Source organism: Ruegeria sp. BH6, assembly GCF_056538105.1.
Genome location: NZ_JBQFSR010000005.1, coordinates 1 through 56,777 on the forward strand (window position 1 = coordinate 1; position 56,777 = coordinate 56,777).

52 protein-coding genes and 1 tRNA gene (1 of these 53 running past the window's edge) are annotated in these 56,777 nt (G+C 57.7%); 31 read left to right on the top strand and 22 right to left on the bottom strand.

Annotated elements, in window-relative coordinates:
- Positions 1-14: 14 nt before the first annotated feature.
- Positions 15-91 (top strand) — tRNA-Met (locus ACR0B8_RS11910).
- Here the strand turns inward: ACR0B8_RS11910 and ACR0B8_RS11915 are convergent.
- From ACR0B8_RS11915 to ACR0B8_RS11940, 6 genes are all read right to left on the bottom strand, one after another.
- Complete coding sequence (locus ACR0B8_RS11915) at positions 48-1,700, bottom strand: recombinase family protein (RefSeq protein ID WP_480658703.1); 1,653 nt, start codon at positions 1,698-1,700, stop codon at positions 48-50. The two genes, ACR0B8_RS11910 and ACR0B8_RS11915, sit on opposite strands and share 44 nt — an antisense overlap.
- Positions 1,697-2,740: a tyrosine-type recombinase/integrase gene (locus ACR0B8_RS11920; protein WP_170782162.1), complete on the bottom strand. Its 1,044-nt coding sequence runs from the start codon at positions 2,738-2,740 to the stop codon at positions 1,697-1,699. Before ACR0B8_RS11920 ends, ACR0B8_RS11915 begins: the two co-directional genes overlap by 4 nt.
- A complete protein-coding gene (locus tag ACR0B8_RS11925) occupies positions 2,737-4,437 on the bottom strand; it encodes a site-specific integrase (protein ID WP_226689267.1) in 1,701 nt (566 codons plus the stop codon). Before ACR0B8_RS11925 ends, ACR0B8_RS11920 begins: the two co-directional genes overlap by 4 nt.
- 166 nt (positions 4,438-4,603) lie before the next feature.
- Positions 4,604-4,810 (bottom strand): helix-turn-helix domain-containing protein, encoded by a 207-nt coding sequence (locus ACR0B8_RS11930; protein WP_170782160.1) that lies wholly within the window; start codon positions 4,808-4,810, stop codon positions 4,604-4,606.
- 180 nt (positions 4,811-4,990) lie between these two features.
- Entirely contained in the window at positions 4,991-5,824 is an 834-nt protein-coding gene (locus ACR0B8_RS11935; RefSeq protein ID WP_226689268.1) for a hypothetical protein, read from the bottom strand.
- Between the two features lie 524 nt (positions 5,825-6,348).
- The gene (locus ACR0B8_RS11940; RefSeq protein ID WP_170507295.1) at positions 6,349-7,419 is read right to left on the bottom strand and encodes an AraC family transcriptional regulator; all 1,071 of its coding nucleotides are present in this window, start codon (positions 7,417-7,419) and stop codon (positions 6,349-6,351) included.
- 94 nt (positions 7,420-7,513) lie between these two features.
- On the opposite strand from ACR0B8_RS11940, the gene ACR0B8_RS11945 reads away from it, so the two are divergent.
- The 4 genes from ACR0B8_RS11945 to ACR0B8_RS11960 all read left to right on the top strand — a co-directional run bounded on the left by ACR0B8_RS11945 (position 7,514) and on the right by ACR0B8_RS11960 (position 12,316).
- Entirely contained in the window at positions 7,514-8,542 is a 1,029-nt protein-coding gene (locus ACR0B8_RS11945; RefSeq protein WP_170507292.1) for a DUF1214 domain-containing protein, read from the top strand.
- Positions 8,543-8,769: 227 nt separating this feature from the next.
- Entirely contained in the window at positions 8,770-9,843 is a 1,074-nt protein-coding gene (locus ACR0B8_RS11950; protein WP_170507290.1) for an alpha/beta hydrolase, read from the top strand.
- A gap of 70 nt (positions 9,844-9,913) precedes the next feature.
- Positions 9,914-11,176 carry an MFS transporter gene (locus ACR0B8_RS11955; protein WP_226689269.1) on the top strand — a complete coding sequence of 421 codons (1,263 nt, stop codon included), beginning with the start codon at positions 9,914-9,916 and terminating at the stop codon, positions 11,174-11,176.
- 15 nt (positions 11,177-11,191) lie between these two features.
- Positions 11,192-12,316 carry a calcium:cation antiporter gene (locus ACR0B8_RS11960; protein ID WP_171724798.1) on the top strand — a complete coding sequence of 375 codons (1,125 nt, stop codon included), beginning with the start codon at positions 11,192-11,194 and terminating at the stop codon, positions 12,314-12,316.
- 177 nt (positions 12,317-12,493) lie between these two features.
- Here the strand turns inward: ACR0B8_RS11960 and ACR0B8_RS11965 are convergent, their stop codons facing one another.
- Complete coding sequence (locus ACR0B8_RS11965; RefSeq protein WP_226689270.1) at positions 12,494-13,294, bottom strand: helix-turn-helix transcriptional regulator; 801 nt, start codon at positions 13,292-13,294, stop codon at positions 12,494-12,496.
- A 173-nt stretch (positions 13,295-13,467) separates the two neighbouring features.
- Here ACR0B8_RS11965 and ACR0B8_RS11970 point away from each other — a divergent pair, with 173 nt between their 5' ends.
- From ACR0B8_RS11970 to ACR0B8_RS11980, 3 genes are all read left to right on the top strand, one after another.
- On the top strand, positions 13,468-14,559 hold the full coding sequence (locus ACR0B8_RS11970) for an extracellular solute-binding protein (RefSeq protein WP_226689271.1): 1,092 nt from the start codon (positions 13,468-13,470) through the stop codon (positions 14,557-14,559).
- A gap of 84 nt (positions 14,560-14,643) precedes the next feature.
- On the top strand, positions 14,644-15,588 hold the full coding sequence (gene speB, locus ACR0B8_RS11975; protein ID WP_170782153.1) for an agmatinase: 945 nt from the start codon (positions 14,644-14,646) through the stop codon (positions 15,586-15,588).
- 644 nt (positions 15,589-16,232) lie between these two features.
- On the top strand, positions 16,233-17,636 hold the full coding sequence (locus ACR0B8_RS11980) for a mechanosensitive ion channel family protein (protein ID WP_226689272.1): 1,404 nt from the start codon (positions 16,233-16,235) through the stop codon (positions 17,634-17,636).
- Positions 17,637-17,734: 98 nt separating this feature from the next.
- Here ACR0B8_RS11980 and ACR0B8_RS11985 read toward each other — a convergent pair whose 3' ends face one another.
- Both ACR0B8_RS11985 and ACR0B8_RS11990 read right to left on the bottom strand, forming a co-directional pair.
- Positions 17,735-18,250, bottom strand: coding sequence for a calcium:cation antiporter (locus ACR0B8_RS11985; RefSeq protein WP_226689273.1), 516 nt, complete (start codon positions 18,248-18,250; stop codon positions 17,735-17,737).
- Between the two features lie 71 nt (positions 18,251-18,321).
- Entirely contained in the window at positions 18,322-20,226 is a 1,905-nt protein-coding gene (locus ACR0B8_RS11990) for a DUF3604 domain-containing protein (RefSeq protein WP_226689274.1), read from the bottom strand.
- A gap of 302 nt (positions 20,227-20,528) precedes the next feature.
- Here ACR0B8_RS11990 and ACR0B8_RS11995 point away from each other — a divergent pair, with 302 nt between their 5' ends.
- On the top strand, positions 20,529-22,109 hold the full coding sequence (locus ACR0B8_RS11995) for a tannase/feruloyl esterase family alpha/beta hydrolase (protein WP_226689275.1): 1,581 nt from the start codon (positions 20,529-20,531) through the stop codon (positions 22,107-22,109).
- A 643-nt stretch (positions 22,110-22,752) separates the two neighbouring features.
- Here ACR0B8_RS11995 and ACR0B8_RS12000 read toward each other — a convergent pair.
- From ACR0B8_RS12000 to ACR0B8_RS12025, 6 genes are all read right to left on the bottom strand, one after another.
- Positions 22,753-23,223 (bottom strand): aminoacyl-tRNA deacylase, encoded by a 471-nt coding sequence (locus ACR0B8_RS12000; RefSeq protein WP_170361221.1) that lies wholly within the window; start codon positions 23,221-23,223, stop codon positions 22,753-22,755.
- 425 nt (positions 23,224-23,648) lie between these two features.
- On the bottom strand, positions 23,649-24,032 hold the full coding sequence (locus tag ACR0B8_RS12005) for a carboxymuconolactone decarboxylase family protein (protein WP_170350759.1): 384 nt from the start codon (positions 24,030-24,032) through the stop codon (positions 23,649-23,651).
- Between the two features lie 17 nt (positions 24,033-24,049).
- Complete coding sequence (locus ACR0B8_RS12010; protein WP_170361223.1) at positions 24,050-24,790, bottom strand: sulfotransferase-like domain-containing protein; 741 nt, start codon at positions 24,788-24,790, stop codon at positions 24,050-24,052.
- A gap of 20 nt (positions 24,791-24,810) precedes the next feature.
- A complete protein-coding gene (locus ACR0B8_RS12015; RefSeq protein ID WP_170361225.1) occupies positions 24,811-25,629 on the bottom strand; it encodes a hypothetical protein in 819 nt (272 codons plus the stop codon).
- A gap of 19 nt (positions 25,630-25,648) precedes the next feature.
- Positions 25,649-26,737, bottom strand: a complete 1,089-nt coding sequence (locus tag ACR0B8_RS12020) for an aromatic ring-hydroxylating oxygenase subunit alpha (protein ID WP_226689276.1) — start codon at positions 26,735-26,737, stop codon at positions 25,649-25,651.
- Positions 26,734-27,621, bottom strand: coding sequence for a MurR/RpiR family transcriptional regulator (locus tag ACR0B8_RS12025; RefSeq protein WP_170350755.1), 888 nt, complete (start codon positions 27,619-27,621; stop codon positions 26,734-26,736). The genes ACR0B8_RS12020 and ACR0B8_RS12025 overlap by 4 nt, the downstream gene beginning before the upstream one ends.
- Positions 27,622-27,689: 68 nt before the next feature.
- Here ACR0B8_RS12025 and ACR0B8_RS12030 point away from each other — a divergent pair, with 68 nt between their 5' ends.
- The 8 genes from ACR0B8_RS12030 to ACR0B8_RS12065 are packed head-to-tail and all read left to right on the top strand — an operon-like array spanning position 27,690 to position 36,666.
- Positions 27,690-30,146: an FAD-dependent oxidoreductase gene (locus tag ACR0B8_RS12030; protein WP_480658604.1), complete on the top strand. Its 2,457-nt coding sequence runs from the start codon at positions 27,690-27,692 to the stop codon at positions 30,144-30,146.
- Positions 30,143-31,225: an alcohol dehydrogenase family protein gene (locus ACR0B8_RS12035; protein ID WP_226689278.1), complete on the top strand. Its 1,083-nt coding sequence runs from the start codon at positions 30,143-30,145 to the stop codon at positions 31,223-31,225. Before ACR0B8_RS12030 ends, ACR0B8_RS12035 begins: the two co-directional genes overlap by 4 nt.
- A 2-nt stretch (positions 31,226-31,227) precedes the next feature.
- Positions 31,228-31,800: a dimethylsulfonioproprionate lyase family protein gene (locus tag ACR0B8_RS12040; protein ID WP_217356060.1), complete on the top strand. Its 573-nt coding sequence runs from the start codon at positions 31,228-31,230 to the stop codon at positions 31,798-31,800.
- Positions 31,797-32,903, top strand: a complete 1,107-nt coding sequence (locus ACR0B8_RS12045) for a mandelate racemase/muconate lactonizing enzyme family protein (RefSeq protein ID WP_226689279.1) — start codon at positions 31,797-31,799, stop codon at positions 32,901-32,903. The genes ACR0B8_RS12040 and ACR0B8_RS12045 overlap by 4 nt, the downstream gene beginning before the upstream one ends.
- On the top strand, positions 32,900-33,184 hold the full coding sequence (locus tag ACR0B8_RS12050; RefSeq protein WP_226689280.1) for a cupin domain-containing protein: 285 nt from the start codon (positions 32,900-32,902) through the stop codon (positions 33,182-33,184). The genes ACR0B8_RS12045 and ACR0B8_RS12050 overlap by 4 nt, the downstream gene beginning before the upstream one ends.
- Positions 33,181-34,287 (top strand): mandelate racemase/muconate lactonizing enzyme family protein, encoded by a 1,107-nt coding sequence (locus ACR0B8_RS12055; protein WP_480658607.1) that lies wholly within the window; start codon positions 33,181-33,183, stop codon positions 34,285-34,287. Before ACR0B8_RS12050 ends, ACR0B8_RS12055 begins: the two co-directional genes overlap by 4 nt.
- Positions 34,284-35,387 carry a mandelate racemase/muconate lactonizing enzyme family protein gene (locus ACR0B8_RS12060; protein WP_226689282.1) on the top strand — a complete coding sequence of 368 codons (1,104 nt, stop codon included), beginning with the start codon at positions 34,284-34,286 and terminating at the stop codon, positions 35,385-35,387. The genes ACR0B8_RS12055 and ACR0B8_RS12060 overlap by 4 nt, the downstream gene beginning before the upstream one ends.
- A 1-nt stretch (position 35,388) precedes the next feature.
- The gene (locus ACR0B8_RS12065; protein WP_226689283.1) at positions 35,389-36,666 is read left to right on the top strand and encodes an aspartate aminotransferase family protein; all 1,278 of its coding nucleotides are present in this window, start codon (positions 35,389-35,391) and stop codon (positions 36,664-36,666) included.
- 222 nt (positions 36,667-36,888) lie between these two features.
- Here the strand turns inward: ACR0B8_RS12065 and hemC are convergent, their stop codons facing one another.
- On the bottom strand, positions 36,889-37,848 hold the full coding sequence (gene hemC, locus ACR0B8_RS12070; protein ID WP_170361241.1) for a hydroxymethylbilane synthase: 960 nt from the start codon (positions 37,846-37,848) through the stop codon (positions 36,889-36,891).
- A 107-nt stretch (positions 37,849-37,955) separates the two neighbouring features.
- On the opposite strand from hemC, the gene hemE reads away from it, so the two are divergent.
- Positions 37,956-38,990: a uroporphyrinogen decarboxylase gene (hemE, locus tag ACR0B8_RS12075; protein WP_170361243.1), complete on the top strand. Its 1,035-nt coding sequence runs from the start codon at positions 37,956-37,958 to the stop codon at positions 38,988-38,990.
- A gap of 58 nt (positions 38,991-39,048) precedes the next feature.
- On the opposite strand, the gene ACR0B8_RS12080 is transcribed toward hemE, so the two are convergent.
- Positions 39,049-40,158: a CaiB/BaiF CoA transferase family protein gene (locus tag ACR0B8_RS12080; RefSeq protein WP_226689284.1), complete on the bottom strand. Its 1,110-nt coding sequence runs from the start codon at positions 40,156-40,158 to the stop codon at positions 39,049-39,051.
- A gap of 171 nt (positions 40,159-40,329) precedes the next feature.
- On the opposite strand from ACR0B8_RS12080, the gene ACR0B8_RS12085 reads away from it, so the two are divergent.
- The 6 genes from ACR0B8_RS12085 to uvrC all read left to right on the top strand — a co-directional run bounded on the left by ACR0B8_RS12085 (position 40,330) and on the right by uvrC (position 47,026).
- The gene (locus tag ACR0B8_RS12085) at positions 40,330-41,259 is read left to right on the top strand and encodes an ABC transporter ATP-binding protein (protein ID WP_226689285.1); all 930 of its coding nucleotides are present in this window, start codon (positions 40,330-40,332) and stop codon (positions 41,257-41,259) included.
- On the top strand, positions 41,256-42,017 hold the full coding sequence (locus ACR0B8_RS12090; RefSeq protein ID WP_170361250.1) for an ABC transporter permease: 762 nt from the start codon (positions 41,256-41,258) through the stop codon (positions 42,015-42,017). Before ACR0B8_RS12085 ends, ACR0B8_RS12090 begins: the two co-directional genes overlap by 4 nt.
- Before the next feature lie 114 nt (positions 42,018-42,131).
- The gene (locus ACR0B8_RS12095) at positions 42,132-42,929 is read left to right on the top strand and encodes a S49 family peptidase (protein WP_226689286.1); all 798 of its coding nucleotides are present in this window, start codon (positions 42,132-42,134) and stop codon (positions 42,927-42,929) included.
- A gap of 168 nt (positions 42,930-43,097) precedes the next feature.
- A complete protein-coding gene (locus tag ACR0B8_RS12100; RefSeq protein WP_170506948.1) occupies positions 43,098-44,060 on the top strand; it encodes a calcium/sodium antiporter in 963 nt (320 codons plus the stop codon).
- 21 nt (positions 44,061-44,081) lie between these two features.
- A complete protein-coding gene (locus ACR0B8_RS12105; RefSeq protein WP_170397050.1) occupies positions 44,082-44,861 on the top strand; it encodes an SDR family oxidoreductase in 780 nt (259 codons plus the stop codon).
- Positions 44,862-45,151: 290 nt separating this feature from the next.
- Positions 45,152-47,026: an excinuclease ABC subunit UvrC gene (uvrC, locus tag ACR0B8_RS12110; RefSeq protein ID WP_170361609.1), complete on the top strand. Its 1,875-nt coding sequence runs from the start codon at positions 45,152-45,154 to the stop codon at positions 47,024-47,026.
- On the opposite strand, the gene ACR0B8_RS12115 is transcribed toward uvrC, so the two are convergent.
- Positions 47,023-47,907, bottom strand: a complete 885-nt coding sequence (locus ACR0B8_RS12115; protein WP_170361254.1) for a DMT family transporter — start codon at positions 47,905-47,907, stop codon at positions 47,023-47,025. The genes uvrC and ACR0B8_RS12115 overlap by 4 nt on opposite strands.
- 181 nt (positions 47,908-48,088) lie before the next feature.
- Between ACR0B8_RS12115 and pgsA the strand changes: the two genes are divergently transcribed.
- The 3 genes from pgsA to ACR0B8_RS12130 are packed head-to-tail and all read left to right on the top strand — an operon-like array spanning position 48,089 to position 49,451.
- Positions 48,089-48,757 carry a CDP-diacylglycerol--glycerol-3-phosphate 3-phosphatidyltransferase gene (pgsA, locus tag ACR0B8_RS12120; protein ID WP_170350739.1) on the top strand — a complete coding sequence of 223 codons (669 nt, stop codon included), beginning with the start codon at positions 48,089-48,091 and terminating at the stop codon, positions 48,755-48,757.
- Between the two features lie 3 nt (positions 48,758-48,760).
- The gene (gene moaD, locus ACR0B8_RS12125) at positions 48,761-49,006 is read left to right on the top strand and encodes a molybdopterin converting factor subunit 1 (protein ID WP_170361256.1); all 246 of its coding nucleotides are present in this window, start codon (positions 48,761-48,763) and stop codon (positions 49,004-49,006) included.
- 1 nt (position 49,007) lies between these two features.
- Positions 49,008-49,451: a molybdenum cofactor biosynthesis protein MoaE gene (locus ACR0B8_RS12130; RefSeq protein ID WP_170361258.1), complete on the top strand. Its 444-nt coding sequence runs from the start codon at positions 49,008-49,010 to the stop codon at positions 49,449-49,451.
- Positions 49,452-49,487: 36 nt separating this feature from the next.
- Here ACR0B8_RS12130 and ACR0B8_RS12135 read toward each other — a convergent pair whose 3' ends face one another.
- The 4 genes from ACR0B8_RS12135 to ubiA all read right to left on the bottom strand — a co-directional run bounded on the left by ACR0B8_RS12135 (position 49,488) and on the right by ubiA (position 53,640).
- Complete coding sequence (locus ACR0B8_RS12135; protein WP_170361260.1) at positions 49,488-50,306, bottom strand: isocitrate lyase/PEP mutase family protein; 819 nt, start codon at positions 50,304-50,306, stop codon at positions 49,488-49,490.
- Between the two features lie 68 nt (positions 50,307-50,374).
- On the bottom strand, positions 50,375-50,695 hold the full coding sequence (locus ACR0B8_RS12140; RefSeq protein WP_170361262.1) for a hypothetical protein: 321 nt from the start codon (positions 50,693-50,695) through the stop codon (positions 50,375-50,377).
- 1 nt (position 50,696) lies between these two features.
- Positions 50,697-52,613 (bottom strand): OmpA family protein, encoded by a 1,917-nt coding sequence (locus ACR0B8_RS12145; RefSeq protein ID WP_170361264.1) that lies wholly within the window; start codon positions 52,611-52,613, stop codon positions 50,697-50,699.
- A gap of 64 nt (positions 52,614-52,677) precedes the next feature.
- Complete coding sequence (gene ubiA / locus ACR0B8_RS12150) at positions 52,678-53,640, bottom strand: 4-hydroxybenzoate octaprenyltransferase (RefSeq protein WP_480658614.1); 963 nt, start codon at positions 53,638-53,640, stop codon at positions 52,678-52,680.
- Between the two features lie 12 nt (positions 53,641-53,652).
- On the opposite strand from ubiA, the gene ACR0B8_RS12155 reads away from it, so the two are divergent.
- From ACR0B8_RS12155 to ACR0B8_RS12170, 4 genes are all read left to right on the top strand, one after another.
- Positions 53,653-54,378, top strand: a complete 726-nt coding sequence (locus ACR0B8_RS12155; protein WP_480658616.1) for a 16S rRNA (uracil(1498)-N(3))-methyltransferase — start codon at positions 53,653-53,655, stop codon at positions 54,376-54,378.
- A gap of 230 nt (positions 54,379-54,608) precedes the next feature.
- Complete coding sequence (locus tag ACR0B8_RS12160; protein ID WP_226689288.1) at positions 54,609-55,184, top strand: hypothetical protein; 576 nt, start codon at positions 54,609-54,611, stop codon at positions 55,182-55,184.
- On the top strand, positions 55,181-55,708 hold the full coding sequence (locus ACR0B8_RS12165; protein WP_170397070.1) for a hypothetical protein: 528 nt from the start codon (positions 55,181-55,183) through the stop codon (positions 55,706-55,708). The genes ACR0B8_RS12160 and ACR0B8_RS12165 overlap by 4 nt, the downstream gene beginning before the upstream one ends.
- Positions 55,709-55,772: 64 nt before the next feature.
- A protein-coding gene (locus ACR0B8_RS12170; RefSeq protein ID WP_226689289.1) for a glutamate--cysteine ligase crosses the window boundary here: on the top strand, positions 55,773-56,777 show its 5' portion. 366 nt of this gene lie beyond the right edge of the window; the window shows 1,005 of its 1,371 coding nt (coding positions 1-1,005); its start codon is at positions 55,773-55,775; its stop codon lies off the right edge, out of view.

Sequence of the window (56,777 nt, forward strand, 5' to 3'; positions counted from 1 at the left end):
AAATCTGACACTGACGCGGGATGGAGCAGCCCGGTAGCTCGTCAGGCTCATAACCTGAAGGTCGTAGGTTCAAATCCTACTCCCGCAACCACTTTTACCGAACAATGTGTCACACAAGCCGCCTCAGGGCGGCTTTGTTCATTTTGGGCCAACCCAATCATTGCTGCCAGGGCACCCTCCAGTTCGATCTGCACGCCATCCCGTTCATGTTGGACCGTAACACGTTCGATCAAGCCCCGGATAATCTCCAAGGCCCCTGTACGGATCGACGGATCCGATAGAGCCTGCGCCAGATCTGCGACCTTGGAGCGATAGAGTTCCGACAGGTTAGGGTGAAGGCGCACCGGGGGCGGTGCGGGTTCGGAGAGTTTTGCGTCCAGATCGGCGATCTGCGCTTCGAGATCTTCAAGCCTGGCCTGAAGACCTGGGGTGCGAATGCCTTCTGCAATCGCGTCATAAAACCCATTCAGTTTGCGCGCAGCTTTGACCCGCTCGGATTGCAGACGGGTCCGGGCTACCTCCGCTGTGCCTGCTTCTGCGTTGGCGGCTTCGCTGAAGGACTTGATAAAAGCGGCCACGGCATCGGGCTGCATCAGACGCTGACGAAGCAAATCCAGAACGGCGTCTTCCAGGACATTGCGGCGAATGGATTGCTTATGGGAACAAGTACCGAGTTTGCGGGCGGCAGAGCAGGCGAGGTAGTCGCGCCCGACAGTGGCGAGTGGCCCTCCGCAGGTGCCGCAGAATGCAAGACCTGTCAGAAGGTGCTTCTTGCGACGCTTCTCCCAAAACTTGGTTTCCTTGATGGCTTTGACGCGGGGATCAGCCTCGATCTCGCCTTGCCGCTGCTTGACTGCCTCCCAAAGTTCATCCCCGACGATCCGCAGCTCAGGGACCTCCGCGATGAACCATTTGGACGGATCGTTGAGACGGGAAACACGTCTGCCGGTCTCCGGGTCCTTGATGTAGCGCAGCCGGTTCCAAACCAGGCGGCCGATATAGAGCTCATTGTTGAGAAGGCCCGTCCCACGCACTCGGTGCCCTCGAATGGCGGTGTCACGCCATAACTGGCCACGGGGACCGGGGACACCCTCGGTGTTCAGGCGGCGCGCAATGGCTTTCGGGGAATGCCCTTCGGTGAAGTCATGTAATACCCGCCGGATAATCGCAGCTTCCGCTGCGTTGATCATTCGTTCTCCCGTGACGGGTTGGCCGTCGGGCCCAAGACGCCGGACGACGTCGTAACCATAGCTGTTGCCGCCGCCGGAACGGCCAAGCTCGACCCTTCCGCGCAGGCCACGCCGGGTTTTTTCGGCCAGGTCTTTGAGGAACAGTTGGTTCATGGTGCCCTTGAGACCTACGTGCAGTTCGCTGATCTCACCTTCGGCCAGTGTCACGATGCCAACACCTGCAAAGTTCAGACGTTTGAAGATCGCGGCGATGTCTGCCTGGTCTCGGCTCAAGCGGTCCAGCGCTTCCGCCAAAATCAGATCAAACTGTCCTTCCTGTGTAGCATGGAACAGGGCTTGTAGACCGGGGCGCAACATGGAGGCGCCGGAGACCGCACGATCAGAATAGGCGTCAATAACAGTCCAACCTTCCCGCTCAGCACGTTCCCGGCACAGTCGCATTTGGTCATCGATGGATGCGTCTCTCTGCATTTGGCTGGAGAAACGGGCATAGATTGCAACTCGGGTCATCGCCGGGCCTTTCTCTTTAGGTCGATCAAAGCCGCGTAGTCGCGGCCCGCTTCAATTGTCTGGGCGTGGATGTAATGGCGCTCGGCGGTTCCGAAGCTCGTATGCGCTAGAATTGGTCGAATTAGCTTGGCGTGTTCTGGAGAAGAGCGGGCCAGGGTTGTCGCGGCAGCATCCCGAAAGAAATGCGGTGGAATACGGCGACCCGTCAGCTTCAGTGTCTGCTCCGCGATCCGGGGGCTCAGCGCGTCTTTCTTCAAAGGAGTGCCAGACCGGCCAACCCACAGAACATTGTGATGCTGTTGGCCACGCTCCATAAAAAAGGGACGGGCTTCGTTGACATAACGGCGCAAGAGCGGCTCAACGCTCTGGGGAACATCAGCTTCCCAGGGATGCCCTGATTTGGTGAGATCCCCGGGGAGCGCGACGGTCATCGTGTCTGCTGCGACATACAGGGATGTGCCAATCCGAAGGCCCGCGAAGGCGCGTCGCCGCATCGGCATCAGGGCCAACATCGCTATCATGGTGCCATCCCGCAGGCACATCATACTGCGTAGCGGTGTTGGCGCCGCTTCTGCATGGCCCGTCGCCAGAATCAGCCCTGCACGGAATAGAACCTCGCTGGACAACACACGCCCAAGTTTGCGATCCCGATCACCCCGACCCGCAGCGCGCTTCAATCCCGCTTTCAACTTCCGCTGAGCGGACCAGTCCTGCGTCGGGTCAGCTGCAGAGAGGATACGCAACACGCCATCAATGAACATCAACCGTGTCATCGGCCGGGTGCGTGAGAGGTCCCTAAGCCAAGCGGAAAGGCGCGGCAGGGTCCCGCGTCGAGCCGGAGGCAATGTGATCGCCTCCGCATCACTAGTGATCAGCCATTGCAGCCATCGGGCATAGCGAAGTTCCAGCGTCTTCAATGAGGTTGCGCGCAGATGAGCGAGGGCGCCGCAATCGTCGAGCGGTCCGGCCGCCTTCTGAAGCCTGTCCCACATATCCCGGTCGGACGCGGGCCAATTGGCGATAGGCAGAACCAGGCTCATTTGCGGCACCCTTTCTTCGTGTCTATCAGGTCCGCGAAGGCACGCGTTGCCGAACGTGCCTCAAGACCGGAGTACATGTTGATGGTGTGGCTGACCTCCGAATGTCCGAGCAACCGGCGCGCGACCTCATAGCCGCCGGGATTGGCGTCGAGCCAGTTCATCACCGCAAAATGTCGAAACAGGTGGGCATTCATCTCCAGCCCCGTTTCTTTCCGGATCCGTTTGGAAATGCGCGCAGACAGAACGCCGGGATCAACCGAATGCTGACCATCCCTCCGGGGAAACAGCCAAGGCGTTCCCGCGGGGCAGAGTTCCGGACAGCGAGATTTGAGATGTACGTCGATCATGCGCAATAAATCACGCGGGATCTCGAACTCGACAGGTCGCTCATTTTTTGTCTCGCCGTCTTCCAGAACCAGGTAGGCTCGGCCATCACCGGGACGGTGCAGGTGGCTTTCCAGGTGGATGTCAGCCAGGTTCTTCACGCGAACTGGGCAGACCAGCAAGATGGCGATGGCGAGCGCATCTTCGCGTGCCAGAGTCCAGCCATACGGTTTGGACGTGCCGCGTGGTCGCGCGAAAATTCGTTCAGGCAGAAGCAGCAGGCGCTGCTGATGCCGGTCCTCCTGCAACACCCGCAGCCGGCTTCGGTTTTTTTGGGTCATGCCATTCTGAGGTTTGACGGCCAGGCGCGCGGCAAGCCCCGACAGCCCGTCCCGGGTGTCATCGGGTGCATTGAGTATCCGGGCTAGGTTGCGGAGCAGCGCGGCGATCTCGCTGATCATCTTTGTGGTCTGGTTGTTGGTGCGCGATAACATCTGGCGCAAACCCCGTTCAGCCATCGTCGGATTGATCAGGACGTCCAATCCGCCAATGTGGCAAATTGGGATGCCAGAATGAACCAGTTCGGAGGCAAACCGAACCAACTGTCTTTTGTATTGAGACAGGGTCGCGGATCGGAGTGCTCTGTTCTGACCGTCATCTGCCAGCGGGTCCGGATTGGACAGACGATGCATCAGCTTTGCAAGAGCAGTTTGGAATGGCGCTGGAAACGCGGTCACCGGAAATGCAATGACCTTCCGACGCGATTCCAGAGGCAGGATGGCCTTGGGCCATTGTGAAATACGTCGAGCCGCCAGGTTCCAGCCGTTGACCGCGGCACGATGTGCAACATCAGGAGATTTGCTGATCTCGTTATGCTCAAGCGCTACTCGATAGGCCCGAGCATGCTCTTTGCACACATTGGCAGGTTTGACGCCTTGCCGGTTCAGATAATGCACGAAGCGGCAGAGTGCGGGTTGCAATGTCTTGTCACCGGACGCAAGTACATCCGTCCAGAGCGTGCGCCAATCGGGAGACAGATCATCGATCCGGTTGTATCGCCGTTCCACCAGCCCGAAATGCGCGAGCGCCGCCCGTGCATCACTGACCGCATTTTGCCAGCTCTTTGGTGTCAGACCAAGCGCAGCCGGTGAGACATTGGCTAAACGGGGCTGCAACCAGCGGCTGTCGCAGGGTACATCCTCTGGAGGTAATCCAAGAGCTTTGGACGTACGGCTCAGGCCGGAGATCATATCTCTGCGGCGTCCGTCTGTCAGAGAGCTATCGGAGCGCAGTTGGTCTATGAGCTGGGCAAACATCGGTGTGTCGGCTTTGACGAAGGCTAATGTCAATGGAACGGGGCTCTGGCTAGTCATCGGGTTTACGTTCCTTTGGACATGTCAGGTCTCGGGTGGACGGGTGTGGACAGGAGGTCCGATTCGGGAAAAGCGTAGCACAAAAAGTTAGAAACTTACGGGCTGGCCTTCTTCCCGAAATGCACATAACGCATTGACATAAATGGACATTAATAGACGTGAGTTCCTACCAGCAATGTGTCTGCCGGTAGGCGGCATGAGCTGCCGGATCAATGCGGATGAGGCGTCCGCCGGGGCCCACCCGAATAACCTCAAGCAGGCCTGCCGCAATCGCACGGCGTACCGTCTTCTCCGAGCAATTGTCCAGTTCAGCGACGTCCTTCACCGTCAAAAGCTTGCGGGGTCGGCTCTTCTTGGCATTGATCTGTGGCATCCTGATGCGCCTCCTTTTGGTCAGAGGCGTTCCGGCCCAGTTCCCGTACTGCCTGGGCAGCCAGCAATCGGACCAACTGGTCAATCGCTGTCTCAACCTGCCGGTGCGCATGGTCGTCAGAAGGGGGTATGGCAGGAACGCGTGTCATGCCATGACCATGACAACGCGGGCTTGCTCCTTCTAAGTGTATTGATTGGCCAATTCCGGCGGCGCCCAACGCTCTTTCTCTTCACGCTCAAGCTTGCCGCGAAAATCGTCTATATCCACGCGGATCGTCTCACCGCTCAGGATTTGCCCCGGCTCGGTGATCATCTTCACGACAGCCTGGATAAAGTTGACGAGCGGACCTTGCCGTTGTCCTCCGGGGCGCCCGTCTGAGTATGTTGTATAGGTCAGAGGGCGACCGGCATCTTTCCAGATGTAACAGCAGCTCTCGACGATGTACTGACGGCGTTTGTCGCGCGAGAACCGCTTGTCTCGGGGCGACATCTCTGCAACTGCGCCGGGGGTCACAAGGATGTGCCGAATGTCATCTATGACATCCTGAGTAAGTGTCGTTGCGGTCTCAAGCTTGTCGAGGACTTGGTCAAGAAGGTCTCCATCTTCTGGCGTCGCCGCGAAATAAGTCGAAAGCGAGCCCAATGCGTTCCGGAGTTCTTGGGGACCAATGGAACTCTGTTTTGCTTTCCGCAAAAGTTGCTTGAGGTGCTTTTGACCTCGTTCAATCGCTTGCGAGCGTCGGACCTCAGTCAGATTGATTGCGATGTCGTCGTCGTTATTGAGGCAGTTCCCAAGAAACACAGAGAGTTCGCGTACGAGCTTAGTCGGCAGGTCAAACTGTTCAGCCAAGCTCCCGATCATGTCCTTGGAAAGAGCGCCGCGTTCTCCATAACAGCCAAGCTTCCACGACATCGAGCTTTTGATCCCATCCATGTGCGGATAGATGGAATAGTCACCTTCAGTATCTGTAACGTCTCGATTGCCCTTCAGACCGCTGTCCGCGTTAGCGCTCATGTTGTTCTCCGTTTGGCACATTCTAGGGTCTGGTCGCACATCCAAAAGCTTACGTGTATCAAGGCAGTACCGATTGCTGAGGAAGCTTGCCGGTTGAAGCAAGTCGACCCCTCCAAAAGTTGCACATAAACAATAGAACAGGAAGAGAACAGCTTGTGCTCCAGCTAATGCTTGATCGTCCAAGGCGGTTTTAACGCTATTTCGGTAGCAGACTGCACACCGCACTGTAGTGGATACATGCGCCTGCCGAGTGACCGGTCGCTTTGCCGCTAGAGCAGACATTGAACCCAATACACCGAATGACCGCACCGAGCCCTAAGTAGACCTTAGGGACCAGCACAGCATTCGTCGTGAACGGGCGGAAAATGGACCTTCGCTGCAGGATGGACTAATGTCCGCTTGCGGCTACCTAAAGTGACCTGCAATTGCAGGTCTGTGTGCTTTCACCACGCATTCCAAAGATCAAAGAGGAGCCGCAGCAACTGCAGACACAGACTTCGATGAATTAATCGCTATGCCGCAGCTTAGCTGAATGCGCGAGAACGGTACTGTGTCGGCGATTGTCCAAACCAGGTGCGGAACGCGCGCCGGAAGCTGTTGACCTCGGAGAAACCAAGATAAAAGGCGATTTGAGACAGGTTCAGGTCGTTTTCACTCAAGAGCATCTTTGCCCGACTAACTTGTTCGGACAGCGCGATCTCCTTGAACGTCACATCTTCGATCCGAAGCTGACGCTGCAATGTCCGAACCCCGACCCCAAGCGCCGCCGCGACATCGTCGACCGCGGCGCTGCCGTTGTTGAGTTGCATGCGAAGCGCTTGGCGTACCGTTTCGGCATGTGTGCGGGGCGGGCGGTTCAACCGCAACCTCTCTATGCCTGCAGCCGTCATTTGCACGCGTCCGCCTTCGTCAAGGCGGGTCGGCGTCTGAAGTTGCGACATCGGAATTGCGATCCCCGGAAAATCTGCATTGGCCCGGACTTCTGTGCCGAGCAATCGTGCAAATGCAACTTTCTGAAGCCTGTGCTCAGCCGGAAGTTCGACCCAATCTGGCACCCAGCTTGTCCCAAGGTAGGGACGCACAAGAGCGATTAGGATCGAAGGAATTTCCTGCTCAAGCAATTGAGCCCCGATGCTCTTTTCAAATTGCACCCCGAAACTGAATACCAGACAATTTCCGTCGGTTCGTGTGCGAATTTGGGTCCCTCGTTGGAGAAAGGGCAGCGCCCGGGCGGCCCGTTGAAGGGCGATGTCCAACCGAGAAGCCCCAAGCGCATAGCTCGAAAACGGATCAGGCCGGTTGAGAGAAGAGTAGGCAAAGTCTTTCGCCATGATCGCCCCGAGATGGCGCTCTCCAATTTTGCCGGAAATCGTTTCCAGAAGCTGTGCATGATACCGTATCGGCAGCGGAACCGGAGGGCCTTCAAGCACCGTGCGGGTTAACCCAACATCTTTGAGCGCACGTTCAACGAGCCTTGGGGACGCCATCTGGTCCAGGGCGTCGAGTGTCGGGAGTAAACCCCTTGAGTTCTGCATCGGGTCGCGCACGCGCTCACTATGTCGTCGATTGATCACTTTGAGAAGTGTTTGGCCCATCCCAACGCCATTCTTGGCCGCCTACCTGAGGAATGAGCCAAACAAAGCGACCGAAATTGGAACGGTCGCGCTCTTACCATCAAAGGAGATTGAAATGAAAACGGTATCCTCTTTCCTTGCCATCGTTGCCGCCGCAGGCCTTGCCGTGCCTGCTTTTGCGGAGGCCCCGGTGACGGTGAATGTGACCAATTTTGTGCGAGCTGAGACCGACATGTATCATCAGCGCATTGTCGATCTGGGTGGCTTTGGTGGGTTGATGCATATCCGCGAACCGGTACCACTGGATGCGCAGGATGTGATCCGGATGAACCGCGATACACTTTATTCCGGCGTCGTGATCGATCTGACCGAGCCCGCCTCGATTGTGCTGCCAGACTCCGAAGGACGCTTTATGTCCATGCTAATTCTCAACCAGGATCACTATGTGGTAGGCGTTGTTCATGACGCGGGCACCTATCATTTCACTGAAAAGGAGGTTGGCACGCGTTATATGTCTGTCCTGTTCAGGACGTTCGCGGACGAGAATGACCCATCAGACATTGCCGAGGCCAACGCGCTTCAGGACGCCATTGAAGTATATCAGTCTAACGCCGGACACTTTGAGGTACCAAACTGGGACGCCGCCTCCCGTGATTTGACACGCGAACTGCTGCTTCCGTTGGCGCAAGGGCTCAGTGGTAACACGTTTGAGGTGTTTGGGACGGCCGACGCCGTAAATCCAATCTCGCATTTGGTCGGCGCGGCGGCCGGATGGGGCGGCAACCCACCTGCGGCGGCGGTTTATGACATCAAGTTCCCGGATCGGAACGATGGCAGCATTCCCCACACCCTGACTGTCGGCGACGTCCCTGTAGACGGTTTCTGGTCGGTCACAGTCTATGATGCGAGCGGTTACATGGTACCCAACGACGCAGGGGCCTATTCGGTCAACAACGTGACTTCCGTTCCCAATGAGGACGGCACCGTGACCATACATTTCGGAGATTGTGAGGATGGTCGGGTGAACTGTTTGCCGATCATGGACGGGTGGAACTACGTCGTGCGCCTATATCAGCCGGGTCCAGAGATCCTTGAAGATGGCTGGGCCTTCCCGATTGCCCTGCCGATTGATCAGACATCCTGATCAACGCTTCGCGCTATTGCCTCGGTCGGCGATTGTCCGACCGGGGCTTTGTTTTGCCACCTGCCTCCCTTGGTTTGCACATCACAGGTCTGCTTCAAGACAAAAGCCCTAAGCAGACGCCGTTTTGTCGTCAAATGATCACTTTCGGGGGTCGCAAGGTGCAAGGCGCGAAATTACCTCAGTTTCATCAAAGACAAACACGGACACCTAAAACGTAGGAGATTGAAATGAAACGTCGTTCCGTTCTGAAAACTGCCCTGACAACTGCTCTTATTGCAGCGCTTTCGGTACCGGCCCTTGCCGCTGAACCCCCTGTGAAAACCGCGACCGATGGCTTGCCGTTGGCAGAGCGCACGGTGCCTGTCCCAGTGGGCGTATCCCCAGAATTGGCTGAGTTGATTGGCTCGCGCGAGATCGTAGGAATGCCGGCGGTTCCGGAGACACTGGAAGAGTGGCTGTCTTTCCAAGCCCAATTTGATGCAGCGTCTGCGCAAGGGGCCGAGGCGATGTTGGCCAAAACCGGAGCCAATTTCAGTGTTGGTAAGATCGCGGGTGTTACGACATATCTCGTCACGCCTGAGGAAATCGACCCGCGTTGGGCCGACACCGTTTTTGTCCATGTGCATGGCGGCGCTTTCGTGTTCAACGGCGGCAAAGCGGCAATCATGGAGGCCGCTTGGTTGGCAAATGGGCTGGGTGTGGAGGTGATCTCTGTAGATTACCGTCGCCCGCCCCTACACCCGTTTCCGGCAGCAACCGATGACGTGATTGCGGTTTGGGGCGAGATCACTCAGAACTATGATCCAGCCAAAATCGCCATGTTTGGGACATCGGCGGGCGGCAACCTGACGCTTTCTACAAATCTGCAACTGCGGGACGCAGGTCTGCCGGTGCCGGGTGCGATCATGGCTGGCACGCCCGCCACCGATCTTGCCAATGTGTCTGACAGCTGGACAACCCTCGAAGGTCTTGATCCGCTTGGCCAGCATGAGGGCGTAATCGCGGGCACTTTTGAGCTGTATGCGGGCGGCAAAAACGCCGACGATCCGTATCTCTCTCCGGTCTATGGCGACCTTAAGGGGATGCCGCCTGCAATCTTCCTTAGCGGCACGCGGGATCTGTTGCTCAGCGATACAGTGCGGATGCACCGCGCCATGCGGGATGCGGATGTAGCCGCCGAACTGCACGTCTACGACGGTCAGGCGCACGGCGACTACATCGCAGGTTTCATGGTCGATGCCCCGGAATCGCAGGATGCTTTGCGCGAGCTGAACGCCTTCTTTGACCTTCATCTGAAGTAAGCCCACGGCCCAAGGCAATCGACAAAGTTGCCTTGGGCACCCATCCCGGATTTTTTTCAAAGGTGCGCATATGCCCAGTTTCAGCGCTCAAATTCACACTCTCAAATATCTCTTCATTGCTATTGCCGCGATCCAACTGGTGACCGCGGCGTCCGGCACAATTGTCGCCCTGTATTTCGCGGAAACCGGTGCTTCGCAGGAAATCGCCGCGCTTGCACCGGCGGCCTACTCGCTGGGGTTCCTGATTGGCTGCTTTTACATTGCTGGTTGGATCACCAGTATTGGCCACATCCGCGCCTTTTCGGCGGCCGCCGCTATTTGTACGGCTGCGGCTTTGCTCTTTTCGGTCACAGATCACGAGCCCACCCTTTTGTTTGTGCGGCTTATGACAGGCATCGCCACAGCCGGGCTGTTTGCCATCGGCGACGCTTGGATCAGCGAAACTGTGGATGGGACGTCGCGCGGGCGCCTGCTTGCGGTGTTTGCCATCATCCTGGGCCTGATGTCAGTGTTGAGCCAGGTTATCGTGATCGTGACTCCAGACGATTTGAACCAGTCTTTTGTGTTGGTGTCTTTGCTGTACTGTCTCGCCATCGTCGTGATTGCAGCCGCGCCAAGCACGCCACCGGAAGGCAAAGAGCGGGCCAATGTGCGTGTAAAAGCCCTTTTCATAGATGCCCCCACAGCTGCCTTTGGCGCGCTCGCTGTTGGCATAGTCTCCACGGTTTTCATGAATGTTGTGCCATATCGGGCGGCGACCATGGGCGTCGACGCCGTGGACGTAGCGATCGCAATGGGCGCGGTCTACGTCGGGCGTATCCTGTTTCTCTACCCGCTGGGGCTTGCCTCTGACCGGATGGACCGCCGGAAGGTCATTCTGGTCGCCTCCGCAGTGGCAACTTTCGCGCTTTTTATTTTCGCGTTCTTTTCCACCGGGGATGGTGTTCGCCATGCGAGCTTGGTGGGAACACCCCTCTACCGTCTCCTATTTGTCGGTCTGGTTCTGCTCGGTGGATCGATGCTCACGCTTTATGCGCTTTTGCTGGCGCATGCGATGGACCGGACCGTGCCCGTTTATGTAGCATCGAGTGCTGTAACCATGCTTTTTGTGTTCACCATTGGCGGCATTATCGGCCCACTCCTGACAAGCGTTGTCTCGGCTGTGTTTGGCGACCTGGCCATGAACTGGATGCTCGCCATCGTGATGGCCGCTTTCACAGCCTTGGTTGTTGTGCGGATCAAAACGGTCGCACCTGCAGCAAAAGCTGAACAAACCAACTTTAAGGCGGCAGAGACCAACAGTCTCAAATCTGCACCAACCCAGAAACGCTAAGGCAGGAGACCCAAAATGACTTTTTCTACTTCAAACATCCTGCGCGCGGAGAAAGCGACGGTACTGATCTGGTTGGTGTTTGTCGCATTGACCTTCGCCGGTGATCTGATCAAGCCCGCCGCCATGGGCTCTGGCATGTCCTGGCTGCTGCTGGGCGGTATCTTTGGCGTGATGTTGGCTGCGGTGTTTCGTGTGGTGCATCACGCGGAATGTCTGGCCGTCATCTTCGGTGAGCCTTATGGCACACTGATCCTGACGCTCTCGGTGATCGGCATCGAGGTGGCGCTTATCACAGCGGTTATGTTGACCGGGGACAACAACCCGACACTGGCGCGGGACACTATGTTCTCGGTGCTGATGATCGTGATGAACGGGCTGGTTGGATTGAGCCTCCTGATTGGCGGCCTGCGCCATGGGCTGCAAGTGTTCAACCTCTCGGGAGCCAATGCCTATCTCGTGGTCCTGCTTCCCGTCGCCATCGTAAGCCTTGTGCTGCCAAGCTTCACCACATCTGCACCCGGCGGTGGCCTCTCTGCCCTGCAAACAGTGTTTATGATCGGGATGTCGGTTGTGCTCTATGGCATTTTCCTCGTCTATCAGACCGCCGGCAAACCAGAAATCTTCCGCCAGCCCGCAGATGAACTGCCAACCACAGCAGGATCGGACGCGCACCATCTCGAAACCAAAAGTGTTGGCTTTCACGTGGTCTGGCTGGTTCTGGCAATGCTGCCACTGGTTCTGATGTCCAAAAAGCTCGCGCTGTTTGTCGACTTCAAACTTCTGGAATTTGGCGCGCCCGTTGCGCTTGGCGGTTTCCTCGTGGCTGCTATGATCCTGACCCCCGAAGCGCTGGCTGCTCTGGACGCAGCGCGCGCCAACAAGCTGCAACGGGCCGTCAACATCTGCCTTGGCTCAGCACTGGCCACAATCGGCCTGACAGTGCCCGCAGTTCTGATCGCTGCGCATTTTGTCGGCCTTCCGATTGAGCTCGGCTTGGGAGGCGCTGAGATCGTGCTACTGGCTCTGACCCTTGGGATCAGCATTCTGACCTTCGTAGGAACCCGCACAAATGCGCTTCAGGGCGTCGTGCATCTGGCCGCCTTTATGGCCTACGTGTTCCTGATTTTCGACGGGTCGTGACGGAGCCAAAACCTCTCTATCCATTTGGGAAGCCACGTTTCAGTGGCTTTCCAATCTCCTTCCCGCGAGCGACGCAAAAGCCGACATTGTCATTGGGTTGTGCCAACGACGGTTTTAGGCCGTATTCAACAGATTCCGGCAATCGGAATAATTTTGTAGCCTGTCAACTTCCCACGACTAAGTTTGCTTTGATGCCAGGTATCGCGTGGCAGCGGAAAACAACTCGGCCTGTGAACTTACGCCGAGCTTGGAATACGCATTGTGGCGGTGCACTTTGACAGTACCTTCGGTGATCCCGAGAAACGCTGAGGCAGAACCGGCTGAGTGGCCTTGCAAAATAAGGCGTACGACTTCGGCTTCTCTTGGGCTTAACCTGTCGGCTCCAAAGGTGGCCAACCGTTCCTCGACGTGATTTAGGGCTTCTTGTTGTTCTTCGGCACCCCTCAGGTTCCAGTTTCGGATCACTGCGGCAGACAAGGTCTTTCGGATGGAATTGATCTTCACGACATCTTCAGAGGTGAACCGGGGCTGACGTGCGCCTCGCGACAGGGATATTACTACCCAGTCTACGGTGTTTCGCCTGATCAAAACTCCCAACTCGTCGCTGATCCGAACCTTGCGATAAAAGGTCCGGTAGTACTCCGAGCGAAAGAACGCCTCATTAACCAAATCGGCCAGACGATAGGCGCCGGGTTCTTTTCCGGACCGACAGGCCTGCGAAAACGGGTCCAGCAGGTATGGGCCGGTTGCATAAAACTGAATTGATATGGCCGCCTGCACGTCATCGAGATCGTGATAGAGCGAAATAGGTGGTGCTTGATCCTGATAGCGCGTGAGGATCATCGATTCAAAGCGGACATGCAGTTCCAGCATTTTTCTCAGAGCTGTTGGGAAGAAGTCTGTTTCCAACCGTTCCAACAAGTTTGCATAGGCCTCATCCCACTTGGCTATTGAGATGTCGTTGCTGTTTGGATCCATTACCAAGTCCTATATCGAAAGATATATATCATGCCGTAAATTTACAGAAATGGCCATTGGAATCCATTGTTGATGTCAGTGCGCTCGCCCGGGGTGCTGACTGTGCCTCATCACCAAAGTCTCTCCGGACGGCGAAAATTCAGGGCGAGATCCTGCAACAAGGAGGACATACAATGAAACTGCATACTGGCGTTACGGTTGTTGCCTTTGCCTCACATATCGCAATTGCTTTTCCAGCTTCAGCCGAGGAACTCTCAATCTACAATTGGGCTGATTACTTCGGTGAAACGACGGTTTCTGATTATGAAAAGGAAACCGGCACGAATGTCAGCTTGGATTACTACGATTCAAACGAGGTTCTGGAAACCAAGTTGCTAACCGGCGCGTCAGGTTACGATGTAGTATTCCCCGCCGCGTCCAACGCGCAGCGTGAGTTTCAAGCAGGGGCGTTGCATCCGATCGACCCTTCACGTCTGATTAACTATGACAACCTTAACCCGGAAATCCTGGCTTCGCTCGACAATATACCCGGTGCCCGGCAATTGGGCGTACCATACACTTGGGGCACGGTTGGGCTTGCCTACAATCCGGCCATGATCAAAGAGCGGCTGGGCACGGAAGTCATCAAATCCTGGGATGTTCTATTTGATCCCCAGATCGCTGCCAAGCTTGCCGACTGTGGGATCGCCGTACTGGATTCACCAGTAGAAATGGTCTCGGTGGCGCTGAACTATCTCGGGGCAGATCCATACTCCGATGACCGAGCTGATCTCGACAAGGTTCAAGATCTCTTCGAAGCCGTCACGCCGTCCATTCGTTATTTTCACAACCAGAAAGCATCTACAGATTTGCCTGGTGGAGATGCTTGTTTGGCAGTGATGTACAGTGGTGACGCCGGTATCGCTCAGGCCCGCGCCATGGAGACGGATAACGGTATCGAAATCCTGTATTCAATTCCAACCGAGGGCACACTGATGTGGATTGATCTCATGTCCATTCCAGTGGATTCAACGCGGGCGGATGAGGCATATCGATTTATTGACTACATGCTACGACCCGAGGTCATCGCCGGGGTGTCCAACTACGTTTACTTTGCGAATGCTAATTCTGCGGCAGATACGTTCGTAGATGAAGCCGTTCTGGCCGACCCAGGGATCTACCCCGATGAGGCGACGCTCCAAAGGCTATTCCCCGATCTAAGTGTCGGCGCGAAAACGCTGCGCAATCGCAACCGTCTTTGGACAAATGTGAAATCCGGCACCTGAACCGTGCCAAGTCCGGCAAGGGCGGGAAAGCGATACAATTTCCCGCTACTCGGGCAGCAATCTTCAAAATCAACGGAGCCAACAATGGTGACTTCAACCGACCGCGCCTTTCTTGCGCAAAACGAAATGGGCATGGGATACGAGCCGACCTTTAGCGGAGCGACAAGCCTGTTCCGGCGGCAATATTCCCGCAATCTGGAAGGGGTGGATATGGTTGCATGGGGCGTTCCCTACGATCTCTCCGTAACCAATCGCCCGGGGTGCAGGTTCGGGCCGCGTGCCATCCGTGCTGTCTCGACCAACCTCGCTTGGGACGGTGGGCCGTGGCCCTGGGGGCTTGATCCCTTCGAAATCCTGAACATGGTTGATTTTGGTGATTGCGACATCGACCCGGGCTTTCCAGAGCAGATCGCGCAGCAAATTCAGGACCAAGCGCGGGAGATCCTTAAATCCGGTGCCTTTCTCTTGACGATGGGCGGAGATCACTCTGTCACCTATCCGATCCTGAAGGCACAGGCAGAACGCCATGGCCCTATCTCGCTAATCCAGATTGATGCCCATTCTGATACATGGGAAGAACACCCAAAGCGGATCGACCATGGCTCAATGTTCTACCATGCCACTGTCGAGGGGATCATATCCGCTGAGACGTCAGTGCAGGTAGGCATGCGCACGCTAAATGAAAAAACTCACGGGTTCACCGTGCTCGATGCAAACTGGGTTCACGAGAACGGGGTTGATGCAACGGTTGCGCGTATCAAAGAGGTAGTAGGAGACCAGCCTGCATATCTGACCTTCGACATTGACGCGCTTGATCCGGCCTTCGCGCCTGGAACCGGAACGCCAGTATGCGGAGGGTTATCTACCTATCAAGGACAGTCTTTAGTGCGCAAACTCGGAGGTATCAACCTTATTGGGGCCGATCTCGTCGAGGTCTCACCACCGTATGATCATGCCGAGATTACAGCTTTGGCCGGGGCATCGCTCTTGCTTGATATGGTTTGCTTAATAGCAAAGGCGCGCAAATAGAAAATAGTGAGATGGCTTGTGAGCGAAACCGCCGTTCATAATTCCTACGTTTACAGACCGGACCATTGAAAAATGGTAGAAGACGTAAACAGATAGTCGAAACTTTGACTGCGCTGCGGTAAATCGGTTTCTTTTTGGGAGGCGATAGATTTCGTGCACGTCTAATCCCGCTACAGGGAACTGCGGCGCAGCGCCGGTGACCTCGACAAACTTCCGCTTTGGGCCGTTGGCACCAATTGGCCATCCGAAGCCGACTGGCGGCTTCGTCCGCTTTGTGGACATCCGACAAATGTGCTCAGATGACCGCGTTGAGCCCTAAGTAGACGTTCATTCGGAATATCGGCGCTGCCACGCAGCCAACGACTGCTCGCCATCTTCATTGAGAACTAGCCCGATGTTTGTGCGCCGCAAATTGGGAGTTCCGGCTGCGGTTTTGACCTCAGAGTTGCACCGATTTCGCCGCAATAAAATGAACTCGAAAGGTTCCCAAGACTCGGGCGCGGAAGGACAGGGCAAGTCCGGCTCATGTCAAATATAATAGGTTTGATCTTCGGTCGCGAGAATGCCGCTGGTTCTCGGCACTTGAAGCAACACTGTCCAAAAGGTACTGATTGCAGCCAGCTTAGAAAATAGGGATGGTCACAGTGGAAACATTCCGCATCTTCCACCACACTCGATCAGTAGGTCGTAGAAACACACCAGCCAGATCGTTTGATGCGTCTATTGCCGTACACATTTTTGCATTGTTGCTGTCTTTGCTACTGGTCTCGATGCCGTTCTCGGTCGCATCCCAAACACAAGATCCCTCGACTCTAAGCGTGGAAGAATCGCCAGAAATTGTTAGAAATCAGACTTACATCGAGGCTGCGACCGAACCAGATGTCAGCAATGCTGATTTAAGGAAAATGTTAACGCCGCTAACGGCTGCGGAAATTTCACAGGTCACTCTAGGTTGGCAAAAAATCCTTCAGGAGAACGTACAAAGAGCCGTTGATATTCAACGTTCGCTCAAAGATTTGGACAGCAATGAAACGCAAATAGCGCGAGCACAACTCATTGAGCTGAATGACGAAAGAACCCGCATTCAAAGGAACTACTCCTCATCCTTGCAGGCCTGGACGAAGAAGGGAGGGTCAGCCGAGGAAACCAAACCGTACCGCGACTACCTTTCTGCTTTGGTGTCCGAACTCATTTACGTAACAGACAACTGGACACTAGTTGAAACCGCTTTCCGTTGGATGTTCTCGAGCAGTGGTGGCCTTGATTTCATAAAGAAGATTGGGATCGTATTGGTTTCGATTTGGGCGATCAGATTTTCTGCCCGCTTGCTGCGTCGAATGACCAAGAAAGCCTTGGATCGGCGGCGTGGGTTATCAGCGGCATTGAAAAAATCTGCTCCCCAAGCTGTTTACTGGGGAACATTTGCTGCCGGGCTGATGCTTCTTCTATCTGGACTGGGATTTTACCTCGCACCTATTTTGACTATCTTCGGCGGTCTGTCGATTGTCGTTGCGTTTGCGATGCAGGAGACTCTGGGGAATTTGGCGGCCGGCTTGATGATCATGCTGTTCAAGCCATTTGACTTCGGGGATTTCGTTGAAGTGTCAGGAGTTTCTGGCGAAGTTTATGGTATGAGCATCATATCAACAACCATTCGAACCTTTGATAACAAGTTCATAATTGTCCCGAACTCGACGGTTTGGGGGGACGTGATAACAAATGTGAACGCGGCTGAAACACGCCGTGTAGATATGGTGTTTCGAATTGGGTACGAGGATGATGTCGATAAGGCCAAGTCTATTCTGATGGAACTCTGCGCCAACCATGAAAAAGTACTAAAGACCCCCGCGCCAGCAGTTTTCATGGCCGCAATCGACGAGTCATCCGTGAACTTGAACTGTCGACCTTGGGTGGCAACCGCCGACTATTGGTCCGTATACTGGGACCTTATCGATAAAGGAAAGAAGGCCTTTGATGCGGAAGGCGTGTCCACACCGTTACCGCAAAAACAGGTTCATATTGTCGACAAGTCGCAGCAAGCTTCATAGCAACGGACAGAAACTTTATAACCCAAAGTACAAGTGCCTTTTGGTGAGCGCTAAAATTAGCCTAGATCCATAAGTGTCAAAGATCGGAACCACGAAAGTTATGATGGCTGCCAAGTGTACAACCCCTGCAGCGAGTTGGTACGGGTTCCCACAAAGGTGACTATGCTGATTGCCAGCGTCAGAGCGAGCAGAGCAATTTCGGCTGGTTCGAGGCCTAGTTCAATTGGAAGGCCAACCATTGTTGAAGCGACAAGGACCGCCGGCATAATCAAGCCGATGGTCGCGACGGCTGAACCAAAGCAGATATTTACGGCGCGTTGCAACTGGTTGACCCGGGCGAAATCCAGAGCCGCCAACACGTCATGCGTCAGGATCATGGCCGCGACCAGGAACCCGCCCAGCGCCACAGGCGCACCAAGCTCCGCGATTATAAAGTCAACATATACAGCCGGCATCTTGGACAGTAACACGATCGGGAGCATTGCCAGCAGTAGGCGGGCCACATGATGGCCAACACTTTTGGTCTCCAAATTTTGAACTGACGACCCGGCCGTTGTCGGAATAGCCAGCTCCCCGACTTCCTGACGCTTTTGTCCGGTCGACAGCAAAACCAAAACTAGGAATCTGGGCCAAATATCTGCGAAGCGTTTGGGCGGAGCAACCGCCGCTAGAGAACGGCTTCATGTCAGCCTTGCGGTGAGTACCAAATAGGCGACGTATAGGCGCGCTCCTGCTGCTCCATGATTGCATCTTCCGGCAAGTTGAGACGGCCAAAGTAGGCCTCGTCGTAGGCCAGCCATGAGGGCGTCGGGATTTCCAGAACGCGCACGTAATAGTAAGCTCTCTGCGCAGGATCGAACTCGGGGTCGACCCAATGACCACCGAGGGCAGCTGAGCCAATGGTGTTTGTGTATTTCGCGCCCTCCACGGTGCTACCTACAGGAGGTAAGTTGCCCGCAGCGTCGAGTTCCCTTTCCCCGGCCCATGCCGCGTTGAAGACCTTGGTCCGTGGTTCGCCATCGGTGTCGACCCATCCCTTAATGATCTGGATACGATCGAGGTTAGCGCCGTCAGGATCTCGAAGTGCGCGGATCATCAGTTTCGGCGCGCCGCCTTCCGGCCCGGAGAAAAGATTGCCCCCCATCGGCACGCCCCGTGCATAACCCTCGGCAGCAAAGTTAGGGCGGTGGACCTCGTCGGCTTCAAAGTCCCAACCAGCGAAGACCCGGACAGTCATGCGCGGCCCGGTTGTCGCGTAAACTTCCTTGCGGTTGAACGCGTCCCAGATCGCTTCTCGCGTGTTTTCTCTCGCCCATGCCGCGGCCAGACCGGAAGCCAGTGTCTCATAGTGGCGCACGGCGACTTCTTCGCCAAGGAAATCAGGCTGGATAAGGAACTCGTCGTAGCGGTCTTCGCCGCTGCCTGGTTCACCGGCCGCGGCTTTTCCGAAGTAATTGTCCTCGCGCGCAGTCGCAAGAGAAGTGTGGCTGTCAGTTGCCCCGATCATCCCGAACTTGAACGGATTGACGCCTATTTCCTGCTCGTACTTCAACCCTCGCGCCAAAGCCGTCCGCGCGTACTCGCGCGGCAACATCTCGGGCAATTTCGACTCAGTCCCGAAATTACCCCGATCCCAGGTGTAGTAGTCCGCGAATTCGTCATTCGGCGACAGCATTGGGTGGGTTTCTCCATCGCCTTTGATTTGGGTGACTTCATAGAGTGGCTCCCACCGCATGCGGCGCTCCGCGTATTCTGCGTCAATTGGCTCACCATTCTCACGCACATCGTTGAACATCAGTCCGTTAGAAAGGTTGCCGTTGTGCGGAAAGGCCATGACCCGGCCGCCAGTGCGCACCTCGTAGGATTCCATCCAGTCCCAGAGATCTTCAGGATCGGAGCTATCGTAGTTGGAGAAGGGCACGATGTCAGCCACCTTGTCAGCGTTGTCGCGGAACATAACCACCCGGTGCAGATTGTTGGCATCCCGCGAGGACGTCCATTCGAAACCATGCAGAGCGGTAAAGACACCCGGTTCGTTGTAGTGCTCGGCGGTTTCGACAATCCGGTTGTAGAATGTTCGGGTCAGATCGTCGTCATCGAGCGGGTCTTTGTTGGCCATCATGGACTCACCCCATGTGACATAGGCGGCTAAAGAATCCCCGGCCTTGACCAACCGATGAACCTCCCGGCCCCAAGGGTTGGCCAGAAGCTGCGGGTTCGACTCCGAGATCATAGGTGCGAGGCCCAGATTCTCGGCATGATCCGCCACAACAAGGAAGTCCAGCGGACGTACCAGCTGGGCAAATTCACCTAGCGAGCCTCGGACCTTCTCTCCGCGCGCAAAGCGAAAAGCCTCGTCAGGGCCAAGCACGTTGCCTAGCATCCCAGCGTCAGTCGAGTAGGAAGTATGCAGATGGGTATCTCCCCAGAATACCCGATTAGGGAAGGACTGGTCGACAAAAGGCGAGAAATGCTTTTGACCCAGTTGGACATCCTCCGGATTGACGGCGACGTCGCCCACGTACGTTTGGGCGAAACCAGCGCCAGTCATCAGCGCGCTTAAACTAATGCTTGTCAGTATCGATTTCATCGTCACGTCGCTCCCACTTCACCCTCACCGAACGAACGTAACACGAAGGTTCGGCGAACGAAAACGATGGAGGTGAACGCCAGGTCGCCACATTTTTGAGCGACCCACGTGCAATAGTCCAATACCCGCTCAAAATCGTCGGTCGCAGCGTGTCAACCTAGCAGCTGGTTCGGTCTTGACCCGGTCGTCTGTGGATTTGTGTCAGGTGACTGGAGTGCGGTGTTTGGCGGCCATTCGACCACCTTGTGCAATTGGCTGGAAATTGTAACTCTCGCAGGACCGCACTCTAGGAGATCCAGTTAATGCCCCTTACGCATATCAAAAACTTCGTGGCTAGCGCTCTGGTCGGTGGCTTTGTCGCCGTCGCATCTGCTGCCAATGCCGTCGATTGTAGCGTTGAAGCAATTCCGAATCTCCCCGATGTCAGGATTTTGAGTGCAGAGGTAGTGCCAAATCCGGCGGCACACTGCCGAGTTGTCGGTGAAATCGGTACTGAGACCGGATTTGAACTGCTGCTTCCGGACGACTGGAACGGAAAGTTCATAATGGGCGGAGGGGGCGGGTTTTCCGGCGACTTCAACAATGCGGCATTTTTGGCGGGGAACATTCTCGGTGAAGGATGGGCGACTGTCACAACGGATACAGGCCATAAGGGCAACAACGGCGACGCAAGCTGGGCGCTCAACAATCTTGAACGGCAAGTAAATTTTGGGTTTCAAGCGGTGCACCGGACGGCTGTCACCGCGAAGGCGATCATCGCCGAGTTTTACGGATCGGAAATCGAACGAAATCTGTTCTATGGGTGTTCCCGCGGCGGCGGTCAGGCCTTGATGGTGGCGCAGCGGTCGCCGGACCTGTTCGAAGGGATTTACGCCGGTGCCCCAGCCTATTCCTGGACGCAGGAACTTGGCGGTCGCTGGTTGTATGACGCCATGAACATGTTCCCCGATCCGAACCAGATTGTTACGCCGGTACTCGACGTCGATGCCCAGGCGCTGATCGGGAATGCAATCATGGACGAATGCGACGCGATAGACGGGCTTGAGGACGGGATATTGAATGACCCGCGTCAGTGTACTTTTGACGTTTCAAGCCTGCAGTGCGGGGACGGTCAGGCGAACCAGTGCCTGAGCGAGAAACAGGTCCGGGTTGCGGTGGACCTCTACCGCGAGGTGGAGTTTGGCGGCTCGTCATGGCCGGGCATGCCTATGGGCGTGGAATTGCCCGGCAACCCGCTCGGCTGGTCATTGTGGAACACCGGCGGTTACGTCGAGGGTACAGACGTCGACTTTCACCCCGGCGAAGAGAACGCGGAGGAAGTGTTCCCTGCCCCCCCTATGCCGAACGCGACGTGGGGTTTTGCCATGGGGATGTTCAGGTACTTTTTCCTCAGCGATCCGGATTGGACTTACGAGGGTTACGATTTTTCGGATTTCGCCCATCATGCCGCACGCGTCAGCCCGACGCTCGACGCCGATGATCCGAACCTCTCCGAGTTTCGGGGCAATGGTGGAAAATTGATAATCGACAACAGCTGGATGGACGGATCGATGTCCGCATACGGCACCATAGACTACTACGAAAAGGTGCTTGAATTTGATCCGGCTGCGAGCGAGGACGTGCGTTTGTTCGTCCGTCCTGGCGTCACCCATTGCCGGGGCGGGCCGGGACCGGACGGTACAAACTACATCGCTGCGCTGGAAGAGTGGCTGGACACAGACTTAGCGCCAGAACACCTTGATGCACCTTATGTCAATCCGGTCACACGTCAGCCTACCGGTCAAGGCGGACGGATCATCTGCGCGCACCCGACCGTTGTGACGTATGACGGCTCTGGCGATCCGAGTTCCCCAGACAGTTTCAGTTGCGAGATACCGGAGTGAGATATTTGAGCTGAACCCATCGGGATGCCTGGGCTTCAAGTCAATGAATTATTTGTCGTTGTTTCATGGGTCTGAATACTGGGGCACTGAGGGTCTGGACCCGAGGGAACTGTGTGGTCCGGGTGTTTTGATAAAGTTGTACGACCTGTTTGAAGCAACTTCGCTGCGTCTGCGTCAGGTAGCTTCGTCCGCAAACCAGTCATTGGTACCAAGCGCAGCTAATGTCTGCTTTCGGCCCTGGCTTCAGTTTAGGCATGTCTGCTTCTGGCTGTCCGCAGCCCTCCGGCACAAGCGTGCCAATTGCGGGAAAATCCGCAAGACATCTTCAGCGCTTTTCAACTCTGGGTCTGCCATTCGTCCCAACGCGGTCATTAATTTAAGCAGCTAGGGCATGCGTAAAATTGGCCTACTAGATTCTTAGTTCCACAGACGTTCGGCAAAGGCCAAATCCTGCTCCCGCAACCAGCGTCAGAAAATCTCAGAACAGCCCGGTCACACTACAATTGATCCCCAAGATCAATCGCTTAACACACTCAACCCGTCAGAACCATAAAACATTGGGGTGAGAGCTTAAAATCCTGCTCCCGTAGCTGAGAAAAACCCCGCCGGAGCGGGGTAAATCAGCGAAACAACACGCCAGAGCTTAATGCATGCAGCAGAAAGCGCCGTGCTTAACGTCTTTCATCATCGTGTCGAAATCCTTCCCGCGCATTTCAATCAAAGTTTGGTGGTCTCCAGCTTCGAACCAAACCCTGTCGAGGCCAGTGAGACTGTTGTCCACAACAGTCGGCAGATCATAGGCATCGCCTACAGGTGGTATCGCGCCAAGGGCGCAATCATCAAACAATTCGCGCATTTCGGATTCAGGAGCTAAACCAAGGCGCCGATCCATCATCGATTGCAGAGCAGTGAGGTCGACCTGATGGTTGCTGGGCAGCACTGCAAGTATGGGCCCCTCTTCCATGTGAATTAAGACGGATTTGGCAAGGTGGTCGCCGGGAACATGTGCCGCTTCTGCACATTCGCTTGCAGTAGCGGCATAGGGATGCGGGACAGTATCAAACGGAAGCCCCTGGGAGTCCAAATGGTGTTTCAGACGAGATGCAATAGTCATGGTGCCCTCCATTTCATAGAAGGCGTCCCGGACGCGAAGCGTGTCACGGTGCGCACCCAGGGCGCAATTTTGTGTATGAGCTCATATTGTGCGCCCAATCAGTCGATCCGGCAAGGGGGGTGCAGTCGCAATGATCAACCCTGATGTAGGCTGTTCAAGTATTAAAGAAGGTTGTGAGGGCTCTGCTTGCCTTGTTTGTTGCGGTGATGAGGTTGCCATGCATATCTAACACATGGCTCTTGGCGTCCTAATCGTATGAGACGACAACGCGTGTCAAAAAAATTTTTGCAGCCTGCCCCTCGCTCTTCCCGACACGCCTTAATCGGGACGAGGCGCGGCGAGATTGTCGATATACTTACAAACTTAGGGCCCGAAGCCTGATACTGAACCAGTCATGCCTGTTTAAATTTGACTAGTTTGAGCATTTATTTGGCTTCAAGCACCTTTCGCGCCACACGGAAGCATTCCAGCGCCTGGGGTACACCGCAATAGATGCCGATCACGTGGATGATGGCCCTGATTTCCTCCTTCGAGACGCCATTGTTAATCGCGCCTTTGCAGTGGATTTCCCATTCGTGCATCTTCCCCAACGCGCCGATCATCGACAGGTTCATCATCGATCGGGTCTTGGCGTCGATCACGCTGTCGCCCCAGCCAAAGCCCCAGCACCAGGCTGTCATGGCCTCCTGAAACGGGCGCGTAAAGTCATCCGCGGACGCCAGGTTCTTTTCTACATATTCGGCCCCGAGCGTGCCTTTGCGTTGCTCCAACCCTTTGAGGAACAGGTCTTCGTCGAAAATGTCTGCCATTTGGGGCCTCCGGTTCTTTAGCGCGTCAGACGATGTTTGTAGAGGTGATCATAGTGCGGTTTCATCCGGCGATGCACCTGTTTGACCCGATCTGGCGCCTCTTCGATTGAAACATATTTGCGAGGTTGCGGCGCCAACCCGGTCGAGTTCGCGAGATTGGCGTGAAACGACCCGCCATCCCACCAGCTATGTGCCGAAGGATCGCCACCGGCTTCCCAGGTCAAGGCGTCTTCGATAAAAGGAATGCCCACTGCGTCACAGAATTTCTCTGTCATTGCACGGGGGTCTTCCAGCAGATCATCGCTGTCAATCACAGGCGGAGGGGTGCCGTTCAGGGCGGTTAGCAAGTCGAATAAGGCGCGCTGTTCGGGGAAGCCAACCTCTCCTTCTGCGAAGTCTGGCCAGCGCTTGAACATCGAGGTGATCGTTTTGGCCGGGTCGCGGATCAGGAAGGCATGATTGAAGTGGGACAGGAATTCGGCATCCCACATATGGTTGATGTAGTGCGGAAAGTCCTTGATGAAGACCGGCGCATTTTCGGCTCGGGCTTTGATGCCCTGCCACACTTTCCCAAGCGTCAGGCCGGGCGTTGTGACATCCCCCGGTTTGAACCGGTGCCAAAGTGGGTCTTCTCCCTGATACCATGCCTCGCCGAAGGGTTCGTGCAGGCAATCCAGATCGCCGCGCTGGCGCATCATCCATTCAAAGGCCGTTGAAGTGGATCGGGGCACCGCCCAGAGCGCGAGTATTCTGTGCATGGGTTTCAGCCCTCTTTGATCTACAGGCTTTTCAGAAGCCGACCCAATGGTGTCGCGGGCCGCAAGTCAAGGGATCTGAAGATGCGCCAATAGAGCGCGATGTCGTGGCCGACTACAGGTTTACCCAAGGCGGCCTCCAGATCGTCTACCAAATGCAGGGGGCGTTGTGGCAGATCGTTCGGACCCGTGCGGAAATTGCACATACCGTTGATAAGGATCGCATCGGCATTCGGGGCTTGCTCGGCAACGTATTCGAAGCTTTTGAGCGCCAGATCGCCTTCAAAGACCCAGCGATAGCTGTTCACATCATCTTGGCTGGCAAACCATCCCTGATCATGGAAATTGCCGGCATACAAAACATCGAACCCGGCTTCTTGAAGGAACCCGACTGTGCCTTGCCACCATTCCGGCCAATGGTAGGCAGCGTTCAACGCCACCTTCTCCACATTCATCTCGTGCAGCGCTTCGATCATGGCGTATCCTGCCATATGAAACTGCGTGCCGTATTTGTCGGACAGATCCGCGCAATGCTGTCGTACGCCTTCAACGCCCAGCCCGCAGGCATGCACCCAGTTCGACCCGACCTGACCGCACACATCGACGCCGTTTCGGGACATGCAGTGGACAAAATCCTCAAGCACCCCGAAATTCTGTTTTCGCTGATCCAGCCCATGCACATAGTCGGGGACATGCAGCATCCAGCCATGTACCCCTACGGTGCCCGGGCTGATGCGCAGGAAATCGGATGGAGCCGCATCGAAGTCGAACGGTGGAGAGGTAAAGCCCACCTGATGCGGAAATAGCTTGTGCTCCGGTCGCCAGTCTTCGGGCATCAGCATGGGTGGATCACCTTGATCATCAGTCCACCGCCTCACGCATCCATTGTTGTAGCCGGGCAATCGAGTGTTCCGACATCACACCGCATCGGGGATCCAGCACCAGTGGACCAGGACGATAGCCACGGGATTTCAGGCCCAGGTGAACGCTTTCGACCAGTTGGATATCTTCTTCGACCGTGGTTTCACGATCCTGCACGGCCAGTTGCCGGATCACCGCACTTTCCGACCCGCCTTCGGTATACCAGCCGCGCCAGACGGTGCAGTGATCGGCATCGACCGCGCGCCAGTGGTAAGTATTCAGCACATTGCCCGGGTAGCATTGGAATGAAAACATCGGCCACAGGAACCACGACTGATAATCACCTGCATGAGGCACCGACATGTCGATGGGATAGGTCATCTTGTCGAGGCTCTGGCATTCCGTCGTGTGGCGCAGCACGTAGCCGCCGCTTGGATCGGGTTGAATGTCATAGGTCTCGGGTTTGACCACGCCTTCGGCAAAGGTCGGGTGATTGGTTGGGCAGTGATAGCATTCCGAGTAATTCTCGATACTGACCTTCCAGTTGCAGTTCTCGGGTATCTCGACCCATTCCAGCGGTTCCAGATCGTCGATGTGAGGGACGAAGGCGCGGATTTCTTCGCGCACGCCGGGGTACCATTCATCCATTGGCGCGGCGTCATCGTCGAGATTGACGAAGATGAAGCCGTTGAACACTTCGGTCCGGACAGAAGTCAGGCAGATGGCGCTACGGTCAAAGCCGGGGACGGATTTGATGTTGGGCCCTGCGCGCAGCTGGCCGGACAATTCATATGTCCACGCGTGGTAGGGGCAGACGACGACGCGGGTGTTTCCGGCGCCGGTGACCATCTCGTGCGCTCGATGCTGACAAACGTTGTAAAAGGTGCGGATTTCTCCGTCGCGACCCCGAATGCAGAACAGGTTCTGCCCGGCAATCGTGAAGGCAAAGTAGTCCCCTGCTTCGCGGACTTGCGCCACGTGTCCGGCCAATTGCCATGTTCGGGCCAGAAGGCCCTGCATCTCTTGCGTGAAAATCGCAGGGTCGGTGTAGTATCGCGCATCAAGCGAACGTGTCAGCGGGGCGTTCATTCGGGCTCCTCTGCGTAAAGGCCAAGCTGGTGCCTGCGTTGATGAAACCGTTCCACCCGCTCGACAATCTCATCGCTGGAAACGGCGATCACAAAGGACAGCAGCGTTTCCAACAAAGCGATTGTCGATACGGAGGACGGGAAGAATTGCGGCGTGTCAGCAGCGACGACAAAGCCATGCTGCGCGTTCAGGATTACTGGGCTGGCGGGGCTGTCGGACAGGCCGATGACAGTCAGGCCCTGCTGCCGCGCCAGTTTAATTGCGTCGATCACTTCGGTCCGGTAGGGGTGGCAGGTGATGGCGATCAGCACATCCTGTTCGTCGGCCCAGGCCAGATCGTCGACCGGGGTCGAGCCGGGGCGAGGGATGGCGTGAAATTGCTTCATGCCCGTAGAGGCCAGATAGGTAAAGTTGCGCGCGTTCGCGTTATTGACGCCAACGCCCAGCGTGAAGATCTGGCGACAATTCCAGATATCCTCGGCGGCGGCTTTCAGTCGGTCGGCGTCGATTCCGGCAAAGGTGTCTTCGATGTTGCGGATCGCGGCGCCGATCATATCGGCATAAAGGCCGCCCAGCTCCCCCGACTTGCCAATGGTCTGCAACCAGCGCGCGCGATCGGGAAACGACACGGTGCCTTGGCGAATCGCGTCGCGAAATGGGGCGCGAAAATCCTCGTAGCCTTCGAAGCCCACCTGCCGAGCCATCCGCACGAAGGTGTTGGGTTTCACATTGGCAGCCTCGGCAATCTCGCGCACGGTCGAAACCCCTACATCAGTGGGGTTTTCCAGCACGTAACGCGCGGCTTTCTGTGCCTCGGGCGTCAGGGCGTCCCACTCTTCGGTGAGGCGGTCGAGAACGATTGATGATACATTTGTGTCATTCATGATTGACGATGGTACATTTGTGGAATTAGCCTGTCGAGCAGAAACGCGACTCGGGAAGAGGAAAAATCATGTCCGAGAAGAATCTGCCGTCACATGCCCGCGTGGTGATCGTGGGCGGAGGTGTCATGGGGGTCGGTCTGGCCTATCATCTGGCGCATGAAGGGTGGGGCGAGGATACTGTCCTGCTGGAAAAGGCTGAACTGACCAGCGGCAGCACCTGGCATGCGGCAGGGCAGATCACACATTCAACATCGAGCTTTGGGCTGGGCAAATGTGTGGACTACAACATCGGTTTGTATTCAGGTGCGCTTGAGGCAGAGACCGGCCAGCCGGTGACATGGCATGGCTGCGGATCGTTTCGACTGGCCTATACTGAGGATGAGATGGACTGGTTGCGCCACACCCTGTCCGTTGGTCGCTCGCTTGGGTTCAATACCGAATTAGTCGGCCCCGAAAAGGTGGCGGAGCTGCACCCGTTCTACAATCTCGACGGCGTGTTGGGCGCGCTGCATACGCCCGACGATGGCCATGTGGACCCGACCAACGTCACCATGGCGATGGCAACTGGCGCGCGTCAAAAGGGTGTGCGCATATTCCGCAACTGCCGGGCCACCAACATTACGCAGGTCGGCAATGGCGAATGGGTGGTAGAGACCGAACAGGGCACCATAACTTGTGAACATGTGGTGAACGCGGGCGGCACCTATGCCCGTCAGATGGGCGAATGGTCGGGGCTACAACTGCCCATGACTTCGATGACCCACCATTACTTCGTGACCGAACCGGTGCCGGAGTTCCAGAACCTGGACACCGAACTGCCGGTGATCCGCGACGATCGCAAAGTCTCGGGCTATATTCGGATGGAGCAGCAGCGCGGACTAATCGGGATTTACGAAAAAGAGAACCCGAACTCGGTCTGGCATGATCATTGCCCCTGGGAATACGAAAACTGGTTGTTCGATGCGGACTACGACCGGGTGATGCCGTGGCTTGAAGAAAGCCTGAACCGGATGCCGATCTTTGCTGAACTGGGCATTCAGCGCGACGTACATGGCGCGATTTCGCATCCCCCCGATGGCAACCCGTTGATCGGCCCTGCGCCGGGTGTTCGGAACTATTGGTGCTGTTGCGGAACGCAGATCGGCATCGGCTGGGGGCCAGGTCTGACCCGTGAGCTGGCGCGCTGGATGGTGCATGGGGCGGCGGATATTTCGATGCGCGAATTCGACCCGCGCCGGTTTGGGGCGTATGCCAACAAGGACTGGCAGGTGATCAAGGCTGAGGAAGACTACTGCCTGCGCCATGAAATCCCTTTCCCGCATTTCAATCGCCTGGAAGGCCGCCCGATCAAGCCGTCGCCGCTGTATGAACTGCTGAACTCCAAAGGCGCGGTGCATGAGGAGGTGTATGGTTTTGAGCGCCCCCGCTGGTTCGCACGGGACGGGGTCGAACAGCGCGATCACTATTCCTTCCGCCGCACACCGGCAGACGACATGGTCGCAGCTGAGGTCAAAGCGGTCCGCGAACGCGTCGGTATCATGGATGTCACCGCTTTCACCAAGGTCGAGGTCTCTGGCCCGGACGCCTATGCCCTGCTGGACCGGTTGACCGCCAACCGGATGCCGCAAAAGGTGGGCTCGATCACACTGACGCATATGCTGAACCGACGCGGGCGGATCGAATTGGAGACGACGATTGTCCGCATGGCAGAGGACCGCTTCTATCTGGTCTGTGCAGCTTTCTTTGAACAACGCCTACTGGATCATCTGGCACACCAGTGCGCTGATGAGGATGTGCAGATCACCGCGCTGTCCGCCGACTGGTCGGCCCTGTCGCTGAATGGCCCCCGATCGCGCGACGTCTTGTCCCGCTGCACCGATGCGGATTTGAGCAATGCCGGTTTCCGCTGGCTGTCGGCGCAGGAAATCACCATCGCGGGGCACAAGTTCTGGGCCTTCCGCATGTCCTATGCCGGGGAACTCGGCTGGGAGCTGCACATGCCCAACGCCGCCTGCCTCGACGTCTATACCGCGCTCTGGACCGCTGGCGAACCTCATGGCATCGCCGATTATGGCAGCTTTGCCATGAACGTGATGCGGATGGAGAAGGGCTTCAAAGGTGCGGGTGAGTTGACCAACGAGGTCACTCTGGCCGAGGCTGATGTGCTGCGCTTTGCCCGTACGGACAAGGAGTATCTGGGCAAGGACAAGACCTTGAATTCTAATCTGCCCTGGATTTGCGCCTATCTCGAGATTGAACCCGACGGAGAGATCGACGGTCATGGCGGTGAAGCTGTCATGCTGGATGGCCGCGTCGTGGGCTCGACGGCTTCGGTGGCTTATGGCCATACGGTCAGTAAGATTCTGGCCTTTGCCTATATCAAGCCCGAGGCCGCAACCTCCAGCACAGCGTTGCAGGTCGTGATCCACGGCAAACCCCGCGCGGCCCGCGTGTTGGATGAACCTGCCTATGACCCCGACAGCCTGCTGCCCCGTACCGACGCCATGCTGGAGACTGCACAATGAGCCTGCCCGATACAATGAAAGCTATGGTCACGATGGGCCATGGTGGCCTTGAACAAATGGTATTGCATGAGGACTGGCCGCGCCCGGAACCCGCCGCGGGCGAGGTGCTGATCAAGGTCGCCGCCTGTGGTTTGAACAATACCGACGTGAACACACGCTCGGGTTGGTATTCCAAAACGGTGAAGGATGCGACAACGGGTGGCGCGTTTGAAGAAGTGGGCGAAGATGACCCGACTTGGGGCGGCGCGCCAATCACGTTCCCTCGCATTCAGGGCGCCGATATCTGCGGTCAGATCGTGGCCGTCGGCGATGGTGTCGACAGCGCCCGAATTGGTGAGCGCGTGATCACCGATGGCTGGCTGCGTGATCCGCACGATCCAGGCGACAAGGACAAAACCGGATACTATGGGTCCGAGCGGGACGGCGGATTTGCCGAATACGCCACGACGCTTGCGGTGAATGCGGTGCCGATCAAATCAGACCTCACGGATGCGGAGTTGGCGACGTTTTCCTGCTCGTATTCGACCGCCGAAGGCATGCTGACCCGCGCCAACGTGACCGACAAGGACACCGTGTTGGTGCCCGGCGCCTCGGGTGGCGTTGGTGGGGCACTGGTGCAATTGGCCAAACGGCGCGGCGCGCGTGTGATCGCAATGGCGTCCGAGGCCAAGCATGCAGACGTCGCCGAATTAGGTCCCGACAGGATTTTGCCCCGTGCGCCGGAAAATCTTCGCGCGGCTTTGGGCGCAGAAAAGATTACCGTAGTTGCCGATGTGGTCGGTGGCCCCTATTGGCCGAACCTGATCGACAGTCTGGAACGCGGCGGGCGCTATACTTGTTCGGGTGCGATCGCAGGACCGATGGTCGAGTTTGATCTGCGTACTTTCTACCTGCGCGACTTGACCTTCACAGGTTCGACCGTGATCGACCCGCAAGTCATGCAAAACCTCGTGAAATACATCGAGGCCGGAGAGATCAAGCCTGCGTTGGCGGCTACCTATCCATTGGAAGAATTGCGTGAGGCACAGGCGGCCTTTATCGCCAAACAACACACAGGCAACATCGTGGTGATCCCGTGACAATGGACGACGTTCTAGAGGCCGCCCGGCAGCTGCATCAATCCCACCCTGATCTTTCGGGTTTTGGTGCCTGGCCTGACGATCTTGTAGCGACAGGTTTGGAACCAAACCAAATCCCGGCAGTGGAGTTGGTTCAGCAAACTGAATTCCCGACCGGCGACGCCACGCAATCCCTGTCCGATGCGATCAGGGCAACCGCACATCTGGCGCAATGGAAGCACACCTATACCGAAGAAGAGGTCGGGGCCGATTTCCTAAACCGCTTCGGCTATTATGAATTGTTCGGGCCAACCGGGCATTTTCACTCGACCCAATTGCGCGGCTACGTCGCCTATTGGGGGGCAGGTTTGAATTATGATTGGCACAGCCATCAAGCAGAAGAGCTGTATTTGATCGTAGGGGGCGGGGCGAGTTTTCGCATCGAAGGGAACGAAACCTATATCGGTCCCAACCAGACACGCCATCACCTCAGTTGGCAAAGCCATGCGATGACCACAATAGATGAGCCGATCCTGACCTTCGTTCTTTGGCGCGGCGAGGGAATGGGCGATTTGCCACGAATGGATGCCGCATGAAGATTACCCGTGTGCGCGTGTTCCAGACCGGTCTGCCTTATGTGGGCGGTGCCTACGTTTGGGGGGCGGGCAACGCGATTGAAACCGCAACTGCGTCAGTCGTCGTCATCGACACAGATGCGGGTCTGCAGGGGTGCGGAGAATTCACGCCTTGTGGTGAGAACTATATGGTTGCGCATTCCGAAGGCGTCGCCGCGCTGGCCCGGTTAGTTGCTCCGTCGCTGTTGGGCGAGGACCCGCGACAGGTGGGGCGCATCGAACAGCTTATGGATCATTTGATTCAGGGACATGGGTACGCAAAGGCTCCGTTTGATGCCGCGTGCTGGGACATTCTGGGGCAGGCTTGTGATCAACCGGTTTGGATGCTGCTGGGTGGTAAGCTGACCGACGGCGCGCCGATGTATCGCGTCGCGCCTCAGAAAGCGGTTGATGAGACGGTCGCCGAAATGAACCGGTACCGCGAGCAGGGGTACCGGCAGTTTCAGATTAAGGTCGGCAGCGACTGGGTCACGGATATTGACCGTATCCGGACGACACTGCCTTTGCTTCAACCTGGTGAAAAGGCGATGGCCGATGCCAATCAGGGCTGGCGCGTTGACAACGCGATCCGGGTGGCGCGCGCAACGAGCGATCTGGATTACATTCTGGAACAGCCCTGCCGCACCTATGAAGAATGCCAGCAGGTACGCCGCGTGGCCAAGCAACCTATGAAGCTGGATGAATGCCTGACTAGTATGCACATGGCGCAGCGCATCGTCGCGGATCGCGGGGCCGAGATCTGCTGTCTCAAAATCTCGAACCTTGGTGGGCTAAGCAAGGCGCGGCGGGTGCGGGACTATCTGGTCGAAAACCGCATTCCGGTGGTCAGCGAAGACACCTGGGGTGGGGAAATAGCCACCTCGGCTGTCGCCCATTTTGCTGCCTCGACCCCGTCCGACTACCTGCAAAACACGACCGATCTGATGAACTACAACACGCGTTCTACCGGAATCGGCGGACCAATGTCGCGGAATGGCAAGCTCTACGCCTCGGATGTACCAGGAATGGGTGTAGTGCCCGATTTCGAAAGCCTCGGTGCGCCTGTTGAGGAGTTTAGATTATGAGACCGCAAGCTGTTGCAACCCAAATGATTGATGACGCGCGTGTGCGGGTGACGCGCTTTGAATTTGCCCCCGACGCTGAAACTGGCTGGCACCGTCACGCGATGGATTACGTCATCATGGCTGTCACCGATTGCCAGATGCGGTTGGAGTTGCCCGATGGAACGGCCAACGAAGTGACGGTTCTCGCTGGAACCGCCTATCGCCGCGACGAAGGGGTGGAACATAACGTCATCAACGCTGGGGATACCCCCATGTCCTTTGTCGAGGTGGAGTTGAAATGAAGATCACCCGCCTTTCGGTCTATCACGTCGATTTGCCGTTGGAGCATCCCTATTGGCTGTCTGGTGGGCGGCTGAAATTCGACGTGCTAGATGCGACGCTGGTTAAGGTGGAAACTGATGCCGGGCTGATCGGCTGGGGCGAGGGCACTCCTTGGGGTCACACCTATGTGCCTGCGCATGGGCCGGGCATTCGCGCAGGCATTCAAACCATGGCGCCGTTCATTCTGGGCCTTGATCCGCGACGAGTGCTGGATGTGGAACGGGCAATGGATACCGCGCTGCCCGGACATCTCTATGCCAAAAGCCCGATCGACATGGCGTGCTGGGACATCGCAGGTCAGGCGGCCGGCCTGCCGATTGCTGATCTGATGGGTGGGGGGTCGCGGACGCCGCGTCCGATTGCATCCTCGGTCGGGGCCAAGACTGTGGAAGAAACCCGTGAGGTCATGGAGCGGTATCGCAACCGCGGCTACGTTGCCCATTCGGTAAAGATCGGCGGTGACGTCGAACGTGACATTACTCGTGTGCGCGACGTGGAGAGCATTCGGCGACCGGGTGAGATCGTCCTATATGACGTCAACCGAGGCTGGACCCGGCAACAGGCCCTGCAAGTAATGAGCGCCTGCGAGGATTTGAACGTCATTATTGAACAGCCCGGTGAGACGCTGGATGATATTGCCGCGATCTCGGGCCGTCATGCCTCACCCGTGTCGGTAGATGAAAGCCTGGTCACCTTGCAGGACGCTGCGCGGATTGCCCGTGACGGGCTGGCCGAGGTGTTCGGGATCAAACTGAATCGCGTCGGCGGTCTGACCAAAGCAGCTCGGATGCGAGATATCGCTCTGGCGCACGGGATCGACATGTTCGTGATGGCCACTGGCGGCTCGGTTCTGGCCGATACCGAGGCACTGCATCTTGCCTCTACCATCCCGGACGACAATTGCCACGCGGTCTGGGCTTGTCAGGATATGATCACGGTTGATATCGCCGCCGGGCGCGGGCCGCGTAACATCGAAGGTCACCTGCACCTTCCGGAAACACCGGGGCTTGGTGTTCATCCCGACGAAGAGGCGCTTGGCGATCCGGTTGGAGTTTATCAATGAGGATCACCAAGATAATGCTCTGGTCCGTCGATCTGACCAGTCACGAGACCTACCACATGGCCGAGGGTAAGACCTGTGCCACAGTTAAAACCCATGTTCTGTGTCTGGAAACGGATACCGGCCTGAAAGGTTGGGGCGAGGTCTGCCCGATCCCCCATTACCTGCCAGCCTTTGCTGATGGCGTGCCGGGGGCGGTGGCGGAAATGGGACCGCAGATCATAGGGGTTTCCCCGTTTGGGGTCGACGCACCGATGCGTAAACTGGACGGGTTCTTGCAAGGGCATCTTTATGTCAAATCCATTGTTGACCTCGCCCTGTGGGACCTGTTTGGCCAGGCCACGGGCCAACCGATCTATGCTTTGCTGGGCGGGCGGACGCGGAAGGACATGCCGCTCTATCATTCGATCACCTGTATCGCGCCAGACGATATGGCGCGGATCGCCAAAACCGCTTATCAAACCGGCATTCGCCAGTTTCAGGTCAAGCTGGGGGTTGAGGGCGACTGGCAGGCCGATGCGGCACGTCTGATCAAAGTGCGTGAGGCCGTGGGACCGGGCCCTCTCGTCTATGGCGACTGGAACTGTGGCGCGTCGCGGTTGCAAGCCACACGCACGGGGCGGGCCGTTGCGCATCTGGACGTGATGCTGGAGCAGCCTTGTAAAACGCTGGAAGACTGCGCCGCTGTGCGACAGGCCACCGGCTTGCCGATGAAGATTGACGAAAACGCATTTGATCTGGCCTCGCTCATGCGGGCGCATGAACTGGGGTGCATGGATGCAGTGGCGTTGAAATTGTCCAAATTTGGCGGCTTGTCGGCCATGCGCCGCGCGCGGGATCTGACCGTTCATCTGGGGGCAGATATTTGCGCCGAATGCACCTGGGGGTCGGATATTGTTACGGCCGCATCGTTGCACTTTGCGGCGTCGACGCCGCACGGATCATTGCTGAATACCTGTGACCTGTCGACCTATGTGGCCCCTCGACTTTGCCAGGATGCACCAAATCGTGAAAACGGCCGGATTGCTCCGCCCGAAGGTTCAGGATTAGGTGTTTCACCTGACCCGGAAGTTCTTGGTTCCCCGATATTGGAGATCGTTTGAGATGCTGAAGATAGGCACACAACCCGAATGGATCGACCGCGCCAATGCAGTTCTACCCGCCGGAGGGTTTGGCAATTTTGATCCTGGCATCATCATTGCCAGCGGCGAAGGCAGCCGTGTCTGGGATGAGGACGGCAATGAATATATCGACTATCTGATCGGGTCGGGGCCCATGCTGTTGGGTCATGGCCACCCCGAGGTGATGGAGGCCGTACTGGAGCAATTGCCCAAAGGCATGACCTTCTTTGCCAACAACGCCAAGGGCATTGAACTGGCCGAGGCGATCATCGATGCGGTGCCTTGTTGCGAACAGGTGCGGTTTGTCGCCTCGGGCGGAGAGGCGGACATGTATGCGATCCGTCTGGCCCGCGCCTATACGGGGCGCAGCAAGATTCTGAAATTCGAAGGCGGCTATCACGGCATGAGCGCCGAGGCGCAGATGAGTCTTGCGCCCAGCCGGCAGGTCAACTTTCCGCAAGCCGTGCCAGACAGTGCCGGTATCCCTGACAGCGTGGCCGAACAGGTGTTGGTTGCCCCTTTTAATGACCTTGAGGCGGTGGCCGCCCTGTTGGACGAACACAATGACGTCGCTGCGATCATGGTTGAGCCGTTGCAACGGATCGTGCCGCCTGAACCCGGTTACCTGCAGGGCTTGCGCGATCTGTGCGACAAGCACCATGTTCTTCTGATCTTTGACGAGATCGTCACCGGGTTCCGCCTAGCCTATGGCGGCGCGCAGGAAAAATACGGCGTGACGCCCGATATCTGCACTTTGGGCAAAGCTACAGGCGGTGGCTTCCCTCTGGCCGCGCTGGGTTCCAGCGCCGAAATTATGAAGCATTTCAACAAGGCGCAGGTCGGCGAAGAAGGCTGGCTGATGCAGTTGGGCACTTTGTCTGGCAATCCGGTGGCTTCGGTTGCAGGTTTGAAAACCCTCGAGGTTTTGCGGCGCGACGGCGTTTATGACCAGCTGCGCGCAACTGGGTTGGCATTGCAGCAGATGCAGGTCGACGCGCTGACCAAAGCGGGTATTCCGCATCAGGTCGTCGGAGATGAAACGCTGTTCGATATCTATTTCACCGATAGGGCTTGTCGCGACTACCGCAGCGCCAGACATGACGATCCACAACGAAATACCCTCTACAACGATACGTTGCGCGCAAATGGGATCTTCAAATCTCCGGGCAAGCTGTATCCGTCATTGGCCGTGACCGAAGCCGATCTGGAACAGACCCGGGCGGCTGTTGAAAAAGCTGTACAGGCGATCAGTGCAGCCTGAACGATTGATCTGAAATGAAATGGGCCGCTGTCAAAATATGACAGCGGCCCTAACCGATTAGTGATTTGGTGCAGTCTCGCCCCCTCGAATACCACTTAAGCGAATATACTGAAAAAACTTTCGACTTTATCGAGATCGCCCCTTCACCACATCGGTATGAAACCTTGATGCCAGATCGGAATGCAATCTACAGTGAAGTAATTCACATTACTCAAATTTTTCTCAACTTCTCCAATCGAAGAAGCCCGGACCTGCTTGTTTCAACAGTGTTTGTGCCATGACGCGGCCCATCTCGGGGCCGTCGGAAATCGTGCCCGTTTGGTCTTCGGCAATCGCCTCGGACCCATCGGGGCGCAGCACTTCGCCGCGCAGGCGCAGTTGTCCGCCTTGCACTTCGGCAAGACCCGCGATGGGGGTTTCGCAGGACCCGTCCAGGGCCGCCAGCAGGGCGCGTTCAGCGGCCAGGCGCTGACCCGTCTCGGTATGGTGGATCGCTTCGAGCATACCCGCTGCACGGGAATCGTCGCTACGACGCTCGATACCGATGGTGCCCTGCGCAATTGCGGGCAGCATGTCCTCGGGGGCGATGGCCGTGGCGGGAACCTCGGCCATGTTCAAGCGGCGGATGCCTGCCATGGCCAGAAAGGTGCAGTCCGCCACGCCGTCGGCCAGTTTTTTCAGGCGGGTCTGCACATTGCCGCGGAATTCCACAACGTTCAGATCAGGTCGCCGGTTCAATAGCTGCGCCCGACGGCGCAGGGAGGAGGTACCTACTACCGCGCCCTGCGGCAGATCGTGGATCGAGGTCAGGCTGGGCGAAATAAACGCGTCGCGCACATCTTCGCGCGGCAAGAACGTGTCCAGTACCAAACCTGTGGGCTGTTCCACCGGCATGTCCTTGGTGGAATGCACTGCGATGTCGATATCGCTGCGCAGCATCGCCTCTTCAATTTCTTTGGTGAACAGGCCCTTGTTGCCGATCTCTTTCAGCGGGCGGTCCGCGTCGATCATGGCGCGGTTGTCGCCGGTGGTCTTGATCACCACGATCTCGAACGCCTCGTCCGGCAAGTCAAATGCAGTGCCCAGCCGTTGCCGGGTTTCGTATGCTTGCGCCAGCGCCAGAGGCGAACCACGGGTGCCAATCTTCAGCGGTGAGTCGGGGGAAGGCAGGGTCAGTGTCATGCGCCAAGCTTTAGTCGCGTCACATTGCCCTGACAATGGGGGGACACCTTGACAAATTGCCGCCGAAGGATGACCCGTTGCGACAAACCAGACGATTGGGGGCAAAGATGGCCGAGACAAAGAAACTGCTGCGGGCACTGGCGGGTGAGGTACAGGATGTGCCGCCGATCTGGATGATGCGTCAGGCCGGGCGGTATCTGCCCGAGTATCGCGCAACCCGCGCGCAGGCTGGGGATTTTCTGTCGCTATGCTATAACCCTGAACTGGCGGCCGAGGTGACGCTGCAGCCGATCCGCCGCTATGGGTTCGACGCAGCGATCCTGTTTGCCGATATCCTGCTGGTACCGCAGGCGCTGGGCGCGGATTTGTGGTTTGTCACCGGAGAAGGCCCGCGTCTGTCGACCATCACGCAAGCTTCGGAATTCGATGCGCTGAAACCGGTCGAGGATATCCATGAAACGCTGTCGCCGGTTTATGAGACGGTGCGCATCCTGTCGCGCGAATTGCCGTCCGAGACCACTCTGATTGGATTCGCGGGCGCGCCCTGGACCGTTGCGACATATATGATTGCCGGGCGCGGCACCCCGGATCAGGGGCCCGCGCATGCGCTGCGCGAGGAAAACACCGCTCTGTTCGAGGCACTGTTGGAGCGTATTACGCTGGCGACCATCGAATACCTCTCGGCGCAGATCGAGGCCGGGGCTGAAGTGGTCAAGATCTTTGACAGCTGGGCCGGGTCACTGAAAGGGGATGCGTTCCGGAAATATGCGCTTGAGCCTTGTCGTGTGATCACGCAGGCCATCAAGGAACGCCATCCCGGTATCCCGGTGATTGGTTTCCCGCGAGAGGCCGGGGATGGCTATATCGGATTTGCCAAGGCAACGGGTGTGGACTGTGTCGCGCTGGACAATTCAGTTTCGCCTGAATGGGGGGCCAAGCATGTGCAGGTGGATGGCTGCGTTCAGGGCAATCTGGCCTCGCCCCATATGGTGTCCGGAGGGCAGGCTTTGGTGGATGAGACGCTCCGGATTGTCGAGGCGTTCTCAAAAGGGCCACATATTTTCAATCTGGGTCACGGGATCACGCCGGATGCTGACCCTGCGAATGTGCAGCTGATGATCGATACAGTTCGCGGGCGATAATCGGGAAGGGGGCCAGCCCCCATCTTGGACTGTGGCCAATTCATCCCCCGAGGTATTTTTAGCCAGATGAAGAGGCGGATCGGCGAAGAGTTTCGAGCTCCGCCCGAATTTCCACACTGTGTTCGCCACGGGCCGGGCTTGGTTTCGGCGCCCACGCATGGTTGGAAAACCTGGGGGCGGCGGCGGCCTGGAGATCACCGTTGATACGCAGCCATGTGTTTCGGGCGGAGTTCATTTCATGGGCCTGTGCTTCGGTCGGGCTGAGAACCGGGGCGACACAGGCATCTGTTCCTGCAAACAGATTTGCCCAATGGTCGCGTGGCTTTGCGGCGAATATGGCGGCAAGGCTGCGGGTTTGCGCGGGCCAGAGTGACGGGTCGAACTGGGGCTGAAAAATCTTGTCGTCGGACAGGCCCATCTTTTGAAGGAAAAGCGCATAGAATTTGGGTTCGAGGCATTGGACCGTCACGAACCCGCCATCGGCACAGGCGTAGGTGCGGCTCCAATGGGGGCCGTCCAGCAGGCTTTGACCGCGTGCGTCAGACAGGTTGCCGGATTGGTTCAGGCTCATAAGCAGGTTCATCATATGTGCCGAGCCATCATAAATGGCGGCGTCGACTATGGTGCCTTGGCCCGTGCTCTGCGCGTTCAGAAGCCCGGCCAGAAGGCCAGCGACCAGATACATCGCTCCTCCGCCGATATCACCGACCAGTGTGGCGGGGGTTTGCGGCGGTTGATCGGGGGGTGATCCGTACCAGAGCGCGCCGGACAAGGCGATATAGTTCAGGTCATGCCCGGCCGTGTTCGACAAGGGGCTGTCCTGACCCCAGCCTGTCATCCGGCCGTAGACCAGCTTGGGGTTCATTTCGTGACAGGGTTCGGGACCAAGGCCGAGTTTCTCCATCACTCCGGGGCGAAACCCTTCGATCAGCGCATCAGCCGAGGCGATCAGCCGTTTGGTAACTTCCAGATCGCTCTCGTCCTTCAGGTTCAGATCAACCGACCGTTTTCCGCGATCCAGAACCGAGCGTTCCGGCATGCCAGGTGTTGCCGCCCGTACCTTGCGGTGGATGGTGATGACATCCGCGCCCATATCCGCCAGCAGCATGGCGGCAAAGGGGGCAGGGCCCAGCCCTTCGATCTCGATAATCCGAATACCGTTCAGCATTGCGCCCCTCCGTTTCGGCGCAGGGTTTCGACTTGTCCGGTGAATTGCAAGGCCGGAGTTACGTGCAATGGCGCCTTTCCCTACCGCAAAAAAGCGCAGGGCGGTGTGCGGAATTGACCTGTTCTGTGTCGGGCGGGCGAGGTAGGGTCGCCGCCAGAACGAGGAACCTGCATGACAACCATTCTTTCGATCAAGGATCTGCGCAAATCCTACGCCGGAGGGTTTGAGGCGCTGAAGGGCGTCTCGCTGGATATCGAGCAGGGGGAGATCCTGGCGCTGCTGGGCCCGAACGGGGCGGGTAAGACGACGCTGATTTCGACCATTTGCGGCATAACCACACCGACCTCGGGTTCGGTTGCGGTAGGCGGTCACGATATCCTGACCGATTTTCGTGCCGCACGCCGGATGATCGGGTTGGTGCCGCAAGAGATCGCGTTGGAGCCGTTCGAGAAGGTCTGGAACACGGTCCGCCTGTCGCGTGGTCTGTTCGGGTTAGGCCGCAATGATGCGCGGATCGAAGAAATTTTGCGCAAGCTGTCCCTGTGGGACAAACGCAAGAACGCGATCAAAGAACTGTCCGGCGGTATGAAGCGTCGCGTGCTGATCGCCAAGGCACTGTCGCATGAGCCGCGCGTGCTGTTTCTGGATGAACCCACCGCCGGCGTTGATGTCGAACTGCGCAAGGATATGTGGGAGATCGTGGCCGAACTGAAACAGGCCGGCGTCACCATCATCCTGACCACGCATTACATCGAAGAGGCCGAGGCCATTGCTGACCGTATCGGCGTCATCGACAAAGGCGAGCTGTTACTTGTGCAGGACAAACACACGCTGATGGCGCAGATGGGCAAGAAGCAGATCGAGGTGATGCTGACTGAGCCGATCCAGACCATTCCCGACAGTCTGGCGGCGCATAACCTGACGATGAATGGTAACGGTGATGCGCTGATTTATACCTATGACACGCATGCTGATCGTACCGGGATCACCACGTTGTTGAATGATGTGGCGCAGGCGGGGCTGGTGTTGCGTGATGTGCAGACGCGGCAGTCGAGCCTTGAGGAAATCTTTGTCAATCTGGTGTCCGGAGAGCCCGCATGAACTGGTCCGCCATTGCCGCCATCTACCGGTTCGAAATGGCCCGGTTCTTCCGCACCCTGGCACAGAGCTTTCTGTCGCCGGTCCTGTCGACTTCGCTGTATTTCGTGGTCTTTGGCACCGCCATCGGCAGCCGTATTCAAGAGATCGAAGGCGTGTCCTACGGTGCCTTTATCGTGCCGGGGCTGATCATGCTGTCGGTGGTGATGCTGGCGATATCCAATGCGTCTTTCGGCATTTATTTCCCCAAGTTTCTGGGCACGATATATGAGCTTCTCTCGGCGCCGGTGAACTTTATCGAGATTGTGATCGGCTATGTCGGGGCAGCCGCGACCAAGTCACTTTTCGTTGGGTTGGTCATCCTGGTTACGGCCTCTTTCTTTGTGGATTTGCGCATCGAACACCCGGTTGCGATGGCTGCATTTCTGATCCTGACCTGCCTCAGCTTTTCTCTGTTGGGGTTCATCATCGGTATCTGGGCCAGTAATTTCGAGCAGATGTCGCTGGTGCCGCAGCTTGTCGTGACGCCACTGATCTTTCTGGGTGGCACGTTCTATTCCATTTCGATGCTGCCGCCGCTTTGGCAGACGGTCACTTTGTTCAACCCGGTGGTCTATCTGATTTCGGGGTTTCGCTGGTCGTTTTATGGGCTGGCGGATGTTCCGATCGGGCTTAGCCTGTTGGCCATTCTGGCCTTTACCGGCCTGTGCCTTGGCATCATCTGGTGGATCTTTAAAACCGGTTGGCGCATTCGTAGCTAAGCCACAGAGAGGCGTTGCATTTTTGCCCTCTGGCCTCAGGAAATGTGTTCACGTCACGTCTATCGGTAAATCGGTCCCTTGTTTACCGGTTGGGAGCACTCTACATCGGCACCCATGAAACTCAGCCTGCCGTTTATTAAAAAGCAACCCTGCGTGGCCGTTGTGCGCCTGTCCGGTGCAATCGGAATGGCCGGTCGTGGATCGATGTCCGACACTGCGCTGGCACCCGTACTTGAGAAAGCCTTTCGCAAGGGCAAACCTGCCGCCGTCGCGCTTGAGGTCAACTCGCCCGGTGGATCGCCGGTGCAAAGCTCTCTGATCGGCGCGCGTATTCGACGGTTATCTGAGGAATTGAACGTTCCTGTCCTTGCATTTGTCGAAGACGTGGCAGCCTCGGGCGGATATTGGCTGGCGGCGGCTGCGGATGAGATTTACGCCGATGACAGCTCGGTTCTGGGGTCGATTGGGGTGATCTCTTCGGGTTTCGGCGCGCATGTCCTTTTGCGAAAACAGGGTATCGAACGCCGTGTGCACACCGCAGGCAAATCGAAATCCATGCTCGACCCGTTTGCACCTGAGAAAAAAGAAGACGTCGCCCGGCTGGAAGTGCTGTTGGCTGACATTCACGAAAATTTCATCACCCATGTCAAAACCCGGCGCGGCGGCAAGCTGGATGAAAGTCAGGACCTGTTCACAGGCGAGGTCTGGCTGGCCCGGCGCGCGCAGGAACTGGGGCTGATTGATGGCATCGCGCATCTGAAGCCCAAGTTGCAGGAACGCTTTGGCGAAAAGGTCAAATTCCGCCGCTATGGGCTTCGCAAACCTCTCTGGTCGCGCTTTGGGGCTTCGCTGGCACAGGATGCCGTTGCCGGCCTTGAGGAGCGTGCAGCCTACGCGCGTTTCGGTTTGTGACGTGATTATCAAGATTGTCACCCTGTTTCTGATCGCCATGGGTGTGCTGGCGATGTTCGGAAAGCTGCGCTTTCCGGGGCAAAAAAGGCTGCAATCGTCAAGATGTCCGCGCTGCGGGCGGTTCAGGATCGGTAAAGGTCCCTGCGCCTGCGAAAAAGGAGATCGTACATGACGGCGTGGCTGTTATCCGGCCTAGGATTGCTGATCCTGCTGCTGGCGGGTGATGCGCTGGTGCGCGGTGCGGTGAACCTGAGCCTGCGCATGGGTGTGCCTGCATTGATCGTCAGCCTGACCATCGTAGCCTTTGGCACATCAGCGCCCGAGCTTTTGATTGCGATCAGCGCGATCAAGGAGAACGCGCCGGGGATTGCGCTGGGCAACGTGGTCGGGTCGAACACGGCGAATATCTTGCTGGTTCTGGGCCTGCCTGCTTTGCTGGCCACGTTGCACACCAGCGAATGCGACAGTCGCAAGAACTATGTTTTCATGCTGCTCGCTTCGGTTCTGTTCATAGGGCTGGCGTTCTGTGGCGTGTTCAACATGCTCAGCGGGGCCATTCTGCTGGCTGCGCTGGCTCTTGTTCTGTGGAATGCGTTCCGCGAGGCCTATGCGCATCGCAAGGCCTGTGGTGAGGCTTGTGCCGACGATGATGAGTTGGAAGGTCTCGAAGAGGCTGATCCCAACATGGCCTATTGGAAGGTTTCGATCTACCTGGTGTTGGGCCTGATCGGTCTGCCCATGGGCGCGCATCTTCTTGTCGACAACGCGACCGTCATTGCGCGCACCTATGGGGTCAGCGAAACGGTGATCGGCCTCACACTGGTTGCCGTGGGAACATCCCTGCCGGAATTGGCCACCACGGTGATGGCGGCGCTGCGGCGTCAGGCGGATGTGGCGCTGGGCAATGTGATCGGGTCAAACATGTTCAACCTGCTGGCCATTGTCGGGATTGCCACGTTGGTTGGCCCTATTCCCGTAGACCCGGAATTCCTTGAATTTGACTTGTGGGTCATGTTGGGCGCGTCGCTGTTGCTGATCCCGTTCGTGTTTTTCAAGCGGGACATCACGCGCGCCTGGGGCATTGTGTTGACTCTGCTCTACGCGGTCTATGTCATCGTTTTGTTGGCGTGACGTGACAAAGAGGGACCCTGCATGACCCGAGCCGTAGTGACTGGTGCCGGAATTCGCCTTGGCCGGGCCATGGCGCTGTATCTGGCGAGTCGCGGCTATGATGTGGCCGTACACTATGCCACCTCTGAACAACCCGCGCTGGAGACCGTGGCTGAGGTTCAGGCGCTGGGGCGCAAGGCGGTCGCCTTGCAGGCCGATCTACTGGATGAGGCACAAGTCAGCGCCCTGCTGCCCCGCGCGGCCAAGGCGCTGGGCGGACCGATCACCTGTCTGGTCAACAATGCCTCGATCTTTGAATACGACAATATCCACACGGCCACGCGACAAAGCTGGGATCGTCACATGGACAGCAACCTGCGTGCGCCTTTTGTGTTGACGCAGGCGATGGCCGAGCAAGGGCTGACGCCCGACACGGACGACGCCGGAGAGCCCTTGGCCACCGGATTGATCGTCAACATGGTCGACATGCGCGTGCGCAAGCTGACCCCCGAGTTCATGTCCTACACCATTGCAAAGATGGGCCTGTGGGCGCTGACCCGTACCGCCGCGCAGGCGTTGACTCCAGCGATCCGCGTCAACGCCATCGGGCCGGGCCCCACCATGCAGGGCCATCGCCAGAGCGAAGACCACTTCAAGGCACAGCGCGCCAACACGGTTCTCGAGCGGGGCGCGAACCCGTCGGATATCACCGCCGCGCTGGGCTATTTTTTGGACGCGCATGCGGTGACTGGACAGCTGTTATGCGTGGATGGCGGGCAACATCTGGGCTGGCAGACACCGGATGTTCTGGGCGTAGAATAAGTAATTCTGCCGTAAGTTTTGCACCGCTCGCGTTCCTGTTACCTGCACGTTACAAAAATGTCTTTTTTTTCATACACTTGTCATGTTTAGGAAATAGTTTCGTTTAAAAACAATAAGTTAAAATGCTGCCTAATTTTTGTGCAGATCAAGGAATCCTTAATGAAACAAGGGAAATTCGCGATGCCCGGAAACTTATCTCCACAGTTATCCACAGAAACCGTGGATTTGTTTTCTCTTGATCTGAAAGGCACAAGATTGCAGCCATGGTCAGAGAATCATATCTCAGGCCCATGACCATCCAAGACGACCCAACATCGAACGCTCAGCCCACCGGCTATGCCATCATTCAGCGCTATGTAAAAACGCTGGACAGCTCACCCGGTGTGTATCGGATGCTGGATGGTGACAGCCGGGTTTTGTATGTCGGAAAGGCGCGAAACCTGAAGGCGCGGGTGTCGAATTATGCGCGCCCCGGCCATTCTGGACGGATCGAACGGATGATCGCGGCAACCGCCTCGATGATGTTCCTGACCACGCGGACCGAAACCGAGGCGCTGCTGCTGGAACAGAACCTGATCAAGCAGCTCAAGCCCAAGTACAACGTGCTGCTGCGGGACGACAAAAGTTTCCCGAATATTCTGGTGGCCAAAGACCACTCCTTTCCGCAGATCAAGAAACATCGTGGGGCAAAGAAGGAAAAGGGCGCCTATTTCGGACCCTTTGCAAATGCAGGGGCGGTGAACCGGACACTGAACCAGCTTCAAAAGGCCTTCCTGCTGCGCAACTGCTCGGATTCCATGTTCGATAGCCGCACACGACCCTGCCTGTTGTATCAGATCAAGCGATGTTCAGGGCCTTGTGTCGGGTTGATCTCCGAGGAGGATTACCGCGAAAGCGTAAAGGATGCGGAACGCTTCCTGTCGGGCCGGTCGACCAAGGTGCAAGAGGAACTGGCCGAGCAGATGATGACCGCCTCCGAGGCGATGGAGTTCGAGCGTGCCGCCAGCCTGCGTGACCGTATCCGGGCGCTGACACAGGTGCAGACGTCTCAAGGCATCAACCCGCGCGGTGTGGCCGAAGCGGATGTGATCGGCCTGTATATGGACAGCGGTCAAGCCTGCGTTCAGGTGTTTTTCATCCGGGCCAACCAGAACTGGGGCAACAAGGATTTCTATCCTCGTGTAGGGCCGGACGTGTCCCCGGCCGAGGTGATGGAGGCGTTCCTTGGTCAGTTCTACGACAACAAGGAACCGCCCCGGCAGCTGATCCTGTCGGATGCCATCGAAAACGCCGATCTGATGCAAGAAGCGCTGACCGAGAAGGCCGGGCGCAAGGTGGAGATCCTGGTGCCGCAACGCGGCGAAAAGCAGGAACTGGTCGCCGGTGCCCTGCGCAATGCGCGTGAGTCGCTGGCCCGCCGCATGTCGGAAAGCGCCACGCAGGCCAAGCTGCTGCGCGGTGTGGCCGAGGCGTTTGATCTTGATACCCCGCCGGGCCGGATCGAAGTGTATGACAACAGCCACATACAAGGCACCAATGCTGTGGGCGGCATGATCGTGGCCGGCCCCGAAGGGTTCATGAAAAACGCTTATCGCAAGTTCAACATTCGCGGCGATGATCTGACCCCCGGCGACGATTTTGGCATGATGAAAGAGGTTCTGAATCGCCGCTTCACCCGCCTGCAAAAAGAGGACCCGGATCGCGAAAAGGGGCTGTGGCCCGATCTGCTGCTGATAGACGGCGGTGCAGGGCAGGTCAGTGCCGTGCATGAGATTATGCAAACCCACGGCGTCGAGGATATCCCGATGGTGGGTGTCGCCAAAGGTGTCGATCGGGATCACGGCAAGGAAGAATTCCATCGCATCGGCCAACGCCCCTTTGCCCTGAAACGCAACGATCCGGTGCTGTACTTCATTCAGCGCTTGCGGGACGAGGCACACAGGTTCGCCATTGGCACCCACCGGGCAAAGCGCGCCAAAGCCGTGGGGGCGACCCCGTTGGACGAAATCCCCGGTGTGGGCGCGGCACGCAAACGCGCTTTGCTGGCCCATTTCGGCAGTGCCAAGGCGGTCAGCCGGGCCAACTTGGCCGATCTCAAGGCGGTGGACGGTATCTCAGCCGGGTTGGCGCAGAAGGTTTATGACTTCTTCCACGACAAGGGCTAGACCTGCCGTCCGCGCCACAGGATATAAAGACCCGAGGCCACGATCAGCCCGCTACCGATCCACATGGTCTGATCCAGCCTTTCGCCAAACATAACTACGCCCAGGCCGACGCCGAACAGCAGGCGGGAATAGCGGAACGGCGTGACGGCCGAAACCTCTCCTGTCCTCATGGCTTTCATCAGCGATGCGTAGGCGGCTGTTCCCATCAGGACGGCTCCGCCAACATGCAGGCTGGTGTGCAGGTCCACGGGTGCCAGTGGCGCACCTTCCCAGAACCGATAGGCCAGCCCGGCGACGATGATGCAGAGAAAGCCGTAAAACCCCAGCACCTCGGTTCCCAGTGTGGCCGGTGCGGCCCGGCTGGCCAGATCACGCCCAGCAAAACCCAGCATCCCCAGCACGGCCAGAATGGACAGGGCCGTGAAACTGTCTCCGGTTGGTTGGATGATCACCACCACGCCGATCAGGCCGATCAGGATGGCGCTCCACCGTCGCCAGCCGACCGTTTCGCCAAAGAACAAGGCCGCTCCGGCGACCACGACCAGCGGCGTGGCCTGTAGGATCACCGTGGCCGCCGACAGAGGTGTCAGTGTGATCGCCAGCACATAGAACAGCCGCCCGAAGATTTCGAATAGCACGCGCACTTTCATCGGTCGCGACAGCACATCCGGGTGAAACAATCGTGTTCCGCGGACGATCGCGACAATCGCAAAGACCACTGTTCCGCCCGCGCCGAACAACAACAGAATCTGCCATATAGGTAACGTGGCCGAGGCCCCCTTGAGCAGCGCGTCCTCTAACGCGAACAGCGCCATGGCCGAGATCATCCAGGCGCTGCCGATCAGATTTGATCGGGGATCGGTTTGAATATGTGTTGTCATTGCTCTGCCACGTAGAAACCGCGCCAATCTGACCGTAAAGGGATCGCGCGCCAAGGGGGTATCTGGCTGAGAGTTCCAGCTTGCGACCCTTTGACCAACCGTGCCGCAACTGCCTGTGATCGGGTCCGTTTTTTGCGGTGCCGTCTTTTATGTCTGCAACCAGCGATGTAATGTCCAAACCATGAAGTGGAACCTGCCCAATATCCTGACCGTGCTACGCCTTATTGCAGCCCCCGGTCTGGCCGTGATGTTTCTGTATTTTACCCGACCCTATGCGGACTGGTTCGCGCTGATCCTGTTTTTAACAGCGGCGATCACCGACTGGTTCGACGGCTATCTGGCCCGCGCGTGGAAACAAGAAACCAAGATCGGGGCCATGTTGGACCCGATTGCCGACAAGGCGATGGTGGTGATCGCGCTGATGATCCTTGTGGGCTATTCAGCCGAACATTGGACGCCGTGGCTGGTGCTGCCCGCCACCGTGATCTTGTTCCGCGAAGTGTTCGTGTCAGGCTTGCGCGAATATCTGGGCGACACGGCCGGAACGCTGAAGGTGACGAAGCTGGCGAAATGGAAAACCACGGCACAGATGGTGGCGATAGCGGTGCTGTTTTCGCAGGGTATCTTTGAGCATAATTTCGTGATGGGCTCTTTCGGGATGAACCCGGAATTGATTGATCAGGCTCTGACCGGGCAGATCGAGGATGTGAACCACCTGCGCTGGCATCTGGAGGGGATGTTCTGGTCGGGTCGCGTTGGGCTGTGGCTGTTGTGGATTGCCGCGACGCTGACATTGATCACCGGCTATGACTACCTACGTAAAGCCATGCCCCATCTGAAGGAGAGTTAAGCGATGGACGTGCTGTATTTCGCCTGGGTTCGCGAACGGATCGGTCTGCCGAAAGAGCGGGTCGAGACCGAAGCCGCGACGGTTTCCGATCTGGTTGCCGAACTCAGTGCGCGCGAGGACCGCTATGCCGCAGCTTTCGCAGACCTGTCCGCGCTGCGGGTGGCGCTGGATCAGGAACTGTCGGACTTTGACGCTTCGCTGGTCGGCGTGCGCGAAGTGGCGTTTTTTCCGCCCATGACAGGCGGCTAAGATGCGCATTGCGGTTCAGGAAGAAGAGTTCGATCTGGGGGCTGAGGCCAACGTCTTTGCCGCAGGTGACGACGCCAACGGGGCGATTGTGACCTTCACCGGTGTTGTGCGCGATCTGGCCTCGCGCGATCTGGATGTGATGGAGATAGAGCATTACCCCGGCATGACCGAACGGGCCCTGACCAAGATTGCCGAAGAAGCGCAGCAGCGCTGGTCTTTAGGCGATGTGCTGGTGATCCACCGTCACGGACGGCTGGCACCGGGGGACCGGATCATGATGGTCGCCACGGCCGCGCGGCACCGTAAGGATGCGTTTGAGGCGGCGGAGTACCTGATGGATTACCTGAAGTCCCGCGCGCCCTTCTGGAAGAAGGAAATCACCAATTCCGGCGCGCAATGGGTTGATGCCAAAGACGAGGACGAAGACGCGCTGACCCGCTGGTGACATTGCCAGCCGTGCACAGAATGTGACCGTCCAATCTCAACTCAAAAGCCTGTTAAGTTCTTCGCCGGGGATCGCATCCGCCGAATAGCTGAAGGTGCCTTTTGATTTCACTTCGTCAGCCGCCCGCTTCAATGCGCCAAACGCAGCGCGCGCAAATGATCCGCCGACGCTGATCCGTCGAACGCCTGCGTCGGAAAGTTCGGATACGGAATAGACAGGTCCGCTGAGTCCCATCACCACATTCACCGGTTTGTCGACTTCGCGGCACACGGTTCTGATTGCGTCCAAATCCGGCAGACCGGGGGCGTACAACACGGCAGCGCCTGCTTCGGAAAACAGCTGCAAGCGTTTGATCGTGTCACCCAGGTCCGCGCGGCCCCAAAGGTAATTCTCTGCCCTTGCGGTCAACAGGAATGGCAAATCCGCAGCGGCTTCCGCGGCCGCCTGAATGCGGTTAACCGATTGGTGCAGATCGTAGATCGGGGCATCTGGATTGCCGGTCGCATCTTCTATTGACCCGCCAACCAAGCCTATGTCCGCCGCCATGCGAACGGTTTCGGCACAGGTTTCGGGTGCATCTCCAAAACCTGCCTCAAGGTCGGCGGAAACGGGCAGGGGAACCGCTTTGACGATGTCTGAGGCATTGTCCAGCAACTCATCCCTGCTTAGGTCAGCAAAAGAGTCGCGTTTGCCTTTTGTGAACGCATAGCCGGCACTGGTTGTCGCTAAGGATTCAAAGCCCAAATTGGACAGCAACCGGGCCGAGCCCGCGTCCCAGGGGTTGGGCATGACAAAAGCCTTGGACCCAAAGTGCAGGTCTCTGAACTGTTCGAATTTGACTCTTTGATTTGACATGGATCGCCCTCACGTTTGGGACGACCCTACAGCAATGTAACCGGAATCAGAGCGAAAAATCCGGTTCCTCAATCTGCGTTGTTGATACGTCCACGCATCTCCTCGGCCTCTTGTCGTGCGGCCCGCAGACCGTCCATGGCGGCGGCCAGTTCAGCCTCGGCCTGAGTCAGTTGATTGGTCAGTTCGGCCTCGCGCTGTTGCAGGTAGGTGATCGCCTGATCGCGGGTTTCCTCGGCCTCGTGCAGCTCTTGGCTCATGCGGTCCAGATCGGCCACGTCACTTTGGCGCACGCGTGACAGGCGATGGGCCAGCCAGTTGGCGAACCAGCCCATGCAAAAGGCCGAGAACAGGATAATGGCGGTGGCGATGATGAATTCGATTCTGTTCAACTTACTGGTCCCCTGCATCCGCGTCTGAGGCGGTATTGTCCGTCTGTTCACCCTCGATCATTTCCGCCTCGATCGCGTCCAGACCGGTTTCCGGGTTCTCAACCGGTTCGGGCCGGATCAGGCGGAACTCGATCCGGCGGTTTTCTTCGCGGCCTTCTTCAGTGTCGTTATCGGCAATGGGCTGCGTTTCCCCGTATCCCATGGCAGTGAAACTGGCGGTGGGCACCCGGCGCGCGCGCAGCTCGTTCAGGATCGATTGCGCCCTCGATTGGCTAAGCTGTTGGTTCATCTCTTCCCGGCCCTGACTGTCGGTGTGGCCCTGAATCTCAAGCCTGATGGGGCCGCATTCGCGTAAGATGTCAGCAATCTGGTTCACCGTATCGCGCGAGTCGGTGGCAACAGTGGCCGAGCCAGGTTCAAAGGCGATCTTGGTGCCCGCCTGAACCTCGGCGATGCGTTCCTCGCAAACTTCGGGATCAGGCAGTTTGTCGGCGGGTTCGGGGGGTTCCTGATGGGTGATCGACAGGGTGAATTCCTGTGCGTCGCCCAGCTTCTCGGACAACAGACCCGCGATCTGCGCCTTTGTGTCGGGGTCATGGCTGACACCGGACAACTCAAGATCATCCGGCGTCACCGTCAAAGCACCGTTATGCAGTTGGGCCAGCGCCTCAAGCCCGGTCAGAATGCGCACGGGCCAGCCCGTCGGCAACCCTTCGGGCGCTATGCGGGTTGCGGTGTGGACCTGTTCCGACCCAAAGGCAGCGCGGGCATAGCTGTCGACCATGTCGCGCTGGGTGTCGTCGCCCAGCCGTCCGCGTATCTGCACCAACCCCTCGGGGCTGCGTGTGGCGGTGAATTCGGGGGGGCCGGACACGGCATCGGTTTCCGGGGGCGGTAGGATCGCGTGCAGGGCAAAGACCGGAGGCAGCGCATTTTCAAGCTCGCCCACCACGCGATCAAAGGTCCCGGCATCGGTGCCATGCGCCGCTGCCAGCGTGATATCCGCATCCGACATCGTAACTGATCCGCCACCCAGATCCGCCAGCGCCTGAATGCTCAGCGTGGCGGCGTCAGACCAACGTGGCGAGGGTACGCCCAATCCGATGGTGCAGGAGTAGGTGGCGCTCAGACCGGCCTCTTTCGCTGCGGCAATGATGGCATCGCGGGCTTTTTCGTCTTGCGCCGAACAGGCGTCGAACTGGCCGCCATTTTCGTCGATCAAAAACCGCAACGTAAAAGGCGTGATCACCGGGCGCGGGGCCGAGATCGCCAGGCCGATCCGCAGGCTGGGCGGCGCGGCACGGGTAAGGCTTTGTTCCAGCCGTTCCTTTTCCTGCTGGCTGTCGGCAATTGCGGTGATCTTGACCAGACCCGGGCTGGCCGAGATCTTGGCGCGGGGTAGGCTGGTCAGCGACTCGACGGCATAGGTGATCGCGGCGTCCCAGCCTTTTGGCTTGGGGTAATCGGCGGTTTCCATCAGGTCTGACACTTGGCTGCCATCGCTCAGATCACGCAGCCGCTCCACCAGTGCCTCGCGGTCCTGACTGGCAGGGATCAGGCCGATCACGGAAATCCCGCTGTCGTTGCGCAAGATTTCGGCGGAAAACCGTGGCGCTGCCAGTTGCGAGGTCGGCGCCACATTCATCTCGTCGATCACACGCGAAGTATCGACCTCGGTCCCGGCTGCGGTCAGGGCGTTAAAGCGGGTGGCCTCATCCGTGGCAGTGCCCGTTAGCACAACGCGCAATCCGTCGGAATACACCTCGGCCCAATCGTGCCCCTTCAGGTCCAGCGCACGGCGCACGGCAAATTCAGAGGACTCTTCGACCTTGGTCACCGCAAAGCTGGCCGCCAACAGGCAAAGGCCAGCCGACACGAGGAAGATAAAGGCTACGGCAAAGATATAGGGCAAACGCATGTGCGGGTTAACGACTCCTCAGGCGAATGTGCGAACTCTTACCTAGCCCCGCGCCAAGGTGCAATCAGAGCAACAGTGCGACGCAGAGGAAGATCAGCGGAATAAGGCCGGTGTCCCGATTGGCGCGGAACAATTGCAGCAGCTTCGCGTTATCCTCAAGATCCAGCCCGCGCAATTGCCAAGCCATGTGCCAACCCATCGCCCATGGCCCGGCCAAGGCCACGGCCAAAGACATGATTGAGGCTTGTGCAAGCGCCCCGTCGATAATGGCCAGACCCATCAGGAAAACCGTCGCCACCAGAAAGTACTTCAGCCAGCGCCCTGTATCGGTGCCAAACAGTCGGGCGGTGGATTTGATGCCAATCAGTTCATCATCTTCTGCGTCCTGATGGGCATAGATCGTGTCATAAAACAGCGTCCAGGCGATACCTGCCAAGTACAATATGATTGCAGGCGCACTGACCGTGCCCGTATGCGCGGCCCAGGCCAACAGGATGCCCCAGTTGAAGGCAAGCCCCAGAAACACCTGCGGCCACCATGTGAACCGTTTGGCAAAGGGATAGATCGTCACCGGCAGTAGCGACAGCACGCCCATGGCGATGGCGGCCTGGTTGAAGGTCAGCAGAATCCCCAGCGCTAGCAGGCATTGTAGGCCCATCCAGATCACCGCCTGCCTCACACTGACCTGACCGGATGGAATCGGGCGCGAGCGTGTGCGCTCCACCTGCCCGTCGAAGTCGCGATCGGTGATGTCGTTCCACGTACAGCCTGCTCCGCGCATCAGGAATGCGCCAAGGGCGCAGCCGATGGCGATCCACAGATCCTCCCACCTGGGATTGCCGTCGCTAAGGATCGCCAGCGCCAGACCCCACCAGCACGGAATCAGCAGCAACCACGTACCGATGGGCCGGTCCGCGCGGCTGAGGCGCAGATAGGGGCGGGTGAATTCAGGCGCGTGGGTGTCGACCCAGTTGCCGGATACGGCATCGGCGACCTGGCCGTCTGGTGTTGGGGCGTTGCCTTGCATATGTAAGGCCTCATGAGTGCAAAGATCAGACTGTATGTAGAGCACCCTCTGGGTCAGGGGCAATCCGTTGATTTGACGCGTGAGCAGGCGCATTACCTGTTCGGTGTCATGCGCCTGGCTGTGGGCGGCCACGTGGCCCTGTTCAATGGCCGGGACGGAGAGTGGTTGGCCGAGATTGCCGAGGCGGGAAAGCGCGGTGGCGTTCTGACCTGTGTGGAGCAGTCCAAGCCGCTGCAAATGCCGCCCGATCTGTGGTTCCTGTTCGCGCCGATCAAAAAGGCGCGCACTGATTTCATCGTTGAAAAGGCGGCGGAAATGGGTGCGGCTCGGATCCTGCCCGTGCAGACCGAGTTCACCAATTCCGAACGTATCCGACAGGACCGCCTGCAAGCCCACGCGGTTGAGGCCGCCGAGCAATGCGGAGGCACCTTCGTGCCCGAGGTCGCCGATCTACAACGGCTTGACCGTGTTCTGGATGCATGGCCCGATGGCCGTCTGCTGATGTTTTGTAACGAGGCCGAGGTCGGCTCGGCGCTGCGATTGGCAGCAAACAAAAAAGGACAGCCTTGGGCCATACTGATCGGCCCCGAGGGTGGTTTTTCAGACCGAGAACGCGCCCGGCTAACGGGCCTGCCCTTTACCCATGTGGTCAGTCTGGGCCCACGCATCCTGCGCGCCGATACTGCGGCGGTTGCTGCTCTGACCATGTGGCAACAGGCGCTGGGCGATTGGTCGTGAGGCCCCCGCCACGTCTTCATGTGTTGACGGCGACCCGTTCTAACCGGGCGGTTGTGCTTCGACGTGGACCATCCGATCAAGTCGCCGTCCTTTTGTGGAACCGACGCAGCAACCAGATTCAACTTGGTCAATGGCTGAAGGCCCGTGTCCATGAGTTCAGGTGCGATATATCACCAGATGGCCGCCATCTGGTTTACTTTGCTTGCCGAAATGGGCGCTGCTGGACAGCAGTGTCGCGGGTACCTTGGATCAAAGCCCTGGCCTTTTGGCCGCAATCAGACAGTTGGCATGGTGGCGGTGCTTTCACGGATGACGGGCAGTTGTGGCTGAATGGATCAGCGCCGCCCAAAGTTTTGCCAGATGGCCTTTCCCCGGCGGCTACGGATGCCTTTCCTCACGCAACAGACGGCTTTTACATGGGCAATCTTGTTTGGCGTCGGCTTGAACAGCGCGGGTGGAATCATCTGCGTGGCAGCGGATATGACGCCGAATTGCAGCTTGATCTGGTCGCCAATTGGAAACTGAATCAGTCCTTTGTTTTGGGAGCAGGGAACCGCTCGCTTATTTCGTCGCGGTTTGCTTTGGAATCCACAGCGGATCAGTCGCGAAGGGCGCTATACGGATGGGAATGGGCGGATCGACATGGATCCAGCGTGCAATGGGCAGAGGCAGGAGCATTGTGGCAGGCACATATTTCCGGAAACGGAACCCTTGAAGATCGGCGATTGCTTTACGATTTCACGAGTATGGAATTCGAAGCACTATCAGCGCCATACGAAGGCGTAAACACAGGAGCAGACCGTTGAGTTTCATCCGACCCGAAGCCAAACTGACCCTATGGCGCTGGCGCGAAGTGCTGGTGGCGGGGGCTGTCCTGCTGGTGGGGCTCAGCTGGATCAGCGGCCCCGGTGGGTTGCTGGGATGGCTCGGCTGGGTGCTGGTTCTGGTCTCAGTCGCGCTTGCGGTCATCGGCATTCAGCGTGCCCGTTTCCGCACCGGGGCCGGTGGACCGGGCGTAGTAACCATTGACGAAGGCCAGATCACTTATCTGGGCCCGTTGGACGGCGGCATAGTCGCTGCGCGTGAAATTGAGCGTCTGGCGCTGGACCCGACGTCGTCGCCTGCGCATTGGGTGCTGGAACAACCGGGTCAGCCGGTGCTTCACATTCCTGTGAATGCCGAAGGGGCCGAGGCGCTGTTCGATGTCTTCTCGGCGCTGCCGGGGCTGAAAACCGAACAAATGCTGGCGGAACTGAACAGTGGCACGGCACATCAGGTGGTGATCTGGGAACGTACACCCTCGCGTCCGGCGCATCTCAGGCTGCATTGACACTGGCGCGGTTTCCGACCACGAAAGACCGAACGACAGACACATCAGGATCGGAGAACGGTTCATGTCCATCCCCCAGTCCGGCGGCGGACCGATCGAACGCCATGAGCAACTGGCCGAATATCTGGAATCGGGCTGTAAGCCCAAACAGGATTGGCGCATCGGGACCGAGCATGAAAAGTTCGGCTATTGCAAAGACACGCTGAAGCCGCTGCCCTATGAGGGCGAGCGCTCGATTCTGGCCGTTCTGAAAGGTCTGCGCGACTTGCACGATTGGGAGCCGCTGGAAGAAAACGGCAAGCTGATCGGCCTGCAAAAAGACGGCGCCAATGTCTCGCTCGAACCCGGTGGACAGTTGGAACTGTCGGGTGCGCCTTTGGAAACCATCCATGAGACCTGTGACGAAGTGAACGCGCATCTGCGCGACGTGAAGGATATTGCTGACAAGATCGGCGTCGGCTTCATCGGTCTTGGTGCCGCGCCAACGTGGTCGCATGACGATATGCCCCTGATGCCCAAGGGCCGCTACAAGCTGATGAATGACTACATGGAGAAAGTCGGCACCATGGGTCGGTCGATGATGCGCCGGACCTGCACGGTTCAGGTCAATATCGACTTTGGGTCCGAGGCCGACATGGTGCAGAAACTGCGGGTCGCGCTGGCCTTGCAACCGGTGGCAACGGCACTGTTCGCCAACTCTCCGTTCTTCGATGGCAAACCCAACGGCCAGAAAAGCTGGCGCAGCTATATCTGGCAGCATCTCGACGATGCGCGTACCGGGATGCTGCCCTTTGTGTTCGAGGACGGGTTCGGGTTCGAACGCTGGGTCCAATACGCGTTGGATGTGCCGATGTATTTCGTCTATCGCGACGGTCAGTATATCAACGCGTTGGGACAGTCCTTCCGCGACTTCCTGCAGGGTAAACTGCCGGCGCTGCCTGGCGAGACGCCGACCCTGTCGGATTGGGCCGATCACTTAACCACGGCCTTCCCCGAGGCGCGGATCAAGAAGTTCATGGAGATGCGCGGCGCTGATGGGGGCCCCTGGCGACGCCTGTGTGCGCTGCCT

Excerpts from the sequence above, each read along its gene's own strand:
- ACR0B8_RS11915 (WP_480658703.1), bottom strand. The coding sequence starts at position 1,700 with ATGACCCGAGTTGCAATCTATGCCCGTTTCTCCAGCCAAATGCAGAGA.
- ACR0B8_RS11920 (WP_170782162.1), bottom strand. The coding sequence starts at position 2,740 with ATGAGCCTGGTTCTGCCTATCGCCAATTGGCCCGCGTCCGACCGGGAT.
- ACR0B8_RS11925 (WP_226689267.1), bottom strand. The coding sequence starts at position 4,437 with ATGACTAGCCAGAGCCCCGTTCCATTGACATTAGCCTTCGTCAAAGCC.
- ACR0B8_RS11930 (WP_170782160.1), bottom strand. The coding sequence starts at position 4,810 with ATGCCACAGATCAATGCCAAGAAGAGCCGACCCCGCAAGCTTTTGACG.
- ACR0B8_RS11935 (WP_226689268.1), bottom strand. The coding sequence starts at position 5,824 with ATGAGCGCTAACGCGGACAGCGGTCTGAAGGGCAATCGAGACGTTACA.
- ACR0B8_RS11940 (WP_170507295.1), bottom strand. The coding sequence starts at position 7,419 with ATGGGCCAAACACTTCTCAAAGTGATCAATCGACGACATAGTGAGCGC.
- ACR0B8_RS11945 (WP_170507292.1), top strand. The coding sequence starts at position 7,514 with ATGAAAACGGTATCCTCTTTCCTTGCCATCGTTGCCGCCGCAGGCCTT.
- ACR0B8_RS11950 (WP_170507290.1), top strand. The coding sequence starts at position 8,770 with ATGAAACGTCGTTCCGTTCTGAAAACTGCCCTGACAACTGCTCTTATT.
- ACR0B8_RS11955 (WP_226689269.1), top strand. The coding sequence starts at position 9,914 with ATGCCCAGTTTCAGCGCTCAAATTCACACTCTCAAATATCTCTTCATT.
- ACR0B8_RS11960 (WP_171724798.1), top strand. The coding sequence starts at position 11,192 with ATGACTTTTTCTACTTCAAACATCCTGCGCGCGGAGAAAGCGACGGTA.
- ACR0B8_RS11965 (WP_226689270.1), bottom strand. The coding sequence starts at position 13,294 with ATGGATCCAAACAGCAACGACATCTCAATAGCCAAGTGGGATGAGGCC.
- ACR0B8_RS11970 (WP_226689271.1), top strand. The coding sequence starts at position 13,468 with ATGAAACTGCATACTGGCGTTACGGTTGTTGCCTTTGCCTCACATATC.
- speB (WP_170782153.1), top strand. The coding sequence starts at position 14,644 with ATGGTGACTTCAACCGACCGCGCCTTTCTTGCGCAAAACGAAATGGGC.
- ACR0B8_RS11990 (WP_226689274.1), bottom strand. The coding sequence starts at position 20,226 with ATGAAATCGATACTGACAAGCATTAGTTTAAGCGCGCTGATGACTGGC.
- ACR0B8_RS11995 (WP_226689275.1), top strand. The coding sequence starts at position 20,529 with ATGCCCCTTACGCATATCAAAAACTTCGTGGCTAGCGCTCTGGTCGGT.
- ACR0B8_RS12000 (WP_170361221.1), bottom strand. The coding sequence starts at position 23,223 with ATGACTATTGCATCTCGTCTGAAACACCATTTGGACTCCCAGGGGCTT.
- ACR0B8_RS12005 (WP_170350759.1), bottom strand. The coding sequence starts at position 24,032 with ATGGCAGACATTTTCGACGAAGACCTGTTCCTCAAAGGGTTGGAGCAA.
- ACR0B8_RS12010 (WP_170361223.1), bottom strand. The coding sequence starts at position 24,790 with ATGCACAGAATACTCGCGCTCTGGGCGGTGCCCCGATCCACTTCAACG.
- ACR0B8_RS12015 (WP_170361225.1), bottom strand. The coding sequence starts at position 25,629 with ATGCTGATGCCCGAAGACTGGCGACCGGAGCACAAGCTATTTCCGCAT.
- ACR0B8_RS12020 (WP_226689276.1), bottom strand. The coding sequence starts at position 26,737 with ATGAACGCCCCGCTGACACGTTCGCTTGATGCGCGATACTACACCGAC.
- ACR0B8_RS12025 (WP_170350755.1), bottom strand. The coding sequence starts at position 27,621 with ATGAATGACACAAATGTATCATCAATCGTTCTCGACCGCCTCACCGAA.
- ACR0B8_RS12030 (WP_480658604.1), top strand. The coding sequence starts at position 27,690 with ATGTCCGAGAAGAATCTGCCGTCACATGCCCGCGTGGTGATCGTGGGC.
- ACR0B8_RS12035 (WP_226689278.1), top strand. The coding sequence starts at position 30,143 with ATGAGCCTGCCCGATACAATGAAAGCTATGGTCACGATGGGCCATGGT.
- ACR0B8_RS12040 (WP_217356060.1), top strand. The coding sequence starts at position 31,228 with ATGGACGACGTTCTAGAGGCCGCCCGGCAGCTGCATCAATCCCACCCT.
- ACR0B8_RS12045 (WP_226689279.1), top strand. The coding sequence starts at position 31,797 with ATGAAGATTACCCGTGTGCGCGTGTTCCAGACCGGTCTGCCTTATGTG.
- ACR0B8_RS12050 (WP_226689280.1), top strand. The coding sequence starts at position 32,900 with ATGAGACCGCAAGCTGTTGCAACCCAAATGATTGATGACGCGCGTGTG.
- ACR0B8_RS12055 (WP_480658607.1), top strand. The coding sequence starts at position 33,181 with ATGAAGATCACCCGCCTTTCGGTCTATCACGTCGATTTGCCGTTGGAG.
- ACR0B8_RS12060 (WP_226689282.1), top strand. The coding sequence starts at position 34,284 with ATGAGGATCACCAAGATAATGCTCTGGTCCGTCGATCTGACCAGTCAC.
- ACR0B8_RS12065 (WP_226689283.1), top strand. The coding sequence starts at position 35,389 with ATGCTGAAGATAGGCACACAACCCGAATGGATCGACCGCGCCAATGCA.
- hemC (WP_170361241.1), bottom strand. The coding sequence starts at position 37,848 with ATGACACTGACCCTGCCTTCCCCCGACTCACCGCTGAAGATTGGCACC.
- hemE (WP_170361243.1), top strand. The coding sequence starts at position 37,956 with ATGGCCGAGACAAAGAAACTGCTGCGGGCACTGGCGGGTGAGGTACAG.
- ACR0B8_RS12080 (WP_226689284.1), bottom strand. The coding sequence starts at position 40,158 with ATGCTGAACGGTATTCGGATTATCGAGATCGAAGGGCTGGGCCCTGCC.
- ACR0B8_RS12085 (WP_226689285.1), top strand. The coding sequence starts at position 40,330 with ATGACAACCATTCTTTCGATCAAGGATCTGCGCAAATCCTACGCCGGA.
- ACR0B8_RS12090 (WP_170361250.1), top strand. The coding sequence starts at position 41,256 with ATGAACTGGTCCGCCATTGCCGCCATCTACCGGTTCGAAATGGCCCGG.
- ACR0B8_RS12095 (WP_226689286.1), top strand. The coding sequence starts at position 42,132 with ATGAAACTCAGCCTGCCGTTTATTAAAAAGCAACCCTGCGTGGCCGTT.
- ACR0B8_RS12100 (WP_170506948.1), top strand. The coding sequence starts at position 43,098 with ATGACGGCGTGGCTGTTATCCGGCCTAGGATTGCTGATCCTGCTGCTG.
- ACR0B8_RS12105 (WP_170397050.1), top strand. The coding sequence starts at position 44,082 with ATGACCCGAGCCGTAGTGACTGGTGCCGGAATTCGCCTTGGCCGGGCC.
- uvrC (WP_170361609.1), top strand. The coding sequence starts at position 45,152 with ATGACCATCCAAGACGACCCAACATCGAACGCTCAGCCCACCGGCTAT.
- ACR0B8_RS12115 (WP_170361254.1), bottom strand. The coding sequence starts at position 47,907 with ATGACAACACATATTCAAACCGATCCCCGATCAAATCTGATCGGCAGC.
- pgsA (WP_170350739.1), top strand. The coding sequence starts at position 48,089 with ATGAAGTGGAACCTGCCCAATATCCTGACCGTGCTACGCCTTATTGCA.
- moaD (WP_170361256.1), top strand. The coding sequence starts at position 48,761 with ATGGACGTGCTGTATTTCGCCTGGGTTCGCGAACGGATCGGTCTGCCG.
- ACR0B8_RS12130 (WP_170361258.1), top strand. The coding sequence starts at position 49,008 with ATGCGCATTGCGGTTCAGGAAGAAGAGTTCGATCTGGGGGCTGAGGCC.
- ACR0B8_RS12135 (WP_170361260.1), bottom strand. The coding sequence starts at position 50,306 with ATGTCAAATCAAAGAGTCAAATTCGAACAGTTCAGAGACCTGCACTTT.
- ACR0B8_RS12145 (WP_170361264.1), bottom strand. The coding sequence starts at position 52,613 with ATGCGTTTGCCCTATATCTTTGCCGTAGCCTTTATCTTCCTCGTGTCG.
- ubiA (WP_480658614.1), bottom strand. The coding sequence starts at position 53,640 with ATGCAAGGCAACGCCCCAACACCAGACGGCCAGGTCGCCGATGCCGTA.
- ACR0B8_RS12155 (WP_480658616.1), top strand. The coding sequence starts at position 53,653 with ATGAGTGCAAAGATCAGACTGTATGTAGAGCACCCTCTGGGTCAGGGG.